This window comes from Streptomyces sp. SAS_270, from assembly GCF_052543295.1.
The window spans coordinates 95,552-151,287 of the sequence record NZ_JBMNDS010000013.1 but is presented as its reverse complement, the minus strand read 5'-3'; the positions used below and the strand labels follow the sequence as shown (position 1 = coordinate 151,287).

At 71.0% G+C, this 55,736-nt stretch carries 49 protein-coding genes and 1 riboswitch; of the genes, 17 read left to right on the top strand and 32 right to left on the bottom strand.

Annotation, left to right across the window (positions count from 1 at the left end; all coding sequences use genetic code 11):
* Window positions 1-110: 110 nt before the first annotated feature.
* Window positions 111-680 carry a dienelactone hydrolase family protein gene (locus tag ACN6LB_RS12270; RefSeq protein WP_445025837.1) on the bottom strand — a complete coding sequence of 190 codons (570 nt, stop codon included), beginning with the start codon at window positions 678-680 and terminating at the stop codon, window positions 111-113.
* Between the two features lie 84 nt (window positions 681-764).
* On the opposite strand from ACN6LB_RS12270, the gene ACN6LB_RS12265 reads away from it, so the two are divergent.
* On the top strand, window positions 765-1,880 hold the full coding sequence (locus ACN6LB_RS12265) for a mechanosensitive ion channel family protein (protein WP_445025835.1): 1,116 nt from the start codon (window positions 765-767) through the stop codon (window positions 1,878-1,880).
* Between the two features lie 75 nt (window positions 1,881-1,955).
* On the opposite strand, the gene ACN6LB_RS12260 is transcribed toward ACN6LB_RS12265, so the two are convergent.
* The 5 genes from ACN6LB_RS12260 to ACN6LB_RS12240 form a co-directional block, all read right to left on the bottom strand.
* Window positions 1,956-3,542: a Na+/H+ antiporter gene (locus ACN6LB_RS12260; protein WP_445025833.1), complete on the bottom strand. Its 1,587-nt coding sequence runs from the start codon at window positions 3,540-3,542 to the stop codon at window positions 1,956-1,958.
* A 98-nt stretch (window positions 3,543-3,640) separates the two neighbouring features.
* A complete protein-coding gene (locus tag ACN6LB_RS12255) occupies window positions 3,641-4,108 on the bottom strand; it encodes a GNAT family N-acetyltransferase (protein WP_445025832.1) in 468 nt (155 codons plus the stop codon).
* Window positions 4,105-5,049: an RluA family pseudouridine synthase gene (locus tag ACN6LB_RS12250; protein WP_445025831.1), complete on the bottom strand. Its 945-nt coding sequence runs from the start codon at window positions 5,047-5,049 to the stop codon at window positions 4,105-4,107. Before ACN6LB_RS12250 ends, ACN6LB_RS12255 begins: the two co-directional genes overlap by 4 nt.
* A 51-nt stretch (window positions 5,050-5,100) precedes the next feature.
* A complete protein-coding gene (gene lspA, locus ACN6LB_RS12245; RefSeq protein ID WP_445025829.1) occupies window positions 5,101-5,769 on the bottom strand; it encodes a signal peptidase II in 669 nt (222 codons plus the stop codon).
* A gap of 88 nt (window positions 5,770-5,857) precedes the next feature.
* A complete protein-coding gene (locus ACN6LB_RS12240; RefSeq protein ID WP_445025828.1) occupies window positions 5,858-6,853 on the bottom strand; it encodes a TraR/DksA family transcriptional regulator in 996 nt (331 codons plus the stop codon).
* 636 nt (window positions 6,854-7,489) lie between these two features.
* On the opposite strand from ACN6LB_RS12240, the gene ileS reads away from it, so the two are divergent.
* Entirely contained in the window at window positions 7,490-10,627 is a 3,138-nt protein-coding gene (gene ileS, locus ACN6LB_RS12235; RefSeq protein ID WP_445025827.1) for an isoleucine--tRNA ligase, read from the top strand.
* 250 nt (window positions 10,628-10,877) lie between these two features.
* On the opposite strand, the gene ACN6LB_RS12230 is transcribed toward ileS, so the two are convergent.
* The 16 genes from ACN6LB_RS12230 to rsmH form a co-directional block, all read right to left on the bottom strand.
* Window positions 10,878-12,068, bottom strand: coding sequence for a DivIVA domain-containing protein (locus ACN6LB_RS12230; protein ID WP_356138130.1), 1,191 nt, complete (start codon window positions 12,066-12,068; stop codon window positions 10,878-10,880).
* A gap of 55 nt (window positions 12,069-12,123) precedes the next feature.
* Complete coding sequence (locus tag ACN6LB_RS12225; protein WP_356138132.1) at window positions 12,124-12,408, bottom strand: YggT family protein; 285 nt, start codon at window positions 12,406-12,408, stop codon at window positions 12,124-12,126.
* Between the two features lie 49 nt (window positions 12,409-12,457).
* On the bottom strand, window positions 12,458-13,099 hold the full coding sequence (locus tag ACN6LB_RS12220; RefSeq protein ID WP_356138134.1) for a cell division protein SepF: 642 nt from the start codon (window positions 13,097-13,099) through the stop codon (window positions 12,458-12,460).
* A gap of 131 nt (window positions 13,100-13,230) precedes the next feature.
* Window positions 13,231-13,950 carry a YggS family pyridoxal phosphate-dependent enzyme gene (locus ACN6LB_RS12215; protein ID WP_445025826.1) on the bottom strand — a complete coding sequence of 240 codons (720 nt, stop codon included), beginning with the start codon at window positions 13,948-13,950 and terminating at the stop codon, window positions 13,231-13,233.
* Window positions 13,951-13,956: 6 nt separating this feature from the next.
* Entirely contained in the window at window positions 13,957-14,694 is a 738-nt protein-coding gene (gene pgeF, locus ACN6LB_RS12210) for a peptidoglycan editing factor PgeF (RefSeq protein WP_445025825.1), read from the bottom strand.
* Window positions 14,691-15,884 (bottom strand): cell division protein FtsZ, encoded by a 1,194-nt coding sequence (ftsZ, locus tag ACN6LB_RS12205; RefSeq protein ID WP_356138140.1) that lies wholly within the window; start codon window positions 15,882-15,884, stop codon window positions 14,691-14,693. The genes pgeF and ftsZ overlap by 4 nt, the downstream gene beginning before the upstream one ends.
* A 275-nt stretch (window positions 15,885-16,159) precedes the next feature.
* Window positions 16,160-16,945, bottom strand: coding sequence for a cell division protein FtsQ/DivIB (locus ACN6LB_RS12200; protein ID WP_445025824.1), 786 nt, complete (start codon window positions 16,943-16,945; stop codon window positions 16,160-16,162).
* Between the two features lie 25 nt (window positions 16,946-16,970).
* Complete coding sequence (gene murG, locus ACN6LB_RS12195) at window positions 16,971-18,062, bottom strand: undecaprenyldiphospho-muramoylpentapeptide beta-N-acetylglucosaminyltransferase (protein ID WP_356138144.1); 1,092 nt, start codon at window positions 18,060-18,062, stop codon at window positions 16,971-16,973.
* Window positions 18,063-18,068: 6 nt separating this feature from the next.
* Window positions 18,069-19,433 (bottom strand): putative lipid II flippase FtsW, encoded by a 1,365-nt coding sequence (ftsW, locus tag ACN6LB_RS12190; RefSeq protein WP_445025823.1) that lies wholly within the window; start codon window positions 19,431-19,433, stop codon window positions 18,069-18,071.
* 110 nt (window positions 19,434-19,543) lie between these two features.
* Window positions 19,544-20,980, bottom strand: a complete 1,437-nt coding sequence (gene murD / locus ACN6LB_RS12185) for a UDP-N-acetylmuramoyl-L-alanine--D-glutamate ligase (protein ID WP_445025822.1) — start codon at window positions 20,978-20,980, stop codon at window positions 19,544-19,546.
* Window positions 20,962-22,035, bottom strand: a complete 1,074-nt coding sequence (gene mraY, locus ACN6LB_RS12180; RefSeq protein WP_445025821.1) for a phospho-N-acetylmuramoyl-pentapeptide-transferase — start codon at window positions 22,033-22,035, stop codon at window positions 20,962-20,964. The genes murD and mraY overlap by 19 nt, the downstream gene beginning before the upstream one ends.
* On the bottom strand, window positions 22,032-23,447 hold the full coding sequence (locus tag ACN6LB_RS12175; protein WP_445025820.1) for a UDP-N-acetylmuramoyl-tripeptide--D-alanyl-D-alanine ligase: 1,416 nt from the start codon (window positions 23,445-23,447) through the stop codon (window positions 22,032-22,034). The genes mraY and ACN6LB_RS12175 overlap by 4 nt, the downstream gene beginning before the upstream one ends.
* 4 nt (window positions 23,448-23,451) lie before the next feature.
* Window positions 23,452-24,972 carry a UDP-N-acetylmuramoyl-L-alanyl-D-glutamate--2,6-diaminopimelate ligase gene (locus ACN6LB_RS12170; RefSeq protein WP_445025819.1) on the bottom strand — a complete coding sequence of 507 codons (1,521 nt, stop codon included), beginning with the start codon at window positions 24,970-24,972 and terminating at the stop codon, window positions 23,452-23,454.
* A gap of 214 nt (window positions 24,973-25,186) precedes the next feature.
* Window positions 25,187-27,148, bottom strand: a complete 1,962-nt coding sequence (locus ACN6LB_RS12165) for a peptidoglycan D,D-transpeptidase FtsI family protein (RefSeq protein ID WP_445025818.1) — start codon at window positions 27,146-27,148, stop codon at window positions 25,187-25,189.
* Between the two features lie 5 nt (window positions 27,149-27,153).
* Window positions 27,154-27,711, bottom strand: coding sequence for a septum formation initiator family protein (locus tag ACN6LB_RS12160; RefSeq protein WP_445025817.1), 558 nt, complete (start codon window positions 27,709-27,711; stop codon window positions 27,154-27,156).
* Window positions 27,712-27,807: 96 nt separating this feature from the next.
* Entirely contained in the window at window positions 27,808-28,764 is a 957-nt protein-coding gene (gene rsmH, locus ACN6LB_RS12155) for a 16S rRNA (cytosine(1402)-N(4))-methyltransferase RsmH (RefSeq protein WP_356138161.1), read from the bottom strand.
* Window positions 28,765-29,196: 432 nt separating this feature from the next.
* Here rsmH and ACN6LB_RS12150 point away from each other — a divergent pair, with 432 nt between their 5' ends.
* From ACN6LB_RS12150 to ACN6LB_RS12135, 4 genes are all read left to right on the top strand, one after another.
* Window positions 29,197-29,745, top strand: coding sequence for a beta-class carbonic anhydrase (locus ACN6LB_RS12150; protein WP_445025816.1), 549 nt, complete (start codon window positions 29,197-29,199; stop codon window positions 29,743-29,745).
* Window positions 29,746-30,010: 265 nt separating this feature from the next.
* Window positions 30,011-31,042, top strand: coding sequence for an AAA family ATPase (locus ACN6LB_RS12145; protein WP_356138165.1), 1,032 nt, complete (start codon window positions 30,011-30,013; stop codon window positions 31,040-31,042).
* On the top strand, window positions 31,042-32,406 hold the full coding sequence (locus ACN6LB_RS12140; RefSeq protein WP_445025815.1) for a DUF58 domain-containing protein: 1,365 nt from the start codon (window positions 31,042-31,044) through the stop codon (window positions 32,404-32,406). The genes ACN6LB_RS12145 and ACN6LB_RS12140 overlap by 1 nt, the downstream gene beginning before the upstream one ends.
* The gene (locus ACN6LB_RS12135) at window positions 32,403-34,916 is read left to right on the top strand and encodes a transglutaminase TgpA family protein (protein ID WP_445025814.1); all 2,514 of its coding nucleotides are present in this window, start codon (window positions 32,403-32,405) and stop codon (window positions 34,914-34,916) included. Before ACN6LB_RS12140 ends, ACN6LB_RS12135 begins: the two co-directional genes overlap by 4 nt.
* Window positions 34,917-35,396: 480 nt before the next feature.
* Here the strand turns inward: ACN6LB_RS12135 and ACN6LB_RS12130 are convergent, their stop codons facing one another.
* The 3 genes from ACN6LB_RS12130 to ACN6LB_RS12120 all read right to left on the bottom strand — a co-directional run bounded on the left by ACN6LB_RS12130 (window position 35,397) and on the right by ACN6LB_RS12120 (window position 37,624).
* The gene (locus ACN6LB_RS12130; RefSeq protein WP_356139909.1) at window positions 35,397-35,792 is read right to left on the bottom strand and encodes a DUF3040 domain-containing protein; all 396 of its coding nucleotides are present in this window, start codon (window positions 35,790-35,792) and stop codon (window positions 35,397-35,399) included.
* 275 nt (window positions 35,793-36,067) lie between these two features.
* A complete protein-coding gene (locus tag ACN6LB_RS12125) occupies window positions 36,068-36,895 on the bottom strand; it encodes a class I SAM-dependent methyltransferase (protein WP_445025813.1) in 828 nt (275 codons plus the stop codon).
* A gap of 189 nt (window positions 36,896-37,084) precedes the next feature.
* Window positions 37,085-37,624 carry an SAV_6107 family HEPN domain-containing protein gene (locus ACN6LB_RS12120; RefSeq protein ID WP_356139907.1) on the bottom strand — a complete coding sequence of 180 codons (540 nt, stop codon included), beginning with the start codon at window positions 37,622-37,624 and terminating at the stop codon, window positions 37,085-37,087.
* Between the two features lie 187 nt (window positions 37,625-37,811).
* Between ACN6LB_RS12120 and ACN6LB_RS12115 the strand changes: the two genes are divergently transcribed.
* From ACN6LB_RS12115 to ACN6LB_RS12100, 4 genes are all read left to right on the top strand, one after another.
* Window positions 37,812-38,624, top strand: coding sequence for an ATP-binding cassette domain-containing protein (locus ACN6LB_RS12115; RefSeq protein ID WP_356139906.1), 813 nt, complete (start codon window positions 37,812-37,814; stop codon window positions 38,622-38,624).
* Window positions 38,596-40,680: a YhgE/Pip family protein gene (locus ACN6LB_RS12110; RefSeq protein ID WP_445025812.1), complete on the top strand. Its 2,085-nt coding sequence runs from the start codon at window positions 38,596-38,598 to the stop codon at window positions 40,678-40,680. The genes ACN6LB_RS12115 and ACN6LB_RS12110 overlap by 29 nt, the downstream gene beginning before the upstream one ends.
* 35 nt (window positions 40,681-40,715) lie before the next feature.
* A complete protein-coding gene (locus tag ACN6LB_RS12105) occupies window positions 40,716-41,345 on the top strand; it encodes a TetR/AcrR family transcriptional regulator (RefSeq protein WP_445025811.1) in 630 nt (209 codons plus the stop codon).
* A gap of 594 nt (window positions 41,346-41,939) precedes the next feature.
* Window positions 41,940-43,439: a phytoene desaturase family protein gene (locus ACN6LB_RS12100; protein ID WP_445025810.1), complete on the top strand. Its 1,500-nt coding sequence runs from the start codon at window positions 41,940-41,942 to the stop codon at window positions 43,437-43,439.
* Between the two features lie 7 nt (window positions 43,440-43,446).
* On the opposite strand, the gene ACN6LB_RS12095 is transcribed toward ACN6LB_RS12100, so the two are convergent.
* The 5 genes from ACN6LB_RS12095 to ACN6LB_RS12075 form a co-directional block, all read right to left on the bottom strand.
* Entirely contained in the window at window positions 43,447-44,412 is a 966-nt protein-coding gene (locus tag ACN6LB_RS12095; RefSeq protein ID WP_445025809.1) for an SCO2102 family sporulation regulator, read from the bottom strand.
* A gap of 57 nt (window positions 44,413-44,469) precedes the next feature.
* Complete coding sequence (gene metF, locus ACN6LB_RS12090; protein ID WP_356139901.1) at window positions 44,470-45,393, bottom strand: methylenetetrahydrofolate reductase [NAD(P)H]; 924 nt, start codon at window positions 45,391-45,393, stop codon at window positions 44,470-44,472.
* 111 nt (window positions 45,394-45,504) lie between these two features.
* Complete coding sequence (gene thiE, locus ACN6LB_RS12085; protein ID WP_445025808.1) at window positions 45,505-46,152, bottom strand: thiamine phosphate synthase; 648 nt, start codon at window positions 46,150-46,152, stop codon at window positions 45,505-45,507.
* 81 nt (window positions 46,153-46,233) lie between these two features.
* On the bottom strand, window positions 46,234-46,599 hold the full coding sequence (locus ACN6LB_RS12080) for an Rv2175c family DNA-binding protein (protein WP_356139899.1): 366 nt from the start codon (window positions 46,597-46,599) through the stop codon (window positions 46,234-46,236).
* 102 nt (window positions 46,600-46,701) lie between these two features.
* The gene (locus ACN6LB_RS12075) at window positions 46,702-47,928 is read right to left on the bottom strand and encodes an NAD(P)/FAD-dependent oxidoreductase (RefSeq protein ID WP_445025807.1); all 1,227 of its coding nucleotides are present in this window, start codon (window positions 47,926-47,928) and stop codon (window positions 46,702-46,704) included.
* A gap of 152 nt (window positions 47,929-48,080) precedes the next feature.
* A riboswitch (TPP riboswitch) is annotated at window positions 48,081-48,192 on the top strand.
* Here ACN6LB_RS12075 and thiO point away from each other — a divergent pair.
* The 6 genes from thiO (at window position 48,190) to ACN6LB_RS12045 (ending at window position 54,067) form a co-directional block, all read left to right on the top strand.
* Window positions 48,190-49,386, top strand: coding sequence for a glycine oxidase ThiO (gene thiO / locus ACN6LB_RS12070; RefSeq protein WP_445025806.1), 1,197 nt, complete (start codon window positions 48,190-48,192; stop codon window positions 49,384-49,386). It overlaps the preceding riboswitch by 3 nt.
* Window positions 49,383-49,583: a sulfur carrier protein ThiS gene (gene thiS / locus ACN6LB_RS12065; RefSeq protein ID WP_445025805.1), complete on the top strand. Its 201-nt coding sequence runs from the start codon at window positions 49,383-49,385 to the stop codon at window positions 49,581-49,583. Before thiO ends, thiS begins: the two co-directional genes overlap by 4 nt.
* A gap of 3 nt (window positions 49,584-49,586) precedes the next feature.
* Window positions 49,587-50,381 (top strand): thiazole synthase, encoded by a 795-nt coding sequence (locus tag ACN6LB_RS12060; protein ID WP_445025804.1) that lies wholly within the window; start codon window positions 49,587-49,589, stop codon window positions 50,379-50,381.
* 197 nt (window positions 50,382-50,578) lie between these two features.
* Window positions 50,579-52,531, top strand: a complete 1,953-nt coding sequence (gene pknB, locus ACN6LB_RS12055) for a Stk1 family PASTA domain-containing Ser/Thr kinase (RefSeq protein ID WP_445025803.1) — start codon at window positions 50,579-50,581, stop codon at window positions 52,529-52,531.
* 69 nt (window positions 52,532-52,600) lie between these two features.
* Window positions 52,601-53,470 carry a deoxyribonuclease IV gene (locus ACN6LB_RS12050; RefSeq protein ID WP_445025802.1) on the top strand — a complete coding sequence of 290 codons (870 nt, stop codon included), beginning with the start codon at window positions 52,601-52,603 and terminating at the stop codon, window positions 53,468-53,470.
* A 93-nt stretch (window positions 53,471-53,563) separates the two neighbouring features.
* Window positions 53,564-54,067 (top strand): DUF4396 domain-containing protein, encoded by a 504-nt coding sequence (locus tag ACN6LB_RS12045; protein WP_445025801.1) that lies wholly within the window; start codon window positions 53,564-53,566, stop codon window positions 54,065-54,067.
* 24 nt (window positions 54,068-54,091) lie between these two features.
* Here ACN6LB_RS12045 and ACN6LB_RS12040 read toward each other — a convergent pair whose 3' ends face one another.
* Entirely contained in the window at window positions 54,092-54,724 is a 633-nt protein-coding gene (locus tag ACN6LB_RS12040) for a sulfite oxidase-like oxidoreductase (RefSeq protein WP_356139891.1), read from the bottom strand.
* Between the two features lie 156 nt (window positions 54,725-54,880).
* On the opposite strand from ACN6LB_RS12040, the gene bfr reads away from it, so the two are divergent.
* Entirely contained in the window at window positions 54,881-55,360 is a 480-nt protein-coding gene (gene bfr, locus ACN6LB_RS12035; protein WP_356139890.1) for a bacterioferritin, read from the top strand.
* On the opposite strand, the gene ACN6LB_RS12030 is transcribed toward bfr, so the two are convergent.
* Complete coding sequence (locus ACN6LB_RS12030) at window positions 55,357-55,593, bottom strand: (2Fe-2S)-binding protein (RefSeq protein ID WP_356139889.1); 237 nt, start codon at window positions 55,591-55,593, stop codon at window positions 55,357-55,359. The genes bfr and ACN6LB_RS12030 overlap by 4 nt on opposite strands.
* Window positions 55,594-55,736: the final 143 nt, after the last annotated feature.

Genomic DNA, 55,736 nt, shown 5'->3' with positions numbered 1-55,736 from the left:
GTCCCAAGTACGTCCAGTACGAGGGCCTTCGTCCGGCACGCCGAGGGCACGCACCGAACACCGCGGGCACCGCACAGGACTTTCAAAACACCCCCTAGCGGCCCCGGCTCCTAGAGGGTTTCGAGGAAGCCGAGTGCCACCCGCCAGGTGGCCTCGGCAGCCTCCTCGTCGTAGTCCGGCAGGCTGGGGTCGGTGTACAGATGACCGGCCCCGGCGTACCGGTAGATCTCCACGTCGGCGCCCGCCTTGCCCATCTGCAGATACCAGGCGCTCAGCCAGTCGTCCGTCTCGAACGGGTCCGGCTCGGCGACATGCAGCTGCACCGGCAGCTCGTCCACCGAGGCGCTCTCGGCGATGTCCGACGTACCGTGCAGCAGCAGAAGGCCGCGCGCCTTGTCGTCGCCGAGGGCCAGGGTCTGCGCCGTCGCGGCGCCGAAGGAGAACCCGGCGTACACGAGCCCGCGCTCGGAATGGGGTGCGGCGGCCAGAACGGCCCGCTTGAGCAGCTCTTCCTTGCCGATCTCGTCCCTGAAGGCCATGCGCTCCTCGACGGACTCGAACGTCCGCCCCTCGAAGAGGTCGGGCGTCCACACCTCGTGCCCCGCGCCGCGCAACCGGTCCGCCGCCGCGTGCACCGCGGGCCTGAGGCCGAAGGTCGAGTGAAAGAGCAAGATGTTCATGAACCCATGGTGCCAGCCGGCACCGACAACGCCGTATCCAGGCAACATGTTCATGACCGCCCTCATCCGGTTACGTTCGAAGGCATGGAAACGGTACTGCGCCCGCTGATCGTGGTCGGCGGATCGGTCGTGCTCACCCTCCTCATCGGGTGGGCCACCGACCGCCTGCTGCGCAAGGCAGACGACCAGCATTCGGAGACGCCGCTGTGGGGCCTGCTGCGCCGCGGCCGTATCCCCTACCAGCTCGTTCTCTGCGCGGCCATGCTCAGAGGCTCCTACGACGAGGCACAGCTGCTGCAGGCACACCGGGTCGGCATCGGGCGCGGCCTGACGCTGGTGCTGATCGGGGCCACCGCCTGGCTGGTGGTGCGCATCACGGCCGCGATCGTCGAGACGTCGTACTCCCGCTATGCGAGGGCCCACCGCGATCCGGCCCGATTGCGCCGGGTGCGCACGCAGGTGTCGCTGATCATGCGGGTGGTCACGGCGATCGTCGGTGTGGTGGCGGCCGCCTCGATGCTGCTGACGTTCCCGGCGATGCGCGCGGCCGGCGCCTCGCTGCTGGCCTCGGCCGGCATCCTCGGCATCGTCGCCGGTGTCGCCGCCCAGTCCACGCTCAGCAACCTCTTCGCCGGGCTGCAGATCGCCTTCGGCGACATGGTGCGGCTGGGCGACACGGTCGTGGTGGACGGCGAGTGGGGCACGGTCGACGAGATCACCCTCACCTTCCTGACCGTGCGGACGTGGGACGAGCGCCGGATCACCATGCCGGTCTCGTACTTCACCTCGAAGCCGTTCGAGAACTGGTCGCGCGGCGGCGCCCAGATGACCGGCATCGTCTTCTGGCACCTCGACCACACCGCACCCGTGGAGGCGATGCGCGAGAGGCTCCGCGACATCCTGCGCGAGTGCCCGGCCTGGGACGGCCGCGACTACGGCCTGGCCGTCACGGACACGACGCCGAACACCATGCAGGTGCGGGCGCTGGTGACGGCGAAGGACGCGGACGACGTCTGGACGGTACGGGTCACGGTCCGCGAGCAGATGATCCGCTGGCTGACCGAGCACCACCCGTACGCGCTGCCCCGCGTGAACACGGCCGACGCCCTGTTGTCGCCGGGCAGCCCCAACGGGCGTTCCGGGTCCGCGGACGGGGCGGTACGGCGGGCCCACGAGCCGCCGCGGACTGGCCGGGGCTGAGCACCGGGCCGCACCCGCGGGAAAGGACGCCGATACGGCGCCCTGGACGGGACCCCGGCTTCGGCCGGGGTCCCGTCACCGCAGACTGCGCACATCCAGATGCCGCAGCACCCGGTCGACGATCTCCGGGTCGGCCCCCGGCTCGCTCCGCGCCGACAACACCTCGTGCCGCGCCGCGCTCAGCATCTCCCCCTGGATCCGCCGCATCCGCTTGATCCGGCGGACCCGCTGGTCGTGCGCCTCGCGCCGCTCGTCGTCCCCCATGTCGGGGCTGATCCGCACCCCGATCTCGAAGGCCCGGCGCAGCAGTTGCTCGGACAGTTCCTCCGGCAGCTCCTCCACCTCCTCGATCTCCTTCAGTCTCCGCTTCGCGGCCTTCGCCGCGCGGACGGCGAGCACCCGCTCGAACTCCTTCTCGCTGTCGGTGTCGGCCCGCACGCCGAGCTTCCTCACCAGCCAGGGCAGCGTGAGCCCTTGGAGCACCAGCGTCGCCATGATCACGCCGAAGGCGATGAAGACGATCTCGTCCCGGTCCGGGAACGGCGACCCGTCGTCCATCTCCAGCGGAATCGCCAGCGCGAGCGCGACGGAGGCGACGCCCCGCATCCCGGCCCACCACATCACGACGGTCTCGCGCCACGAGGTCGGGATCTCCTCGTCGTAGTCCCGTTTCGCGTGCAGGCGTTTGGTCAGCCAGGTCGCCGGCAGCAGCCATGCCAGGCGTACCAGGACGACGACGGCGACGATCGCCCCGGCCCAGCCGAGCATCTCGCCCCAGCGCCCCGACGCCGTCCTGATGGCGTTGTGCAGTTCGAGCCCGATCAGTCCGAACGCGACTCCGGTGACCAGTGTGTCGACCACGCTCCAGAAGGTGTGCCCGGCGAGTCGCGTCAGGACGTCGTCGGCGTCGGTGGCGTACTCGGCCAGGAAGAGCGCCGTGGTGAGCACCGCGAGCACCCCGGAGCCGTGCAGTTCCTCGGCGAGGACGTACGAGGCGAACGGCACCAGCAGGGTCAGGCCGATCTGCAGGGTGGCGTCGTCCAACAGGTTCATCAGCTTGTTGGCGGCCCAGCCGAGCGCGAGTCCGACGGCCACCGCGACGACCGCGGACAGCACCAGGTCGAGGGCGGCGCGCGGCAGGGAGAAGCTTCCGCTGACGGCGGCGGCGATCGCCACGTGGTAGAGGACGATGGCCGTGACGTCGTTGAACAGCCCCTCGCCTTCGAGGATCGACACCAGTCGGCGCGGCAGCCCGAGCTGTCCGGCGACGGCGGTCGCCGCGACGGGGTCGGGCGGCGCGACCAGCGCCCCGAGGGCGACGGCGGCGGCGATCGGCAGCCCCGGCACGATCGCGCCTGCGACGGCGGCCACCACCACGGTGGTGACGAACACCAGCGCCACGGCCAGCAGGAAGATCGGGCGTTTGTTGGCGGTGAACTGCCTCCACGACGTGCGCCGCACCGAGGCGTAGAGCAGCGGCGGCAGCAACGCGGGCAGGATCAGCTCAGGCGGGATGTCCACGTTGGGCACGAAGTCCAGTACGGCGAGCACGATGCCGAGGAGCGTCATCAGCACCGGCGCGGGCAACCCGAACCGGTCCCCCACCGGAACACTCACCACGGCTCCGAGCAGCAGCACGAACAGCAGGGCGAGTTGGTCCACGTGGCGCACTCCGGGCTGGCGAGACGATCAGAGTCTCCAGCGTGCCACGCGCCGTACGCCCGGCCGGGACGTCACACCCGGCCCGGGTACCGCGGGGTTCAAAGAGCGCGGCGCATCGCCCGGTGCGGGATTCCCGCGTCGGGGAACTCCGGGCCGTACGCCTCGTAGCCGAGCCGCTCGTAGAAGCCCAGCGCGTGCGTCTGTGCGTGCAGGTCCACCGCCGTGAGGCCACGCGCGCGTGCCGCGTCCTCGATGGCGCGTACGAGGGCGACGCCGACGCCCAGACCGCGCGCGTCCCGGGTCACGGCGAGCCGCCCGAGGGAACCGACGCCGAGGTCACCGCCGGTCTTCGCGGCGGCCTCCTCGCCGTACAGGAGGCGCCCGGTGCCGAGCGGCAGCCCGTCCTCCCGGACCGCCAGCACGTGCAGGGCACCGGCGTCGTAGGCGTCGTACTCAATGTCCTCGGCGACGCGCTGCTCGACGACGAAGACCGCCTTGCGCACCGAGAAGCACGCCTCGCGGTCGGCGGCGTCCTCGGCCACCCGCACGACGAACGCGGAGCTCATGCGTTGCTCTCCTCGCGCACCTTGTCCAGCGCCTTCTGCAGGTCGGCGGGGTAGCCGCTGGAGAACTCCACCCACTCCCCGTGACCGGGGTGCTCGAAGCCGAGCCGCACCGCGTGCAGCCACTGCCGGGTGAGGCCGAGCCGCTTGGAGAGCGTCGGGTCCGCGCCGTACGTCAGGTCGCCGACGCACGGGTGGCGGTGGGCCGCCATGTGGACGCGGATCTGGTGGGTGCGTCCGGTCTCCAGCTTGATGTCGAGCAGCGAGGCGGACCGGAACGCCTCCATGAGGTCGTAGTGCGTGACGGAGGGCTTGCCCTCGGCCGTGACCGCCCACTTGTAGTCATGGTTCGGGTGCCGGCCGATCGGCGCGTCGATGGTGCCGCTCATCGGGTCGGGGTGGCCCTGCACGAGCGCGTTGTAGCGCTTGTCGACGATACGTTCCTTGAACTGGCGCTTCAGCGAGGTGTACGCGCGCTCCGACTTGGCGACCGCCATCAGGCCGGACGTGCCCACGTCCAGGCGGTGCACGATGCCCTGGCGCTCGGCGGCACCCGAAGTCGAGATCCGATACCCGGCGGCCGCGAGACCGCCGATCACGGTCGTGCCGGTCCAGCCGGGGCTCGGGTGCGCGGCCACGCCCACCGGCTTGACGATCACGACGAAGTCGTCGTCGTCGTACACGATCTCCATGCCCTCGACGGGCTCGGCGACGATCTGCACCGGGGCGGGTGCCTGCGGCATCTCCACCTCCAGCCAGGCGCCGCCGTGCACCCGCTCGGACTTTCCGACCACCGAGCCGTCGACCATGACCTTCCCCGCCGCGGCCAGCTCGGCGGCCTTCGTACGGGAGAAGCCGAACATGCGGGAGATGGCGGCGTCGACACGCTCGCCCTCCAGGCCGTCGGGCACGGGCAGGGTGCGGATCTCGGGAATCGTACTCACCCGTCGAGTATGCCGGACGGCTCGGACACCGCCGTACGGCAGCCTGCGCGCTCAGTCCCTGTGGACGGTCCCGTCCGGGTCCAGTCCGCGGAAGGACAGCAGCACGATGAGGATGCCGCCGCAGACGATCGCGGAGTCGGCCAGGTTGAAGACCGCGAAGTGCTTCGGCGCGATGAAGTCGACGACCGCGCCCTCGAAGACGCCCGGCGAGCGGAAGATCCGGTCGGTCAGGTTGCCAAGGGCGCCACCCAGCAGCAGGCCCAGCGCGATCGCCCAGGGCAGGCTGTACAGCTTGCGCGCGAGCCGTGCGATCACCACGATCACCGCCGCGGCGATCACCGTGAAGATGATGGTGAAGGCCTCCCCGAAGCCGAAGGCCGCGCCCGCGTTGCGGATCGCCTCGAACCGCAGCCAGTCCCCGATGATCTCGATCGGCGCATGGTGCTCCAGCTTCGCGACGACGAGCATCTTGCTGACGAGGTCGAGCGCGTACGCCAGGGTCGCGACCGCGAAGAGCACGGCGATCCGGCGCCTGCGCCGCGGCTGCTCGGCCGCGGTCCCGGCGCCCTGCGCCCCGTCCGCACCGGACTGCTCCGCCGGTGCCGTGTCGCCGGAGCCGGACCGGCCGCCCGCCGCCGCGTTCTCGTCGGACTGCTCCGGTTCGGCCCCCGCCGCCCCTGGGTTATCCGGCGTACCGATGATGCGCTCCGCCTCTGCCACGTGAGTCCCTCAACCTAGGTGCCTGACTGAGGACGAGAGTACGGCACACCCCCTGGGGCCCACGTGCTCAGGAGCCCTCCCGCGCCGCTCAGTAACGGCGCTCCTGCTTCTGCTTGCACTCGACGCACAGGGTGGCCCGCGGGAAGGCCTGCATGCGCGCCTTGCCGATGGCGTTGCCGCAGTTCTCGCACAGGCCGTAGGTGCCCGCGTCGAGGCGCTCCAGCGCGCGGTCGGTCTGTTCGAGCATCTCGCGCGCGTTGGCCGCGAGGGACATCTCGTGCTCGCGCGTGATGTTCTTGGTGCCGGTGTCGGCCTGGTCGTCGCCGGCGCCGTCGCCGGAGTCCCGCATCAGTCCCGCGAGCGCCTCCTCCGACGACGTGATCTCGGCCCGCAGGCGCAGGGACTCGGACTGCAGCTCGGCCCGCGCCTCCGCGACCTCTTCCGGGGTCCAGGGGTCCTCACCGGGGCGGACCGCGAGCTCACCGGGCGTCACGGCGGCGATCCGCGCCTTGGGGACCGCGGTGGACTTCTTCGCCGCCGTGGCCGTGCCAGGAGTCTTCTTCGCAACCACCGTTGTGGCTCCCGTCGTCTTCGCGGCCTGGGCCGCGCCCGCGGCCGCGGACGCGACCGCCTTCTTGGCCGTACTGGTGCTCTTCTTGGCGGCACGCTTCGCGGCCGTCGGCTTTTTCGCCTCTGCGGTCGTGACGGCCGTCTTCTTGGCGGCTGCCTTCTTCGTCGCCGTCTTCTTCGTCACCGTCTTCGTCGCGGCGGTCTTCTTCGCGGCCGTCTTGGTGGCGGATCTCTTGGCTGCCGGTTTCGTCGTGGCCGTCTTCGTCGGGGCCCCCTCCGTAGTGACCGACTTCCCGGTGGCCGTCTTCTTTGTGGCCGCCTTCTGTGCAGCCGTCTTCTTGGCGGCCGATTTCGTCCCGGCGGTCGCACCCACCGTCTTCACCGGCTTCGCCGGTGCGGTTGCGTTCCCGGCGGGTGCCCCCTGAGCGCTCTTCTTCCCACCCACGTCCTTGGCCGCCGGACCCGTGGATCTGCCGGACGCCGACTCCTGTACGGCGGACTTCTTCGCCACCATGGCCGCGGCCCCTTCACATATTGTGATCTTGCACGCGAATCGTGCTGGGACGATAAATCGACTTCCGGCCCGCGGCAACGGGGCACGCCACCGATTCGCCCGCCCCGCGCGCACCCCGCCGCGAGTCTGCATGCGTTGTGCCCAACTCCCCGCCGGGTAATCCGCCCCGGCCCGCGTCCCAGGATCCGGACACCCGCGCCTCGCCATTCGGGTCACGGCGCAGGCCCCCGGGGCACCCCGCCGGGGCCCGCGCCCGCGCCCCGCCCGCCCCGGGCGCGGGCCCCGGAAATCCGGTCGGCCGATGTCTCCGCGGCGCCGTACACTGGGCGGAGCGAAAAGCGTGGATGGGGACGAGTAGCGGCGTACGCAGCCATGAGCGACCCGGGGACGGTGCGAGCCCGGGGGCCGGCGCGACGTGAAGATCACCCCGGAGCCACCGGAAGAAAGCCGCAGCCGACGAGCAGCGGTGAGTAGACCCGGCATCGCGACCCCAATGAGGGGGCTCACCGGCGCACACCACGCACCGGAGGGCCAAGGAGGGTGGTACCGCGGGAGCGCGCCGCACACGGCGTAGGCAGCATGCAGGCTCTCGTCCCTCCGACGGAAGGCAGAAAGTCCGTTGGAGGAAGCTCGCTGATGACAGCGCCGACGTATCGCCAGGTGCCCGCCCAGGTCGACCTGCCCGCGCTCGAGCACGCCGTGCTCGACTTCTGGCACGAGCAGAAGATCTTCGCCAAGAGCCTGGAGCAGTCCGAGGGCCGCCCCGAGTGGGTGTTCTACGAGGGCCCGCCCACCGCCAACGGCATGCCGGGCGCCCACCACATCGAGGCGCGCGTCTTCAAGGACGTCTTCCCGCGCTTTCGCACCATGCGGGGCTACCACGTGGCCCGCAAGGCCGGCTGGGACTGCCACGGCCTCCCGGTGGAGCTCGCGGTGGAGAAGGAGCTCGGCTTCACCGGCAAGCAGGACATCGAGGCGTACGGCGTCGCCGAGTTCAACGACAAGTGCCGCGAGTCCGTGACCCGGCACACCGACGCCTTCGAAGAGCTCACGACCCGCATGGGCTACTGGGCAGACCTGAACGACCCGTACCGCACCATGGACCCCGAGTACATCGAGTCCGTCTGGTGGTCGCTCAAGGAGATCTTCAACAAGGGCCTGCTGGTCCAGGACTACCGCGTGGCCCCCTGGTGCCCCCGCGACGAGACGGGTCTGTCGGACCACGAGCTGGCGCAGGGCTACGAGACGGTCGTCGACCCGTCGGTGTTCGTCCGTTTCCCGCTCACCTCCGGTCCGCTGGCCGGCCGGGCCGCCCTCCTGGTGTGGACGACGACCCCCTGGACGCTGGTCTCCAACACGGCTGTCGCCGCGCACCCCGACGTCACGTACGTCGTCGTGACGAACGGCGAGGAGAACCTCGTCGTCGCGCAGCCGCTCGTCGGGAAGGCGCTCGGCGAGGGCTGGGAGACCACCGGCGAGTCCTTCACGGGTGCCGAGATGGAGCGCTGGACGTATCAACGTCCGTTCGAGCTCGTCGAGTTCCCCGAGCCCGCCCACTACGTGGTCAACGCCGAGTACGTGACGACCGACGACGGTACGGGTCTGGTCCACCAGTCCCCCGCCTTCGGTGAGGACGACCTCAAGGTCTGCCGTGCGTACGGTCTGCCGGTCGTGAACCCCGTCCGCCCCAACGGCACCTTCGAGCAGGACATCCCGCTCGTGGGCGGCGTCTTCTTCAAGAAGGCGGACGAAAAGCTCACCGAAGACCTCCAGAGCCGCGGTCTGCTCTTCAAGCACGTCCCGTACGAGCACAGCTACCCGCACTGCTGGCGCTGCCACACCGCGCTCCTCTACTACGCACAGCCGTCCTGGTACATCCGCACCACGGCCGTCAAGGACCGTCTCCTCCAGGAGAACGAGAAGACCAACTGGTTCCCCGAGTCGGTCAAGCACGGCCGCTTCGGCGACTGGCTGAACAACAACATCGACTGGGCACTGTCCCGCAGCCGCTACTGGGGCACCCCGCTCCCCCTGTGGACCTGCGAGGACGGCCACCTCACCTGCGTCGGCTCCCGCGCGGAGCTGACCGAGCTGACCGGCACCGACCAGTCGCAGCTGGACCCGCACCGCCCCTACATCGACGCGGTCACCTTCGCCTGCCCCCAGTGCGAGAAGACGGCCACGCGCGTGCCCGAGGTCATCGACGCCTGGTACGACTCGGGCTCGATGCCTTTCGCGCAGTGGGGCTACCCGCACAAGAACAAGGAACTGTTCGAGTCCCGCTACCCGGCGCAGTTCATCTCCGAGGCCATCGACCAGACCCGCGGCTGGTTCTACACGCTGATGGCGGTCGGCACCCTGGTCTTCGACAAGTCCTCGTACGAGAACGTGGTCTGCCTCGGCCACATCCTCGCCGAGGACGGCCGCAAGATGTCCAAGCACCTGGGCAACACCCTTGAGCCGATCTCGCTGATGGACCGGCACGGCGCCGACGCGGTGCGCTGGTTCATGGCGGCCGGCGGCTCCCCGTGGGCGGCCCGCCGCGTCGGCCACGGCACCATCCAGGAGGTCGTCCGCAAGACGCTCCTCACTTACTGGAACACGGTCGCCTTCCAGGCCCTGTACGCGCGCACGTCCGACTGGGCGCCCAGCGAGGCCGATCCGGCCCCGGCGGACCGCCCGGTCCTGGACCGCTGGCTCCTGTCCGAACTCCACGCCCTCACCGACCAGGTGACGCAGGCACTGGAGTCGTACGACACCCAGCGCGCCGGAAAGCTCCTGTCGGCCTTCGTCGACGACCTGTCCAACTGGTACGTACGCCGTTCCCGGCGCCGCTTCTGGCAGGGCGACAAGGCGGCGCTGCGCACCCTGCACGAGGTCGTCGAGACGGTCACGCGGCTGATGGCCCCGCTGACCCCGTTCATCACCGAGCGGGTCTGGCAGGACCTGATCGTGCCGGTCTCCCCGGGCGCCCCGGAGTCGGTCCACCTGTCCTCCTGGCCGGAGGCGGACCTGTCCGTCATCGACCCGGAGCTGTCGAAGCAGATGGTGCTCGTACGCCGCCTCGTGGAGCTCGGCCGTGCCACGCGCGCGGAGTCGGGCGTCAAGACGCGCCAGCCGCTGTCCCGCGCGCTGATCGCCGCGTCCGGCTTCGACTCCCTCGACCGGGAGCTGCACGCGCAGATCACGGAGGAGTTGAACGTCACAGCGCTGGCCTCGCTGAGCGAGGTCGGCGGCTCGCTGGTCGACACCACGGCCAAGGCGAACTTCCGTGCGCTCGGCAAGCGCTTCGGCAAGGGCGTCCAGGCGGTCGCCAAGGCCGTCGCGAACGCCGACGCGGCGGCGCTGTCCCTCGCCCTGCGCGAGGGCACGGCGTCGGTCGAGGTCGACGGCGAGACGGTCACGCTCGCCCCCGACGAGGTCATCATCACGGAGACCCCGCGCGAGGGCTGGTCGGTGGCGTCCGACTCGGGTGCCACGGTCGCCCTCGACCTGGAGATCACCGAGGAGCTGCGGCAGGCGGGCCTCGCCCGTGACGCGATCCGGCTGATCCAGGAGGCCCGCAAGAACAGCGGCCTCGACGTGGCCGACCGCATCGCCCTGCGCTGGACCGCGACCGACCCGGCGGTCATCGCGGCCCTGTCCGAGCACTCCGGCCTCATCGCCGACGAGGTCCTCGCCACGGACTTCTCCCAGGGCGAGGCCGACGACACCTACGGCGCCCCGTTCACGGACGAGGGCCTCTCCCTGGTGTTCCGCCTCCGCAAGGCGTAACCCCGCCCGGGGCAACCGCCCCCGCTGCCCCACCCCCGCGTCACACCGGGCCGGTGGGGCAGCATTTTTTGCCCCCTCCGCCCCTTCCCGTCCCGTCACTCCGGGGCTCCGCCCCTGGACCCCCGCCCCTCAAACGCCGGAGGGGCTGAATTTCCCCGGCAGCCCCAGGGGCACGGGAAAGGGCGGAGCCCCCGGGAATCCGGGGGCTCCGCCCTGAACGCTGCCGACGCCTAAGGCGTACTACAGGCCGTCAGTTGTCGTCCTCGTCGATGAGGAACCCACGCATCGGCGAGGGAGCCTGCTGCATCGGCGACGGGCCCTGCGGCCGTACCGGTGCCATCGGCTGGGTCATCGCGGGCGACATCTGCTGCTGACCACCGTAGGAGGGCGCGGCCGGTGCCGGTGCCCCACCCATGCCCTGGTTGCCGCCGTAGGACGGCGCGCTCGCGCCGGCCGGGGCCATCGAGGGCGCGGAGGACGACGGCAGGGAGGCCGTGGCCGGAGTGCGCGGCGGGGCGAGCGAGTCGTCCGCCTGCGTCTCCAGCTGACGCAGCTGGGACTCCAGGTAGGACTTCAGACGCGTGCGGTACTCGCGCTCGAAGCCGCGCAGGTCCTCGACCTTGCGCTCCAGCGTGGCGCGGGCGGACTCCAGGGAGCCCATCGCGACGCGGTGCTTCTCCTGCGCGTCCCGCTCCAGCGCGTCGGCCTTGGCACGCGCGTCGCGCTCCAGACCCTCGGCGCGGCTGCGGGCCTCGCCGACGATCTTGTTGGCCTCGGAGCGGGCCTCCGCGATCGCCTGGTCGGCGGTCTGCTGAGCCAGCGAGAGGACACGGGCGGCGCTGTCGCCACCGGGGCCCTGCTGCGGCATCTGCGGGCCGTGACCGCCCATGGGGCCACCCATGGGTCCGCCCATCGGGCCACCCATCTGCTGCTGCATCTGCGGCTGCATCTGGCCGGGACCCTGACCCATCGGACCCTGTCCCATGGGGCCTTGGCCCATCGGGCCCTGACCCATCGGACCCTGGCCCATCGGGCCGGGACCCTGCGGGCCGCCCTGGGCGCTGGGGCCGGCGGGAAGCTGCGGCGCACCGCTCGGCAGCTGGGGCGGGCCACCCATGGGGCCGCCCATCTGCTGCTGCGGCGGGCCCGATATCCCGGCGGGCACCGGAGCACCGGGACCGCGCATACCCTGCGGCGGTCCCTGCTGCTGTTGCGGGTCCTGCTGTTCGGGCGGCTTGCGCATGCCCTGCTGCTGGTTCTGGGCAGCGGCGCGCGTGGCCGCGGCCAGCTTGGCGCGCAGGTCCTCGTTCTCGCGGAGCAGGCGGGTCAGTTCGGCTTCGACCTCATCGAGGAAGGCATCGACCTCGTCCTCGTCATAGCCTTCTCGGAGGCGGACGGTCGTGAACTGCTTGTTCCGCACGTCCTCGGGGGTCAACGGCATCTCTTCACCTCAACGTAGTCGTCGGCATCATCGGCGTTCGGCAAGACCGTATCGTTCACAGCCGGCTCACGACGGAGATCAGGATGTAGACGATGATCATCAGTACGAAGAAGGACAGGTCGAGCGCCACGCCCCCGAGACGCAGCGGCGGAATGAACCGCCGCAGAAGCTTGAGCGGTGGATCGGTGACAGTGTAGGTGGCCTCCAGAACGACCACCATCGCCTTGCCGGGTTGCCATGAGCGGGCGAACTGGAAGACGTAGTCCATGACCAGCCGGAAGATCAGCACGATGAGGAAACACATCAGCGCGACGTAGAGCACCTGCGCGAACACGCTCATGATCCGTGCTTCCCTCTCCCCTGTTTCCGTGCTTTTCCGGTCGTGCGTCTCAGCTCTGGTTGAAGAACCCGCCCTCTGCGATGCGAGCCTTGTCCTCCGCCGTGACATCGACGTTAGCAGGCGACAACAGGAACACCTTCTGCGTCACCCGCTCGATGCTGCCGTGCAGGCCGAAGACGAGACCGGCGGCAAAGTCGACAAGTCGCTTCGCATCCGTGTCGTCCATCTCCGTGAGATTCATGATCACGGGGGTGCCCTCACGGAAGTGTTCCCCGATGGTACGGGCCTCGTTGTAGGTCCGAGGGTGAAGTGTGGTGATCCGGTACGGCTCTCGTTCGGACACGACCTTGGGCATGATCACCGGTGCGTTCTTCTCGAGACTCTGACGTTCTTGTGTGATGGACGCCACGGGGGCGATTCGCGCCGGACGCCCGGATTCCGCGGGAAGCGAAGCGGAATGCGAGACCGGGTCGCGTTGCACCGGTGGTTGCACCACTCGTACCGATTCGTCCCGTTGGGACTGATGTGCCTGGTGCGACTGGCGAGGCGGCTCGTGCCGCCGGTGGTCGCGCTCGGGTTCGGGGTCGAGCTCGGGCTCGAAGTCGTCGTCGGGGTCGAATCCCCTGCCGTCGTACCCATCGTCCTCCACGAGGCCGAGGTAGACCGCCATCTTGCGCATCGCGCCGGCCATGCTCTGAGTCCTCCGCTCTGTGGTGGATCGGCTGACGACTTGCCAAGTGCCTGCGATCCACGAGGTCGTTTATGCCCGCCTATCAGCGGTAATGACCATATTTTCTGCTGTGGTCCGACTTCTTGGCGACGTTACCCGAGCCTGGGTCGGACTCCGAGTACCGCCGTACCGACGCGCACATGTGTCGCTCCGGCCGCCACGGCCTGTTCGAGGTCCGCACTCATCCCTGCCGAGACCATGTTCGCAGCCGGATGAGCGCGGCGCAGGACAGTCGACAAATCCATCAGCCGCTCGAACGCCGCCTGTTGGCGCCCCGCGTACTCTCCGGTAAGCGGCGCGACGGTCATCAGCCCGTCGAGCCGGAGCCCCGGAGCCCCCGCGACCAGCTCGCCCAACTCCTCGACTCCCCCGGCCCCCACGCCTCCTCGCTCACCCCGGCCGTCGTCCTCCGCGTCCAGCGCGACCTGGATGAGGCAGCCCACCTCGCGCTCGGCCCGCACCGCCTCCTTGGACAGAGCGGTGACGAGCCGGGAACGGTCGACGGACTGCACGAGATCCGCGTAACCGACCACGGAGCGCACCTTGTTGGTCTGCAACTGACCGACAAAATGCCACGAGAGCGGCAGATCCGAGCATTCCGCGGCCTTGGGCGCCGCATCCTGGTCCTTGTTCTCGGCGACATGGCGCACACCGAGTTCCGACAGCATCCGCACATCGCTCGCGGGGTAGGTCTTGGTGACCACGATCAGGGTCACCTCTTCACGCTTGCGCCCGGCGGCCGCACAGGCCGCCGCGATGCGCTCTTCCACTTTCGCCAGGTTTTCGGCGAGTTGAGCCTTACGGTCCGTCATGCCCCATCAGTCCAGCCAGACATACCCCGCGAGCCGCCCGGTGGTGCGGTCGCGACGGTACGAGAAGTGGTCACCGGATTCGAGCGTGCACACCGGCGACTGCTCCCGGTCGTGCACCCCCAGCCGTTCCAGCTGCGCGTGCACTCCGGCGCTCACGTCGACGGCGGGAGTGCCCCAACTCGTCTCGGCGTACGCCGCCGGTTCCACCGCAGCGACCTCGGCGCGCATCGCGTCCGGCACCTCGTAGCACCGGCCGCAGACGGCGGGGCCGGTACGGGCGACGATCCGGGACGGTTCGGCGCCGAGCTCCACCATCGCCTCGACGGCGGCGGGGACGACCCCGGCGATCATGCCGGGCCGGCCCGCGTGAGCGGCGGCCGCGACCCCCGCGACCGGGTCGGCGAGCAGCACCGGCGTGCAGTCCGCGGTCAGCACGGCGAGGGCGAGCCCCCGGCGCGCGGTGACGACCGCGTCGACCGAGGGCACCGGTGACGCTCCCCAGGGTGCGTCGACCACGGCCACCTCCGGCCCGTGCACCTGGTTCATCCACACCACCCGCTGCGGGTCGAGCCCCAGGGACTTCGCGGCCAGTTCACGGTTGGTGCGTACGGCGTCGGGGGCGTCGCCGACCGCTCCGCCGAGGTTGAGCTCCTCGTACGGAACGGCGCTCACCCCGCCCCACCGGTCGGTGAAGGCGAAGTGGGCGCCGCCCGCTGTGTTCGTCGTGAAGCGCTGTCCTATCACTTCAGGAAGTCCGGCACGTCCAGCTCTTCGGCCGCGCTGTCCGAGTAGGACCGGGACGGCGGGACCGGCGGGGAGACCGGCAGTTCGTTCACCGGCTCCGCGGCGGGCTCGGGTGCGGACTCGCGCGGGGTGACGCTGCCGAGCGAGCCGAAGGACGGACGGCTGTCGGAAGACCGTACCGGGGTCGGTTCCTCGCGCTTCGCGGAGGACGAGCCGAGGACGGTGTCCCGCTTGGCCGGCGGCTGGCCGCCGTCGAAGCCGGCGGCGATGACGGTGACGCGCACCTCGTCGCCGAGGGCGTCGTCGATGACCGCGCCGAAGATGATGTTGGCCTCGGGGTGTGCGGCCTCGCTCACCAGCTGGGCGGCTTCGTTGATCTCGAACAGGCCGAGGTCGGAGCCGCCGGAGATGGAGAGCAGGACGCCGCGGGCGCCGTCGATGGAGGCTTCGAGGAGCGGCGAGGAGATCGCCATCTCCGCGGCCGCCACCGCGCGGTCGTCGCCGCGGGCCGAGCCGATGCCCATCAGCGCCGAACCCGCCTCGGACATGACCGACTTGACGTCGGCGAAGTCCAGGTTGATCAGGCCGGGCGTGGTGATGAGATCGGTGATGCCCTGGACACCGGAGAGCAGGACCTGGTCCGCCGACTTGAACGCGTCGAGGACCGAGACCTGGCGGTCCGAGATGGACAGCAGCCGGTCGTTGGGGATGACGATGAGGGTGTCGACCTCTTCGCGGAGTTCCGCGATGCCGTCCTCGGCCTGGTTCGCGCGACGGCGGCCCTCGAAGGTGAACGGCCGGGTGACCACACCGATCGTCAGGGCGCCGAGCGTACGGGCGATGTTGGCGACGACGGGTGCGCCGCCGGTGCCGGTGCCGCCGCCTTCGCCGGCCGTCACGAAGACCATGTCGGCCCCCTTGAGGACCTCCTCGATCTCCTCGCGGTGGTCCTCGGCGGCCTTGCGGCCGACGGCCGGGTTGGCTCCGGCGCCGAGTCCGCGGGTGAGTTCGCGGCCGACGTCGAGCTTGACGTCGGCGTCGCTCATCAACAGAGCTTGCGCGTCGGTGTTGATGGCGATGAACTCGACGCCCTTGAGACCGACCTCGATCATCCGGTTGATGGCATTGACACCACCGCCGCCGACACCGATGACTTTGATGACTGCGAGGTAGTTCTGCGGTGCTGCCACGTCGAAGGCCTCTCGCCTCGAGTTACGTGTCGTCGCCTCGCACTCTCGCGATCCGACGACTGATGCCGAATGGGACGGTCCGAACGCCGACCCGAACCCTAACGCTGAAGTTTAGGGTTACCAGTGTGTCTGTTCCTTGGACTCTTCCGAACAGGACACTAAGTCGACAAGTGGCGCACGTTCAACGAACACGCCGAACCTCCCGTTTTTCTTTTCACCCTATGTGATCAGGCGTAGCACTGCCCAACCAGGGTGCTGGCCTGCGCGGATGTGCGTCAACTCCCGGATGACGCAGGGGCGGTGGGAACACTCACGTCGAAGTGCCGGGCCCCGGGAGCGGCTTTCATCAGAGCCGTGAGCGTTCGGCCCTTCAGTCCACCCTTCTCGCCGCTCCCCCACGCGACGGTACGACCGCCCTTCAACTCCAGCGAGATGGCGTCGTACGAACGCACCTTGACGACCCGGGTGTCGCGGGCGACGGCGGCCGGAATGTCGGCGGCCACCCCCACGGCCTCGCGCACCAGACGGCCGACGGGGAAGCGGCGCAGGCCCGCCGACCCGGACACGGTCAATTCCAGAGTGGGTACGCCCTTCGGGGCCTCCGAAACCGTGGCGAATCGCACGCCTTTCGCGTCCACTTCGACGAACTTTGCGCCTTTTTCGACCACCAGAACCGGAGTGCGTTCGGTCACTTTCAGCCCGATTCCATGCGGCCAGGAACGGACGACATCAACCGAGTCAATTCGGGGCAATTTCCGGCGCAGCCGTTGCTCAATGGCATCGGTGTCGACGGAAATCAGCGGAGATCCGACCGGTACGTCGGCCGCTTCCCGCACCTGCTGCGCCGTCAGGACCCGTGCCCCGGAAACGGATACGTGCTCCACGCGCAGCCACTTCGAGCCGTAGAGCAGCCAGGTGGCGCCCGCCCCGAGCAGTACCACCGCGACGAGCACAACGATGAGCGTACGGGGGCGGGGCGGCCACCCGCGACGGGGCGGCCGGGGCGGGCCGGACTCCAGCTTCTGCCGTTCGCCGCGCTCGGCGGTCGTCGGTCCGGCCACGCTCCCTGCCTCTCCTGGTGCGTCCCTAACGGTGCCGCGCGGCGATCGCCTCGTACACCATGCCGACGAGCAGGTCGTCGGCGTCCCGGCGGCCGAACTCGCTGGCGGCGCGGGACATCTCGTACAGCCGGTGCGGGTCGGCGAGCACGGGCAGGACGTTGTTCATGACCCACTGGGTCGTCAGTTCCGCGTCGTCGACGAGCAGTCCGCCGCCGGCCTTGACCACCGGCTGGGCGTTCAGCCGCTGTTCGCCGTTGCCGATGGGCAGCGGGACGTAGGCGGCCGGGAGCCCGACGGCGGAGAGTTCGGCGACGGTCATCGCGCCCGCGCGGCAGAGCATCATGTCGGCCGCGGCGTACGCGAGGTCCATCCGGTCCACGTACGGTACCGGGATGTACGGGGGCATCCCCGGCATCTGCTGGACGTGCGGCAGTTCGTTCTTCGGGCCGACCGCGTGCAGGATCTGGATGCCGGCCTGCTGGAGCAGTGGGGCGACCTGCTGGACCACCTCGTTGAGGCGCCGGGCGCCCTGCGAGCCGCCGGAGACCAGCAGGGTCGGCAGCGCGGGGTCGAGCCCGAAGGCGGCGCGGGCCTCGGGGCGTACGGCGGCCCGGTCGAGGGTGGCGATGGTGCGGCGCAGCGGGATGCCGATGTAGCGGGCGTCGCGCAGCTTGCTGTCCGGGGTGGAGACGGCGACCTTGGCCGCGTAGCGCGAGCCGATCTTGTTGGCGAGGCCGGGCCGCGCGTTGGCCTCGTGGATGATGATCGGCACGCCGAGGCGCTTGGCCGCGAGGTAGCCGGGCAGCGCCACATAGCCGCCGAAGCCCACGACCGCGTCCGCCTTGGTGCGCTCCAGGATCTGCTCGGCGGCCTTGATCGTGCCGCGCAGCCGCCCGGGGACGGTGATCAGCTCGGGGGTGGGCTTGCGTGGCAGCGGTACGGCGGGGATCAGCGCGAGTTCGTAGCCCCGCTCCGGTACGAGCCGGGTCTCAAGCCCCTTCTCCGTGCCCAGGGCCGTGATCCCCACGCTCGGGTCCTGCCTGCGCAGGGCGTCCGCGAGGGCGAGCGCGGGCTCGATGTGGCCGGCGGTCCCCCCACCGGCGAGTACGACATGCACCGAAATTCACCGCTCTCCGGACGAGCGCGCCGCGGCACGCCGTCGCATCGTGTTCCATCTCCGAGGCCCCGCGGCCCCCGCGGAGCCTCTCACCGCAGCACGCTTTCTACCAAAGCGGGGTTGCCGCATGGCAAGCGCGGCCCGCGCCCCGGGCTCATCGCGTGCGAAGGCGATCAGCAGCCCGACGGCGAACATGGTCGGCAGCAGGGCCGAACCCCCGTAGGAGAACAGCGGGAGCGGGACTCCGGCGATCGGCAGCAGACCGAGCACCGCGCCGATGTTGATCACGGCCTGGGCCGTGATCCACGTGGTCACGCCTCCCGCGGCGTACCTCACGAAGGGGTCCTCCGTGCGTCCGGCCACGCGGATACCCGCATAGCCTAGGGCCGCGAAGAGGGCGAGCACCGACAGCGTCCCCGCCAGGCCCAGTTCCTCCCCGGTGACGGCGAAGATGAAGTCGGTGTGCGCTTCGGGGAGTTGGCCCCATTTCTCCACACTCGCGCCGAGCCCGGAGCCGAAGATCCCGCCGGAGGCGAGGGCGTAGATGCCGTGCACGGCCTGCCAGCAGGAGTTGGCCCCGGTGCCGGGCTCGGTGGCGCCGATGCAGGCGAACCGGGCCATGCGGTTGGGGCTGGTCTTGATGAGGATCACACCGAGGGTGGCGGCGACGGAGAGCACGCCGACGAACAGCCGGGTGGGGGCGCCCGCCAGCCACAGCAGGCCGAACAGGATCGCGGTCAGGATGATCGCGGTGCCCATGTCGCCGCCGAGCATGATGAGCCCGAGCAGCATGAAGGTCACCGGAACGATCGGCACCAGCATGTGCTTCCACTGGGCGAGGAGGTTCTTGTCCTGTTTGCGGGCGAGCAGATCGGCGCCCCACAGCACCAGCGCGAGCTTGCCGAACTCGCTGGGCTGGAGCTGGAAGGGGCCACCGACGGAGATCCAGTTCTGGTTGCCGTTGACCGCCCGTCCTATCCCCGGCACCTGCACCAGGACCATCAGGAAGACGGATCCGGCGAGCATCGGATAGGCCAGCGCCCGGTGCAGCCGTACGGGCATCCGGGAGGCCGCCAGCAGCAGCGCGCCGCCGATCGCGGCCGCCAGGAACTGTTTGCGGAAGAAATACGACCCCGGCAGCGACATCTGCAGCGCGGTGATCTGCGACGCGGAGTAGACCATCACCAGGCCCAGCACGGTGATCAGCAGGCTGCTGCCGAGGACCAGGTAGTAGGCCGTCAGCGGCCGGTCCCAGGCCTTCTGGGCACGGGTGTAGAGCCGCAGCAGCGGGTTGTCGCGCCGGGAGCGGGCGGCCGGAGGACGGCCGGGGGCGCGCTGGACGGGGGGACGCCCCGTACGGCTACCGGGCATCGACGGCTCCCGTCGTACCGCGGGCGGAAAGCCGCCGCACAAGCACCGACCACGATGGCGTCACGCGTCGCTCCCAAGGGTCCCGGGCGCCCGGCCGGCCGGATCCGCCGTCAGGCGCTCGCGGCGCCGAGTTCGCGAACCGCCTCCGCGAAAGCGTCACCGCGCTTGTTGTAGTTGGTGAACATGTCCATGGACGCACAGGCCGGCGCCAGCAGAACGGTGTCCCCCGGCTCGGAGAGCCGTGCGGCCTCCTGAACGGCCGCGAGCATCGCCCCAGTGTCGGTCCGGTCGAGGTCGACGACCGGTACTTCGGGCGCGTGTCGCGCGAGTGCTTCGCGGATCAGCGCACGGTCGGCGCCGATCAGTACGGCCCCTCGAAGTCGCTTTGCCGACTTGGCGACCAGCTCGTCGAAGGTCGCGCCCTTGGCGAGCCCGCCCGCGATCCACACGATCGACTCGTACGCCGCCAACGAGGCTTCCGCCGCATGGGTGTTGGTGGCCTTGGAGTCGTCGATGTACGCCACACCGTCCACGTCCGCGACGTGCGCGATGCGGTGCGCGTCCGGCCGGAAGGCCCGCAGCCCGTCCCGTACGGCCTGGGGAGGCACCCCGAAGGCGCGTGCGAGGGCCGCCGCCGCAAGGGCGTTGGCGATGTTGTGCGGGGCGGGCGGGTTGACGTCGGAGACGTCGGCGAGTTCCTGGGCGTTCTTCTGCCGGTTCTCGACGAAGGCGCGGTCGACGAGGATGCCGTCCACGACGCCGAGTTGGGAGGGTGCCGGCGCCGCGAGGGTGAAGCCGATCGCCCGGCAGCCCTCCTCGACGTCCGCCCCGCGCACCAGCTCCTCGGTGGCCTTGTCGGCCACGTTGTAGACGCAGGCGACCTGATTGCCCTCGTAGATGCGGCCCTTGTCGGCGGCGTACGCCTCCATGGAGCCGTGCCAGTCGAGGTGGTCGGGGGCGAGGTTGAGGACGGTCGCGGAGTGGGCGCGCAGGGACGGCGCCCAGTGCAGCTGGTAGCTGGACAGCTCCACCGCGAGGACGTCGTACGTCTCCTCGCCGAGCACCGCGTCGAGCAGCGAGACGCCGATGTTGCCGACGGCTGCCGTGCGCAGCCCGGCCGCCCTCAGGATCGAGGCGAGCATCTGCACGGTGGTCGTCTTGCCGTTGGTGCCGGTGACGGCGAGCCAGGGGGCCGGCTTTCTGCCGTCCTGGTCGCGCAGCCGCCAGGCCAGCTCCACGTCGCCCCAGACGGGGACGTCCGCCGCGGCGGCCGCGGCGAACAGCGGCTTGTCCGGCTGCCAGCCGGGCGCGGTCACGATGAGCTCGGTGCCTTCCGGCAGGGTCGCTCCGTCACCGAGGCGCACGGTGACGCCGAGCGCCTCCAGTTCGGCGGCCTGCGTCCGGGTGCGCTCGTCGTCGCCGTCGTTGACGACCGTGACGAGCGCGCCGAGGCCGTGCAGGACCCTGGCCGCCGGGATGCCGGAGACGCCGAGCCCCGCGACGGTGACGTGCTTGCCCTGCCAGTTGGTCACTTGTCGGCTGCCCATCCTGCGTAGAAGAGACCGAGTCCGACGATCACGCACATGCCCTGGATGATCCAGAAGCGGACCACGACAAGGACTTCGGACCACCCCTTCAGTTCGAAGTGGTGCTGGAGTGGCGCCATCCGGAAGACACGCTTGCCGGTCATCCGGAACGAGCCGACCTGGATGACCACCGACATGGTGATCAGGACGAAGAGACCGCCGAGCAGCGCGACCAGCAGCTCCGTGCGGGAGCAGATCGCGAGACCGGCGAGCGCGCCGCCCAGGGCCAGCGAACCGGTGTCACCCATGAAGATCTTGGCCGGCGAGGTGTTCCACCACAGGAAGCCGAAGCAGGCGCCCATCAGAGCGGAGGCGACGACCGCCAGGTCGAGTGGATCCCGTACCTCGTAACAGGCGGAGGGGTTGGTCAGGGTCTGCGCGTTGGCGCAGGACTCCTGGAACTGCCAGACCCCGATGAACGTGTAGGCGCCGAAGACCATCGTGGCGGCACCGGTGGCGAGGCCGTCCAGACCGTCCGTCAGGTTCACGCCGTTCGACATCGCGAGGATCATGAACAGCGCCCAGATCACGAACAGCACCGGGCCGATGCTCCAGCCGAAGTCCTGCACGAAGGAGAGCTTGGTGGAGGCCGGGGTGTTGTTGCGGGCGTCCGCGAACTGCAGCGAGAGCACCGCGAAACCGATACCGACGATCAGCTGGCCGGCCATCTTCGCCTTGGCCCGCAGACCGAGCGAGCGCCGCTTGACGATCTTGATGTAGTCGTCGAGGAAGCCGACCAGGCCCATGCCCGCCATCAGGCCGAGCACCAGCAGACCCGAGAAGGTCGGTGCGTAACCCGTGATCACCTTGGACGCGAAGTACGCGATGATCGTCGCGAGGATGAAGGCGATACCACCCATGGTCGGCGTGCCGCGCTTGGCGTGGTGCTCGCGCGGGCCGTCGTCGCGGATGTACTGGCCGTAGCCCTTGCGGGCCAGGAACTTGATCAGCAGCGGTGTGCCGATCAGGGTCAGGAAGAGGCCAATGACTCCTGCGAACAGGATCTGCTTCATCATCGGGCGGCAACCTCACCCTCGGCACCGGTTTCGAGCAGCGCCTGTGCGACGCTCTCGAGCCCGACCGACCGGGACGCCTTCACGAGAACGACGTCCCCTGGGCGCAGCTCGCTGCGCAACAGGTCGACAGCCGCCTGTGCGTCGGACACGTGCACCGACTCCTCACCCCACGAACCCTCGTTATATGCGCCCAGTTGCAGCCAGGACGCTTCCCTGCCCCCGACCGCGACGAGCTTGCTGACGTTGAGCCGGACGGCGAGCCGTCCGACCGCGTCGTGCTCGGCGAGCGCCTCGTCCCCGAGCTCGGCCATCTTGCCGAGCACCGCCCAGGTCCGCCGCCCCTTGCCCATCGCCGCGAGCGCGCGCAGGGCGGCTCGCATGGACTCGGGGTTCGCGTTGTAGGCGTCGTTGACGACTGTCACGCCGTCCGGGCGCTCGGTGACCTCCATGCGCCAGCGGGAGAGGGATCCCGCCTCGGAGAGCGCGACGGCGATCTCGTCAGCGGACATGCCCAGCTCATGGGCGACGGCGGCCGCGGCGAGCGCGTTCGACACGTGGTGCTCACCGTACAGGCGCATGGTCACGTCACTGCACCCGGAGGGTGTGTGAAGCCTGAAGGAAGGCTGTCCGCTGTCCGTGAGTCCGACGTTCTCGGCGCGTATGTCCGCTTCGTCGCTCTCGCCGAAAAGGATCACCTTCGCCTTCGTACGGGATGCCATGGCGCGTACGAGGGAATCGTCGGCATTGAGGATCGCGACGCCGCCCTCGTCCGACGGGGGCAGCGCCTCGACGAGTTCACCCTTCGCTTGCGCGATCTGCTCGCGGCCGCCGAACTCGCCGATGTGCGCGGTGCCGACGTTGAGGACGAGGCCGATCCTCGGGGGCGTCAGATCCGCGAGGTAGCGGATGTGGCCGACTCCGCGGGCGCCCATCTCCAGCACGAGGAACTTCGTCTCCTCGGTGGCGCTGAGCGCGGTGAGCGGCAGTCCGATCTCGTTGTTGAGCGAGCCGGGCGTGAAAACAGTGGGCGCCTTGCGGCGCAGCACCTGGGCGATCAGGTCCTTGGTGCTGGTCTTGCCCGCGGAGCCGGTCAGGGCCACGAGGGTCGCGCCGAGCCGCTCGACGACATGGCGCGCGAGGGCGCCGAGTGCCGTCTGCACGTCGTCCACGACGATCGCGGGCACGCCGACGGGGCGGGACGCCAGCACGGCGACCGCCCCCGCGTCGACGACTGCTTGTGCGAAGTCGTGGCCGTCCACGCGCTCGCCGGCGAAGGCGACGAAGAGGCTGCCGGACTCCACCTCACGGGAGTCCCTGACGACGGGTCCGGTGACCTGCAGCGCCGGATCCGGTATGTCGTACGTCTGCCCGCCGACGACTGAGGCGATCTCGGCGAGAGAGAGGGCGATCACAAGTTCATCCCTGGGTCTTCTGGATAGCTTCGCGAAGCACCTGGCGGTCGTCGAAGGGACGCACCACCCCGGCGATGTCCTGCCCCTGCTCGTGGCCCTTGCCGGCGACCAGCACGGTGTCACCGGGCTGTGCCCGGGCGACGGCGGCCGCGATGGCGGCGGCCCGGTCCTCGAAGACCTGGACCTCGCCGCGCTCGTGCGCCGGCACCTCGGCGGCGCCTGCGAGCATCGTGGCGAGGATCGCGAGGGGGTCCTCGGAGCGGGGGTTGTCCGATGTCAGTACGGCGGTGTCGGCGAGGCGCGCCACGGCGGCGCCCATCGGCTTCCGCTTGGTCGTGTCGCGGTCCCCGCCGCAGCCCAGCACGACGTGCAGCCGGCCCTCGGTGACCTTGCGCAGGGCGCGCAGGACCGATTCGACCGCGTCCGTCTTGTGGGCGTAGTCGACCACCGCGAGGTAGGGCTGTCCGGCGTCCACGCGCTCCAGGCGGCCCGGCACGCCCGGCACGGCGGCGATGCCGTCGGCGGCGGCCTGCGGGTCGAGCCCGGCCTCCGCGAGGGCGACGAGCGCGGCGAGCGTGTTGGCGACGTTGAAGGGGCCCGCGAGCGGCGAGCGGGCCGTGATCCGCTGCCCCTTGGGACTGATCGCGGTGAACGTCGAGTCCATGGGGCCGACTTCGACGTCCTCGGCGCGCCAGTCGGCGTCCGGATGGCCCTCGGCGGAGAAGGTGACGACGGGGACGCCGGCCTCCTTGCTGAGCCTGCGCCCGTACTCGTCGTCGACGTTGACGACGCCGAGTCTGCTGCGCTGCGGTGTGAACAGCTGAGCCTTGGCCCGGAAGTAGTCCTCCATGTCGGAGTGGAACTCCATGTGCTCCGGGCTGAGGTTGCTGAAGACGGCGATGTCGAAGACGCAGCCGTCGACGCGGCCGAGGACCAGCGCATGGCTGGAGACCTCCATGGCGACCGCCTCCACCCCGCGCTCGCGCATGACCGCGAACAGGGCCTGGAGGTCGGTGGCTTCGGGGGTGGTGCGCTCGGACTTGATGCGCTCGTCGCCGATGCGCGTCTCCACCGTGCCGATGAGACCGGTGGAGCGGGCCGTCTTGAGACCGCCTTCGACGAGGTACGCCGTCGTGGTCTTGCCGGATGTGCCGGTGATGCCGATCTGGAGGAGGTCACGCCCTGGGTGGCCGTAGATGGTGGCCGCCAGTTCGCCCATCCGCCCGCGCGGGTCGTCGACCACGAGGACGGGCAGACCGGTGGCGGCGGCGCGCTCGGCGCCGGTCGGGTCGGTCAGCACGGCGACGGCGCCGAGGCCGGCGGCCTGCGTCACGAAGTCGGCCCCGTGCAGACGGGCGCCGGGCAGGGCGGCGTACACGTCGCCGGGGCGTACGGCGCGGGAGTCGTGGGTGATGCCCGTGACTCCGGCGGCGCTCCCCGGTTCGGCGACCTCCAGCTGATCGGCGAGTTCCGCGAGGGGTGTGGCGGAGACGTGAACCGGTCGAGGCGACCCCGGATATGTCACAGGAACGCCCTTCTGGGTGGTTTGGGACTGATCAGGGTGTGGCACGGCGGTGAGCGTACCGGGCGCACCCCCGCCGGAGCGAAGCGAGGGGCTGGGCGAGCCATGGTTCCCGGAGTCGGGAGTGATCGTTGTCACGGGCTGGTTCCTGGTCGGTGTTCCGGGTGGTAAGGGCATTTCCGGGCGGTGCCGATCGGGCCGTGGGGCGGCGGTTGGGTCAGGGCGTGAAGTCGACGGGCAGTCTGGCGGGCTGCGCGCCGGTGGGCGGGACCTGGAGGGTCTTCAGGGCGAACTCCATGACCTGCTTGTAGATCGGGCCGCAGATCTGGCCGCCGAAGTAGTTGCCCTTGGTGGCGTTCTGGATCGCGCAGTAGACGGTGATCCGCGGCTTGTCCGCGGGCGCGAATCCGGCGAACGACGAGGTGTAGCCGTGGTACTTGCCGGTGGCCGGATCCACGCGGTTGGCCGTACCCGTCTTGCCCGCGACCCGGTAGCCGGGGATGCGCGCCTTGGCGCCGGTGCCCTCCTCGTCGTCCACCACGGACTCCAGCATCTGGGCGAGGTTCTTCGCCGTCTTCTCGCTCACGACCCTTGTCTTCTTGGGCTTCGCGGCCGGGGTGAAGCGTCCGTCGGGCCCCTTCGTGCCGCGCACGAGGGTGGGCTCGATCCGTACGCCGCCGTTGGCGATCGTCGAGTAGACGGACGCCGCCTGCATCGCGTTGATCGACACGCCCTGGCCGAAAGGAATCGTGTACTGCTGCGAGGTGGACCACTTGCCGGGGGGCGCGAGGATGCCCGGGGTCTCGCCAGGGAAGCCGAGCCCGGTGGCGCTGCCGATGCCGAACTTGCGCAGGTAGGAGTAGAGGACCTGGTTCGCCTGCCGCTGCGTCTTGCCGAGCTGGCCGGCCGCCAGGATGGTGCCGATGTTGCTGGACTTGGCGAGGACGCCGTTGAGCGTCAGGTTCCAGGTCTTGTGGTCGATGTCGTCCTGGAAGAGGCGGTCGCCGCGGTGCAGCCGGTTGGGCACGACCACGTGCGTGGCGGGCGTGGCGACGTTCTCCTCCAGTACGGCCGCCATCGACATGACCTTGGCGGTGGAGCCGGGCTCGAAGGCGTCCTGGAGGGCGGCGTTGCCCATGGCGGCCGAGTTGGCCTGGGAGAGGTCGTTCGGGTCGAAGCCGGGCGAGTTGGCCATGGCGAGGATCTGGCCCGTCCGGGTGTCCTGCACTATCACGTACCCGCGGTCCGCCCTGGACTTCTTCACCTGGTCGGTGATGGCGTTCTGTGCGGCCCACTGGATGTCGCGGTCGATGGTCAGCTCGACGTCGGAGCCGGCCACGGCGGGTGTCTCGGTGGAGCCCGCGGTCGGCACCTGGCGGCCGCCGGACTGGGCGTAGCGGATCTTGCCGTCCTTGCCGGAGAGCACCTTCTCCAGCTGCTGCTCGACCCCGCCGCCCCCCTTGCCGTCGGCGTTGACCCAGCCCAGTATCCCGGCGGCGAGGTCGCTGTTGGGGTACACGCGCTTGGTGGTGGGCTCGGAGAAGACGCCCGCGAGGACGTTGACGGTGGTCTTGTCCGTGCCCGCCTTCGCGGTGAGCGCGCTCTTGAGGTCCTTGATCTGGTTCCAGACCTGCGGGGTCAGGCGCCGGGCGAGCCGGACGTACTGCGTGTGCTTCGTCCGGAGCTTCCTGGCGACCGTGTCCGCGTCCTGGCCGAGGATCGGGGCGAGCAGCGCCGCGGCCTGTTCAGGGGCGTCCGACGTCTTGGTGGCCTTGGCCGTGAACATCGTGGGGTCGGCCGTGATGTCGTACGCGTCCACGCTGGTCGCGAGTTCGACGCCGTCGCGGTCCGTGATGCCGCCGCGCTCGGCGGCCAGGGTGCGGCCGACGTACCGGTTCTGCTGGGCCTTGGCGGCATAGGTGCTCGCGTCCACGGCCTGCACCTGGAGCAGCCGTACGACGAAGGCGACCATCACCAGGGCGAGCGCGAGGCCGACCATGCGCAGCCGCGGCCGGGGGCTGCCCAGCCGCAGGACGGTCGGGCCGGCCTGGCGGGGCGGGGCGGGGCGGCGTACGGGCCGGGCGGGGCGGACACCGGGGCCCGGGCGCCGCTGGCTCCCGGGACGTACGGGCCTGGCGGGGCCGGGCACACGGCGGCGCGGCGGTTCCCTGTCGGACACTTCCGTCACCTGCCGGGGGTCGGGGAGGGCTGCGTGGGCGGGGCGGTGGTGGCCTGCGGGACGAAGCCGCTGTCCACCGGGCTCGACGTCGTCGGTGTCGCGGTCGGTGTCGGCGTCGGGGTGGGCGTGGGCGTGGCGGTCGGTGCGGTGGCGATGGCCTCGGGCGGGCGCACGAGCGGGATACGGACCGAGGTCTGCCGGGCGGCCGCTCCGGGCACGCCCTTGACGGTGCCGTCCGGGTCGAGGAAGGCCGGGTCGCCGCCCGGGATCATGCCCAGCTCGCGGGCGCGGCGCTGGAGGGCGTCGGGCGCGGAGTAGGCGTCCACGTCCCGCTGGAGCTGCTGCTCCTCGTCGGTGAGGCTCTTGGTGTTCTTCTGGAGGTCGTCCAGGCGGAACGCGCCTTCGCTCAGTGCGGAGTTCAGCACCAGGAGACCGATGAGCCCGCCGCCGAGCAGCAGCACGACGAGCAGAACGAAGGGGGTGCGGGCGGCCTGACCCGCGCCCGCAGGAAGCAGGCGGGCGAGACGGGCGGCCCTGCCCCTCAGTTCGGGTCTGCTACTCACACGCCCTCCCCGCGAGTCCGGGCTTCCGACCGAGTTTGGATTTCCGACGCACTCACGCTCCCCTTCGTGTGCCTCACCCGGCCCCCTTCTCGTGCGTCACTCGGCGTCCTCGCGGATGCGCTGCGCCGCCCGCAGCCGCGCGGGAGCCGCCCGGCGGTTCTCGGCGACCTCTTCCTCTGTGGGAAGTTCGGCACCGCGCGTCAGCAGCTTGAGCCGGGGCTGGTAGCGCTCAGGCACGACCGGCAGACCGGGCGGCGCGGTGTTGGCGGCGCCGGCCGCGAACACCTGCTTGACCAGCCGGTCCTCCAGGGAGTGGTACGACAGCACGGCGATCCGGCCGCCGACGGCGAGCGCCTTCACGGCCGCGGGGACCGCCGCCTCCAGGACGCTCAGTTCGCCGTTGACCTCGATGCGCAGCGCCTGGAAGGTGCGCTTGGCGGGGTTGCCGCCGGTGCGCTTGGCGGCCTGCGGCAAGGAGTCGCGGATCAGTTCGACGAGCCGCGCGCTGTTGCTGAAGGGCTCCTTCTCGCGCTCGCGCACGACGGCGGAGACGATCCGCTTGGCCTGCTTCTCCTCGCCGTACGCCCGCAGGATCCGCACCAGTTCGCCCGGCGGGTAGGTGTTGAGCACCTCGGCCGCGCTGATGCCGGTCGTCTGGTCCATGCGCATGTCGAGCGGGGCGTCCTGCGCGTAGGCGAACCCGCGGTCGGCCTCGTCGAGTTGCATGGAGGAGACGCCGAGGTCGAACAGGATGCCCTCGACGCGCGGGATGCCCAGGCGGTCGAGTACGTCGGGGAGTTCGTCGTAGACCGCGTGGACGAGCGTGGCGCGGTCGCCGTAGGGGGCGAGCCGCTCACCGGAGAGGCGCAGCGCCTCCTTGTCCCGGTCCAGGGCGACGAGGCGGGCCTCGGGGAACCGGGCGAGCAGCGCCTCACTGTGGCCGCCGAGGCCGAGGGTGCAGTCGACGACCACGGCTCCCGGGCGCTCCAGCGCGGGCGCCAGCATGTCCAGGCACCGCTGGAGCATCACCGGAACATGTCGACTCTGGCTCAAGGGGCCCTCTCAGGTCCGGCACGGCCCACGTACCGCCGGGTCCCCGCCCGCTCGTGAAGGGGAGGCCCGCCGGCGCCGGGTGAGTGGCGTCAGCCGACCGGAGCGGGAGGAGGCCGAGCCGTACGTACGCGCCGCGCACGCGGGGAGACGCCGGAAAATCGCCGGGCCTCCGGGGAACAACAGTCCAGCAGGGAGGGCCTCGCCTCCCGCTTCGCGTCACTTTAGTCCACGGTGTCTCGCGGTCAATCAACCGGCATGCGCGTCGCGGGCCGGTCCTCGGTGAAACACCGACGAAGCCGCGAACAGGGCGAAACAACCCGTACGGGCGCACCCGCGACACCCTTGTGGGTTACCTCACAACAAGGCTTGATGATGTTCTTTGTCCGCTCTCACACCAGGACTACTCCATCCGTGACCAGTACCGTTATCGGTATGACGACTTCTGCATCCGTTCCCACAGAGCCCGCAGACGCCATACCGACCGACGGCACCGTGACAGACCGCCTCGTCGATGCGAACGAGCGGTACGCCGCCGCGTTCACCGACCCGGGGATGGACGCCCGTCCCGTCCTGCACGTCGCGGTGGTCGCGTGCATGGACGCGAGGCTCGACCTGCACGCCGCTCTCGGCCTCGAACTGGGCGACTGTCACACGATCCGCAACGCGGGCGGGGTGGTCACCGACGATGTGATCCGCTCCCTGACCATCAGCCAGCGCGCGCTCGGCACCCGCAGCGTCGTCCTGATCCACCACACCGGCTGCGGCATGCAGGCCATCACCGAGGACTTCCGGCACGACCTGGAGATGGAGGTCGGACAGCGCCCCGCCTGGGCGGTGGAGGCCTTCCGGGACGTCGAGCAGGACGTACGGCAGTCGATGCAGCGGGTGCGCACCTCGCCGTTCCTGCTGCACAAGAACGACGTGCGCGGCTTCGTCTTCGACGTGCACTCGGGCCTGCTGCGCGAGATAGACCCGGCCTGACAGCCCTGGCAGGGGCCCCCTCACCACCCCTCCGAGCCCTCATGGGACCCTCACCTCACGAAAACCCCCCGGACATCCGGCGCCCAAAAGGTCGCAAGACCTGACATATCGCAGCCAGTTATCCACAGGCGAGTGACACGAACCGGTAACGGCAACAAGAATGCGGGTGTGGCGTCACGCGGAACTTTTCGCGCGTGGTGTCCGTGTTTCGGGGTGGGCCGGTCCGCATGGGGCGTCGGCCCGGGAAAGGGCCGAGGAGGGCCGGGTGACGACCTATGACGATCGAGCGAGCCTTACAGATCTGACCGCCACTGTGGAGCGTGTCCGCAGTTCGGTGGAAGGAGTGATCGAAGGCAAGCCCGAGGTCGTACGGCTTTCGCTGACCGTACTGCTCGCCGAGGGCCATCTTCTGATCGAGGATGTCCCGGGCGTCGGCAAGACCATGCTGGCCAAGGCGCTGGCGCGGTCCATCGACTGCTCGGTGCGGCGCATTCAGTTCACGCCCGACCTGCTGCCCTCGGACATCACGGGTGTGTCCATCTGGGACCAGCAGCGCCGGGACTTCGAGTTCAAGCCGGGGGCGATCTTCGCGCAGATCGTGATCGGCGACGAGATCAACCGCGCCTCACCGAAGACGCAGTCGGCGCTCCTTGAGTCCATGGAGGAGCGCCAGGTCACCATCGACGGGCAGACCTACGAACTGCCGAGCCCCTTCATGGTGGTGGCCACGCAGAACCCGGTCGAGATGGAGGGCACCTACCCGCTGCCCGAGGCGCAGCGCGACCGCTTCATGGCCCGCGTCTCCATCGGCTATCCCAGCGCGGAGGCCGAGCTGCAGATGCTCGACATCCACGGCGGGGCGTCCCCGCTGGACGACCTCCAGCCGGTGGCCCACGCGCACGAGATCCTGAAACTCATCGACGCGGTCCGCACGGTCCACGTCGCGGACACGGTACGGCGGTACGCGGTCGACCTGGTCGCCGCCACCCGCAGCCATCCGGATCTCAGACTCGGCGCCTCGCCGCGCGCCACGCTCCATCTACTGCGCGCGGCGAAGGCCTCGGCCGCCCTCAGCGGCCGGGACTACGCACTGCCGGACGACGTGCAGGCGCTCGCCGTGGCGGTGCTGGCCCACCGCCTGCTGCCCACGGCCCAGGCCCAGTTGAACCGTCGTACGGCGGAGCAGGTCGTCCAGGAGATCCTGCAGCGCACCGCCGTGCCGGCCGCACCCCAGCAGCAGTCCGGCTTCCCGGTGGGCTCACCCACCTACGGCCAGCAGCCGCCACGGAGGCTGTGATGACGCAAGCGGGGACCGGGCACACCGCCGAGGAGGACAAGGGCGGGCTGCGCACGGCCCTCGCCGGTCTCACCACCCGCGGGCGCTCCTTCCTGGCAGCCGGAGTGGCGGCGGCCGTCTGCGCGTACGTCCTGGGGCAGAGCGATCTGCTCCGGGTCGGCCTGCTGCTGGCCGTCCTGCCGCTGGTCTGCGCGACCGTGCTCTACCGCACGCGCTACCGGGTGGCGGGCAGTCGCCGCCTCTCCCCCGGGCGCGTGCCCGCCGGCAGCGAGGCGCGTGTCCATCTGCGGATGGACAACGTCTCGCGGCTGCCCACCGGGCTGCTGATGCTCCAGGACCGGGTGCCGTACGTGCTCGGTCCGCGCCCCCGGTTCGTGCTGGACCGGGTGGAGGCGGGCGGCCGCCGCGAGGTGTCCTACCGCGTGCGCTCGGACCTGCGCGGCCGCTACCCGCTGGGCCCGCTGCAACTGCGCCTGACCGACCCCTTCGGGATGTGCGAACTGACCCGCTCCTTCTCGACGTACGACACCCTGACCGTCATTCCGCGCGTGGAGGCGCTGCCGCCGGTCCGGCTGACCGGCGAGGCCAAGGGGTACGGCGACGGGCGGCAGCGCTCGCTGGCACTGGCCGGCGAGGACGACGTGATCCCGCGCGGATACCGGCACGGCGACGATCTGCGCCGCGTGCACTGGCGGTTGACCGCGCGCTACGGCGAGCTGATGGTCCGCCGCGAGGAGCAGCCGCAGCGGTCCCGCTGCACGGTGCTGCTGGACACGCGCGGCCTCGCCTACCAGGGCGCGGGCCCGGACTCCGCTTTCGAGTGGGCGGTGTCGGGCACGGCGTCCACGCTGGTGCACATGCTGGAACGGGGCTTCTCCGTACGGCTGCTGACGGACACCGGCAGTTCGGTGCCCGGCGAGGGCGCCGACGGGTTCACGGGCGCGAGCCAGGAGTCGGCGGACGCGGCCGGACTGATGATGGACACCCTGGCGGTCATCGACCACTCCGACGGCACCGGGCTCTCCCGGGCCTACGACGTGCTGCGCAGCGGCAACGAAGGGCTGTTGATCGCCTTCCTCGGCGATCTGGACGAGGAGCAGGCGACGGTGCTCGCCAAGATGCGCCAGCGCAGCGGCGGAGCCGTCGCCTTCCTGCTGGACAGTGACGCCTGGGTGCGGGAACCGAGCGAGGTTCCCGACCCGTTGGACAGGAGCGAGGATCGACTGCGCATGCTGCGCGAGGCGGGCTGGACCGCTCTGAAGGTGCCGCGCGGGAGCGGGCTCGCCGACCTGTGGCAGCAGGCCGACCGGCAGCGCTCGGGCGTCGCCTCGACGGGGAGCACGGCGAGGGGTGGTGGCTCATGAGCGGGCGTGCGCGACTGGCGCTGTGCGCCGCGGCCGCCACACTGATGGCCGCCTGCGCCCTGCTGCCGCTGGTGGACCCGGCGACCTGGATCCTCCAGGCGGCGTTTCTGCTCGCCGTGCAGACCGGTGTGGGTGCGCTGACCCGGCGGGTTCCGCTGGCCCGGCCGCTGACCGTGGCGGTGCAGGCGCTGGTGACACTGATGCTGCTGACGCTGGTCTTCGCCCGTCAGCAGGCCATCGCCGGGATCGTGCCCGGGCCCGAGGCGTTCCACCGCCTCGGCATGCTGCTCCAGGCGGGCACCGACGACGTCGGACGGTTCGCCATTCCGGCGCCGCTGTCCGAGGGCATCCGGCTGATGATGGTCGGCGGCGTGCTGGTCATCGGGCTCGCGGTGGACGCCCTCGCGGTGACGTTCCGCAGCGCCGCCCCGGCCGGGCTGCCGCTGCTCGCGCTGTACTCGGTCGCCGCGGGACTGTCCGGTGGCGGCGCCGCATGGCTGTGGTTCCTGCTCGCGGCCGCCGGCTATCTGATGCTGCTCCTCGCCGAGGGCCGCGACCGGCTCTCGCAGTGGGGCCGCGTCTTCGGCGGTGCGGCGCGCACCGCGGGCCCGGAGTCCTCCACCGGGGCCCTCGCGCCCGTCCGCACCGGGCGGCGCATCGGCGCGGTCGCGCTGGGCATCGCCCTGGTGGTGCCGCTCGGCCTGCCGGCGCTCGACGGCGGCCTGCTGGACGGCGCCGGGAGGGGCGTCGGCTCCGGCACGGGCGGTGGCGGCACGATCTCCGCGGTGAACCCGCTGGTCTCGCTCCGCGACAGCCTGAACGTGAACGAGGACCGCCAGGTCATGTCGTACCGCACCAACACGGACGACACCCAGGACCTGTATCTGCGGATCGTCTCCCTGGACGACTTCGACGGGACGGCCTGGAAGCCCGCCCAGCGGCACATCATCGATGTGCCGGACACGTTCCCGACGCCGACCGGCCTCGGCGGCGACGTCCGGCGGACCGAGATCCGGACCAGGATCGCGGCGGCGGACTGGTACGCGCAGGACTGGCTGCCGATGCCGTACCCGGCGAACAAGGTGAACATCAAGGGCAACTGGCGCTACGAGCCGGTGGGCCGCACCCTCGTGGGAGACCACGGGCAGAACACCCGGGGCGCGCAGTACGAGGTCACGAGCCTGATCGTGCAACCGACCGCGGAGCAGCTCGCAAACGCTCCGGAGCCGTCGGACGACATGAAGCGCGACTACACGAATGTGCCGTCGTCGTTGCCGCCGGTGGTGGGCAGGACCGCCCGCCAGGTCACCGAGGGCGCGCAGAACCACTACGAGCAGGCCGTCAAGCTCCAGGACTACTTCGCCGTGACCGGCGGCTTCACCTACGACACCCAGGTGCAGGCCGGCAGCGGTTCCGCGGCGATCGCGAAGTTCCTGAAGGACAAGGAGGGCTTCTGCGTCCACTTCTCCTTCGCGATGGCCGCGATGGCGCGGACGCTGGGGATACCCGCCCGGGTCGCGGTGGGCTTCACGCCGGGCTCCCCGCAGGGCGACGGCTCGATGTCGGTCGGTCTGCGCGACGCGCACGCCTGGCCGGAGCTGTACTTCGAGGGCATCGGCTGGACCCGTTTCGAGCCGACCCCCAACCGCGGCTCGGTGCCGTCCTACACCCAGCCGGACTCCTCCGGGAGCGACCTGCCCGACGTGCCGAAGCCGTCGACGTCTGCCTCCACGGCGCCGTCCGCCGCGCCGTCCGCCAGTGAGAGCTGCTCGGCCGAGCAGAAGAAGCTGGAGGCGTGCAGCGGGGTGCTGCCGCAGAACAAGGCGGGGTCGGGCGACGACGGTCCGCCCTGGTACAAGATCCTTTGGTGGACGCTGGCGGGTGCTGCCGTGCTCGCACTGCCGTTGGTGCCGATGCTGTGGCGGCTGCGCAGTCGGTCGCTGCGGCTGGCCTCCTCCCAGCACGCGCCCGCCGCTGAGCGGCTCTCGCGCACGGGACGCACAGCCCGCGGTGCGGCAGAGGGCTTCACGGACGGCATCGAGGTGACCGCCCCGGCCGGGGAGGACACCTCGCGCCGCGCCTCCGAGGTGGCCGCGACGCACACGTTGGCAGTCTGGCGCGAGCTCACCGACACGGCGTGGGACTACGGCATCGTGCCGGACGACGCGCTGACCCCGCGCAAGGCGGCCGCACGGATCGTGCGGATCGGGCAGCTCGAACCGGGACCGGCCGAGTCGGTCCATCGGGTGGCCGGGGCCGTGGAGCGCGTGCTCTACGCGCCGCAGCCGCGACCCGAGGCCGGGCTGGCCGACGATGTACGCCGACTGAGGATGGCCCTGCGGTCCTCGTCGAGCCGCACCACCCGGCTGCGTGCGCTCGTCGCCCCCCGCTCGGCCATCCGTGTGGTGTGGGACCTCTCCGAACGCTGGACGGCCGTCAAGGCACGCTGGGCAGCCCGCACAGCAAGCCTGCTGCGCCGCCCGTCGTCACCCGGGGAGCAGAACGGCTGAGCGGCGGCTGAGCGAGTGAGCGGCTGACAGCGACGCCCGGTCCGGGAGGTACGACCTCCTGGCCCGGGCGTTGTGCTGCGCACGCCATCCGGGCCGGGGCCCGGGCCGTGCACGGCAAGGCGGGGCGCCGCCGGGCGCGGCACCCAGCGGCGGCCCGCATCCGGCGGCCGTGGTCTCCCGCTCGCCCCCTGCCCTGCCGTCCACGGCCCGCCCACCGACCGGGCCCGGACCGTGCCACGGCAAAGCCGGGGCGCCGCCGGGCGCGGCACCCAGCGGCGGCCCGCACCCGGCGGCCGTGCTCTCCCGCTCGCCCCCTGCGCTGCCGGTGCCGTCCGCCGGCCGTGCTGCCCCCCGTTCGCCGCGGGACTGCCGGTATGGGCGCGCGCTCTTCTATCCGCGCACATGCTTAAGGGGTGACCGCCTTCTCAGGCGGTCACCCCTGTGTGCGTTTGGGTGTACGAGCGGCTCGAAGAGCCGGGCTCACTGGCCCTGTTCGTCGCGGCGGCGCTGCCACCGTTGTTCGATGCGGTCCATCATGGAGCGGCGCTGTCGTCCCTGACGGCGCGCGGCGGGTGCGCCGGGCGTGGCCGACTGCTCACCGGGCTTGGGGGCCTTGCGCCAGCCGGTGACGGCAAGCACCGCGCAGCCCAGCATGACGAGGAATCCCACCACGCTGACCCAGATCTGCTGTGCGACCATTCCGGCCATGAGGAGCGCGATACCCACCAGGAAGCCCGCGACCGCCTGGTAGACCCGTCGTCGGGTGTACGTACGCAGCCCGCTTCCCTCAAGCGCTGTCGCGAACTTGGGATCTTCGGCGTACAGCGCTCGCTCCATCTGCTCGAGCATTCGCTGCTCGTGCTCCGAGAGCGGCACGGCGTCCTCCTCATCGTGCAGTCGCCGGGGCGACCGGGGGTCCCCTTCAGGATAGGCAGGGAATCGCCCCCGTGAAACCCGCCCCTCTACGCCAATTGGCCAACCGGGACCCGCCATGGCACCCCGGTTCACTGAGGCGTGCATTCCCCAGCGGCCGGTCCGTCATGCCGGACGGTCTCCCTCGATCATACGGCGCCGAGCGGCCGATCGGGGGGCCTGTGGCGTACTCCATGTGCAGCCAAGGCCCTGATCAGCGGGGCGCCGCGGGAGGCGGCTCAGCCCTCCTCCGTCCCCTGAGTCTCACCGAGCACATGCAGTTGTGTCGCCACGGAGTGGAACGCGGCGAGCTCGGCGGCCGCCGCCTCCAGCTTCAGCAGGGCGTCCAGGGCACCCGGCTCGGTGTCCACAAGGACCCCGGGGACGAGGTCCGCGAAGACCCGCACGCCGTGCACGGCACCGACCCGCAGGCCCGCGCCCTCGACCAGCGCGGTGAGCTGTTCGGCGGTGAAGCGGTGGGGTACGGGATCACCCTCGCCCCAGCGGCCGTCCGGGTCGTCGAGCGCCTGCCTGGCCTCCTTGAAGTGCCCGGCGAGGGCGCGCGCGAGCACCGCTCCGCCGAGGCCCGCGGCGAGCAGGCTCAGGACGCCGTCGGGGCGCAGCGCGTCGACCACGTTACGGACGCCCTCGGCGGGGTCGTCCACGTACTCGAGGACGCCGTGGCACAGCACCGCGTCGTACCCGCCGCGCTCGACCACGTCGAACAGGCCGTGCGCGTCGCCCTGGACGCCCTTCACACGCTCGGCGACCCCGGCCTCGGCGGCCCTGCGCTCCAGCGCGAACAGCGCGTTGGGGCTCGGGTCGACGACGGTGACTCGGTGGCCGAGGCGAGCCACGGGCACCGCGAAGTTGCCGCTGCCGCCTCCGGTGTCGAGGACGTCCAGCGATTCCCGCCCCGTGGCCTTGATCCGGCGGTCGAGGGCGCCTTGGAGGACCTCCCAGACCACGGCGGTACGGAGAGAGGCGCGGGGTCGGGAGGGGCCGGAGCGCAGCGACGTCGGTGAGGGGCTTTGGTGGGAGACGGGCGGGCGCATCGGGTCCGACACGGCAGTTGACTCCTCGGCGCGGCACCGCCTCTTGCACGGCGGAGCGATCGACGTGCCTCCCGGCCCCGGGGCCGGGGCGGAAGGCTTCAGGCGGTTCCACCCTATTGCCTCCGATGCCGTACCCGGTCCCCCGTCTCACGCGGCGGATCGCGCGGTGGCGGGGCGCGCGTCCCCGGCACGGGGCGCAGGTCACCCGGCGTCGGGGACGTCACGGTCCTCGTCCTGCCTCGGCTGGGGCAGCACCGGCTGCAGGACGAGCATCCGCTCGACGAGGCGCAGGAACATCGCCACGTCGCGCAGCAGGTCGTCGGCGTCGCGGCTGCTGGCCGCGCCCTGTATGCCCGCCTCGGCACGGGCGCGGCGGCGGGCCCCGGAGGCGAACAGCGCGCTCCACTCGGCGAGTTCGGGCGCTATTTCGGGGAGCACTTCCCAGGCGCTGCGGATGCGTGCCCTGCGTCGGGACGTGGGCTCCGGGCGTCCTCGCGCGGCGAGGACCGCGGCGGCGGTGCGCAGGGCGGCCAAGTGGGCCGTCGCATAGCGCTCGTTGGGTGTTTCGAGGACGGTCGCCTCGTCGAGGCCGGCGCGGGCCTGTGCGAGCAGGTCGAGGGCGGCGGGCGGGGCCGTGGCCCGGCGGAGCACGGGGTGCACATCGCTCGCCGGGCCGGTCAGTGAGGGGGCAGGGCCGGAGGCGCGGCGCCGGTGGGAGGCGGCTGCGGACGAGTTGGCCATGACGAACCTCCTGTCGTCGTGTGACGGCACTGTGGCCGTATGTGCCCATCGTGCGGTATGCCACTGACAATCCGTTCTGACCTGGGCCTTTGCTTCGATCGACAGTTCGGGATAGTTTTTGCACTGACCAGTCAGTTCAAAAATGGGGGTCTTGACCGAGCCCCCGGCTCAGGGGAGCGAGGGGGACATGGACGGGCCGGAGCAAGCTGCCGGAGTCGCTGTGCACGCCGAGGGGTTCGGGCTCAGGGGGCCGCGGGGATGGGCGTTCCGGGACGTCCGTATCGCCGCGGAACCCGGTTCGCTGATCGCGATCGAGGGACCGTCCGGCTCCGGCCGGACATGTCTGCTGCTCGCGCTCACCGGGCGGATGAAGCCGACCGAGGGGACCGCCACGGTGGGCGGTTCGGTGCTGCCGAAGCAGTTGGCGTCGGTGCGGCGCTTCAGCGCACCGGCCCACGTCCCCGGCGTCACCGACCTCGACCCCGCCCTGACCGTCGGGGAGCACCTGAGGGAACGGGCCCTGCTGCAGCGGCGGTTCGACGGTTCCGTGCGCGCTCTCCTGCGACCGCGTGCGGAGCGGATCGCGGCGGCGAAGCTGCGGATCGACACCGCGCTGGCCGCCGCCGGGCTCGACCGGTCCGCGCTGCCCAAGGGCTCGCGGACGGCCGTACGGGATCTGGAGCGCCTGGAGGCGCTGCGGCTGTCCATCGCCCTCGCTCTCATCGGACGCCCGCGTCTGCTGGGCGTCGACGACACCGACCTCAAGCTGTCGGACGCCGAACGGGCCGAGGCCTGGGCCCTGTTGAGGTCCGTCGCCGCCTCCGGCACGACGGTCCTGGCGGTGTGCAGCGAAGCCCCCGAGGACGCCGTCGTGGTGCGGACCTCGCCGCACGAGGACGAGCGCCAAGCGGAGGACTCCGACGCCGGCAGGCCTGACGGCGCGACACGTGACGACGAGAAGGGGGCGGCTGATGCGCTCGCCGAAACTGGCCGTTCTTGAGCTCAGGCGCTTCGGCAGGGGCAGGCTGCCCCGGGCCGCGCTCGCCGCGCTCCTGCTGCTGCCCCTGCTGTACGGCGCTCTGTACCTGTGGTCCTTCTGGGACCCGTACGGCCGCCTGGACCGTATCCCGGTGGCGCTCGTCAACGACGACAAGGGGGCGACCGCCGCGGGCAAGAAGGTCGCGGCGGGCGACGACATCACCGAGGGGCTGCGCGACAGCGACACCTTCGAGTGGCACGAGGTGAGCGCCGCCGAGGCCCGTGCGGGCGTCGAGGACGGCACCTACTACCTGTCGCTGACCATGCCGTCCGACTTCAGTAAGAAGATCGCCTCCAGCTCCGGGGGCTCCCCCGAGACGGGCGCGCTCCAGGTCCGTACGAACGACGCGAACAACTACATCGTCGGGCAGATCTCCAGGACGGTGTTCAGCGAGGTGCGCACGGCCGCGTCCACGAAGGCGTCCCGGTCGTTCCTCGACAAGATCTTCGTGTCGTTCTCGGACATCCACGGGCAGACCGAGAAGGCCGCCAAGGGGGCCGACAAGCTCACGGGCGGGATCGGCAAGGCGGAGAAGGGCTCCAAGGACCTCGCGGACGGGCTGAAGGAGGCGAAGAAGGGCAGCGGCAAGCTCTCCGGTGGCCTCAAGAAGCTCAACACTGGTGCGGGCGACCTGGAGGACGGTTCGCGGCAGGTCGCGGACGGCACACAGAAACTGGCCGACAAGGTCAACGGGGTAGCGGACAAGGTGGGGCCCTTCCTGAAGGGCAACGAGAAGTCGATCGGCGACACGGCACAGCTCGTCGCCGACTCCGCCTCGGGGATCCGCGACAACCTTGACACCCTGGTGAAGACCGCCCCGATCGCCGCCAAGGGCGCCCACACCGCCTCCGACACGCTGAACGCCGTCTACAAGGCGCGCTGCGAGGACCTGCCGCTGCCCGACGCGGCCTGCCCCGACCTGAAGAAGGCCAAGCAGGCGGCCGCGGACGTCGCGAAGGTCGCCGACGACGTCAACACGCTGATCGCCGACCAGGACGGCGACCTCGACAAGCTCGACAAGAACCTCGCCACGCTGCAGAAGCAGGCGCAGGCCCTCGCCGACCGCTCGCCGCACCTCTCCGAGGACCTCACCGACTCCGTATCCAAGATCAACAAGTTGAACGAGGGCGCCGGCAAGGTCGCCGCGGGAGCCAAGACGCTGCACACCGGGCTCGGCACGGCCAAGACCGGCGCCGCGGACCTGGACACCGGCGTCGGCAAGCTCAAGACGGGCGCGTACGACCTCAACGGCGGCATGTACAAGCTCGGTGACGGCTCGGGGAAGCTGGCCGGAGGGCTGCACGACGGCGCCGGGCAGATCCCCGACTACGACAAGAAGGACCGCGACGAGCGCACCGGCGTCATGTCCGATCCGGTACGGCTCGCCTCGAAGGACCTGCACCACGCGCCCAACTACGGCACCGGCTTCGCCCCGTACTTCATCCCGCTCTCCCTGTGGGTGGGCGCGATGGTGGCGTACATGCTGATCCCGCCGCTCAACCGGCGCGCCCTCGCGGCGGGCGGCTCGGCCTGGCGCATCGCGCTGGCGGGCTGGCTGCCGGTGGCCGCCCTGGGTGTGCTGCAGACGGCGGCGCTGATGTCGGTCCTGCACTGGGCGATCGGCCTGGAGATGGTGCGAGCGGCCGGAACGGTGGGCTTCCTCTTCCTGGTGACGGCCTGCTTCGCGGCGATCGTGCAGTGGCTGAACGCACGCTTCGGAGCGGCCGGCCGGATCCTCGTCCTCGCCCTTCTGATGCTCCAGCTGACGTCGGCGGGCGGTACGTATCCCGTCCAGACCAGTCCGGGCTTCTTCAACGCGATCCACCCCTTCCTGCCGATGAGTTACGTCGTCGCGGCCCTGCGCAGGCTCATCACGGGCGGCGGTCTCGGGCCCGTCTGGCAGGCGTGCGCCGTCCTCGTGGCGTTCACCGCGGGCGCTCTCGCGCTCACCGCCCTGTCCGCGCACCGCAAGCAGGTGTGGACCCTCGACCGACTGCACCCGGAGCTGAGCCTGTGACCCCGCACGTGACCGGTCCTGTGACAATCAGGGCCATGGACAGCAGCAGCACCACGGGAGGCGGCGGCACCCGCCGCGAGGCGACACGGCAGAAGCTGTACGAGGCGGCCGTCACGCTCATCGCGGAACAGGGCTTCTCCGCCACCACCGTGGACGAGATCGCCGAGCGCGCCGGAGTCGCGAAGGGCACGGTCTACTACAACTTCGCGAGCAAGTCCGTCCTCTTCGAACAGCTGCTGCGGCACGGCGTGGAACTCCTCACCGCCTCCCTTCGGGAGGCGGCGGAGAAGACCGCGCGCGAAGGGGGCAGCAAGGTCGACGCCCTGGACGCGATGATCCGCGCCGGGCTCGTGTTCATCGACCGCTATCCGGCCTTCACCCAGCTCTACGTGGCCGAGCTGTGGCGCACCAACCGCGCCTGGCAGTCCACGCTGATGGTGGTGCGGCAGGAGGCGGTCGCGGTCGTCGAGGGCGTCCTGCGCGACGCTGTGGCGGACGGCGAGCTCAGCGACGAGATCGACATCCAGCTGACGGCGTCCGCCCTGGTCGGGATGGTCCTGGTGGCCGCCCTGGACTGGCAGTCCTTCCAGCCGGAACGTTCCCTGGACGACGTCCACTCGGCGCTCTCCCGGCTGCTCCAGGGGCGCGTGAGCGGCAGCCGCTGAGCCGGGCCGACCCGGCCCGGGCCGACGGGCGCACGCAAAAGCGCCGGTCCGATGTGGCCGCGTCCCCCGCGGGCCACTCGAACCGGCGCTTCGCCGTGCTTCCCCCGTACTCCCCCGTTGGACCCCCGTTCGGTCGTTCCCCCGGGCCCCCCGTGTCTCGCTTCCGCCGACGGATCGGCGGAAGGAGCGGTGAAGGGCGCCGCACCGTTCCGCCGCCCCGTGTCGGCGGTGCCGGAGCCGCGCCCCTTGCCGTGCCTCCACTCTCCCGTTCACGCAGGTCGGGCCCATCCGCGCGCGTACTCATCTCACTCCCTAGGTACGGATACTCAGCACTGCGCACTCAGGCCCAGGACACACCGTTGCCGACTGGTTACGATCGCGTCCGTGTCCGTACTCCCCTTGGCCGGGGGCCTGGGAGTTTGTCCCCAGGAAGGCACAGCACCAGCGGCTGGGCCGGCGGCCTGAGCGACCACGTGTCCGAGCCCCTTCAGCTCCCTGAGATCCTGGTCACAGCGGGCTGCGGTACGGGACGAGCGCCCGCCCGGCTGACGGCCGGGGCACGGGTTGTCAGTGGTGGCCGATAAAGTCCCTGGCATGGCACGGATTGCGGTGATCGGCGCCGGGATGGGCGCGATGGCGGCCGCTGCGCGGCTGGCCGTCGCGGGCCACCGGGTGGTGGTGTACGAGCGCGCGGCGACGTACGGCGGAGCGGTGGGCCGAGTCGAGCGCGACGGCTTCTCCTTCGACACGGGACCGGGGCTGCTCCCGCTGCCCGCGGTCTACCGCGACCTGTTCGTCAAGACGGGCAAGGAGCCGCTGGAGGCGTGCGTCGAGCTGGTCCAGGTCGATCCGTCGTCCCACCACGTCTTCGCCGACGGCACACGGGTCTCGCTGCCCAACGCCTCCCGCGCGGGGGTCGTCGCGGCCCTGGACGGGGCTCTGGGGGCCGGTGCGGGCGAGCGGTGGGGTGATTTCCTGGTGCGGGCCCGCGAGGCCTGGGACCGGACGCGCCGGCCTCTCCTGGAGGAGCCGCTCTGGACCGACTGGTCGGTGCTCGCCGAGCGCGAACCCTATCCGGCGGTGCCGCACAAGCGGCTGCTGCGCACCCGGCGGGCCGCCACGCTCGCCGAGGTCGGCGCGTGGGAGCTGCGTGACCCGCGCCTGGCGGCCCTCCTGGAGAGCCACGCGCTGGCGTACGGCCTCGATCCTCGGGTCACTCCCGCCGCCGCGGCCGTGCTGCCCTACATGGAACACGCCTTCGGCATTTGGTACGTGCGCGGTGGCGTCCGGGAGCTGGCCCGCGCGGTGTACGAGCGGTGCGTGGCCCGCCGGGTGGAGTTCCGCTTCGGGGCCGCCGTCGAGCGACTCGTCGAGAAGGACGGCCGCGCGGCCGGTGTCGAGCTCTCCGACGGCTCGGTCGCGGAGGCGGACTTCGTGGTGGCCGGTGTCGCTCCCGGCGCGCTGGACCGCATCGCCTCCGGGGCGGCGCTGCGTGGCGAGGGCGAGGTCGCACCGCGCGGCGAGAGCACCACGCCGAGCCGGCTGAGCGTGCTGCTGGCGCTGCGCGGCGGACGTCCGCAGGGGGCTGCGCACCGGACGGTGGTGCACTCGGCGGACCGGGAGGGCGAGTTGGCGCAGCTCTTCGGTGAGCGCCCGGGGTTCCCTGCCGCGCCCACCGTGACGGTGCTGCGGCCCGACGACCCGGCACCGGTCCCGGACGCGGAGCACGAGGCGGTCACCTTGACCGTGACCGTGGCGCCGGGCCTGACGGTGTCCGAGGCGGACGTCGAGCGGGTGCTTTCCCTCGCCGAGCGGGCGATACCCGACCTCCGCGACCGCCTCCTGTGGCACGAGACGCGCACCCCCGCCGACATCGCCGGGGCGACGGGCGCGGACGGCGGCGCGGTGCCCGCCCCGGCACTCGCCGCGGCGGACGGGCGCCTGCTGCACCCCGCGAACAGCACCCGGATGCCCGGCCTCTTCGCGGTCGGCGGCTGGGCTCACCCCGGCGGCGGGCTCCCGCACGCGGGCATGTCGGGCGCCCTGGTCGCCGGACTGATCGTGGAGGGACCGGAGTTCCGCGGCTCGCAGTGAACCGTGCTCAGTACCGGTACTGCTCGTCGTACCCGTTGCCGTTGTTGCCGTTGTTGTTGCCGTTGCCGTCGCCCTGGTACGGGTACGGCTGTTCCTGCGGGAGTTCGCCGCCGTACGGGTCGTCGGTGTTGCGCTGCTGGGGCACCCAGAGGCCGCCGGCCGGGGTCTCGCCGCCGTAGGTGCCCGTCGCATACGGGTCCTGGGTGTAGCCCTGCTGCTGGCCGTACTGCTGCTGCTCGCCGTAGCCGGTGTCGTACGTGGCCCCGCCGTACGTCTGGGTGCCGATGTACGGGTCGGAGTAGGCGGCGTACTGCTGCTGGCCGGTGGTGTCGTAGGCGTACTGCTGCTGGTCGTAGCCGGTGTAGCCGTCGTACGCGAAGTTCTGGCTGGGGTCCTGCGCCTGGGCGGCGGCCGCATAGGCGGGGTCCGTGGCGGCCGCGTACGCCGCGTCGGTGTAGACGCCGTACTGGCCGGTGTCCTCGGGCAGCGGCTGCGGTTCGTAGACGGCGCTGCTCTCGGCGGCCGAGGCCATCGTCTCGACGGGCTGCGCGGGGCGGAACACGTCGTCGCGGTCGTAGTCGTCGTACGCCTCGTCGGGCGTGTACGACGACGTCTCGTCGGTCGCTTCGAGGTCGGTGACCTCAAGTGTCGGTTCCTGGTGGTCCGGCTCGCCGCGGCGGCGCTTGCTCTTGCCGCCGCTCTTGGCGCCGATGCCCGGCCGGTTGCGCACGGCCCAGCCGGCCGCGAAGCCGCGGCGGAACGAGAGCGTGACGTACGTCTGGCCGACCGTGAAGGCCGCCGCGCCCAGACCTATGACCACGACCGAGCGGCTCAGTACGCCGAGTACGACGCAGAGGAAACCGACGAAGGCGAGCAGTCGCCAGCGCAGCCGCGCCTTGTACTGCAGCAGGACCTCGCCGAGCAGCCACAGCGCGACGATTCCGAACGCGATGTAGAGGACCGTAAAGCCCATGTACGCCCCTCTCCCAGGTGGCCGCTACGCAGTGTGTCGTACGCGGGTGCGACCGGTCTAGGCCTGCTGTGGGTGGTGCAGCCCCAGATTTTCGTAGATTTCCAGCGTCGCCGTGGAGTTGTTGAGCGTGATGAAGTGCAGACCGGGGACTCCCTCGTCCAGCAGCTTCGCGCAGAACTCCGTCGCGAACTCGATGCCAATGGAGCGTACAGCCGCCGGATCGTCTTTGGCTGTGAGGATCCGCTCTTTCAGAACGGCGGGGATCGCGGCGTTGCTGAGCTGCGGCAGGCGTTCCAGCATCTTCACGCTGGTCACCGGCATGACCTCGGGAATCACCGGGGTCTCGCAGCTCGCGGCGCCGACACGGTCGCGCAGGCGCAGATAGGACTCGGGTTGGAAGAACATCTGCGTGATCGCGTAGTCGGCGCCGGCGCGGCATTTGTCGACGAAGTGCTCGACGTCGCGGTCCCAGGTGTCGGAGCGCGGGTGCATCTCGGGGAAGGCCGCGACGCCTACGCAGAAGTCACCGGACTCCTTGATGAGACGGACGAGTTCGGCGGCGTAGGTCAGGCCGCTGGGGTGCGGCACCCAGTCGCCCATGGGGTCGCCGGGCGGGTCGCCGCGGACCGCGAGCATGTTGCGGATCCCGGCGTCGGCGTACTGGCCGATGATGTTGCGCAGCTCGGCGATGGAGTGGTTGACCGCGGTGAGGTGGGCGACCGGGGTGAGCGTCGTGTCGACGACGATCTGCTGGGTCTCCTTGACGGTGCCCGCGCGGGTTGAGCCGCCGGCGCCGTAGGTCACGGAGACGAAGTCGGGTGCGACGGCCTCGACCCGGCGCAGCGCGTTCCACAGGTTGCGCTCGCCCTTGGGGGTCTTCGGCGCGGAGAACTCGAACGAGTACGTCTTCTTGCCGGTGGCGAGCATGTCGCGCACGGTGCGTGCGCGGTCAGTCCTGGTGGAAGCGGATCCGAGGGCCATACCGGCAGGTTAGCCAGGGGGCGTCGGTACCCCAACCGAACCGCTGAGAATTGTCCGATTTGTCGACTTCTTGTCCACCCCTCGGACAGTTCTCGGACAGTTGCCGCGCGTCTACGCGTCGCGCAGTCGCTTCGCGAACTCGCCCGCCGCTGCTCCGGGGTCGTCCGCCTCCGTGATCGCACGGACGACCACGACACGGCGGGCGCCCGCCTCCAGCACCTCGTCGAGGTTGCCGAGGTCGATGCCTCCGATGGCGAACCAGGGGCGGTCGGTGCCGAGGGAGGCGGTGTGGCGGACCAGGTCCAGGCCGGGGGCGTGGCGGCCGGGCTTGGTGGGGGTCGGCCAGCAGGGGCCGGTGCAGAAGTAGTCCACGCCGTCCTGGACGGCGGCGGCCTCGGCCTCGGAGTCGGCGTGCGTGGAACGGCCGATCAGGACGTTCTCCCCCAGGATCGCGCGGGCCGCGGGCACGGGCAGGTCGCCCTGGCCCAGATGCAGCACGTCGGCACCGATGGCATGGGCCACGTCCGCCCGGTCGTTGACCGCGAGGAGCTTGCCGTGGCGCGCACAGGCCTCGGCGAAGACCTGGAGGTGCTCCAGTTCCTCCCCTGCCTCCATGCCCTTGTCGCGCAGCTGAACGATGTCCACGCCGCCCGCCAGGACCGCGTCGAGGAACTCGGCGAGGTCACCCTGGCGTCTGCGGGCGTCCGTGCAGAGGTAGACGCGGGCGTCGGCGAGCTGAGCGCGAGCGCTGTTGGGCATGGCGGTGTCCCCCGTGGTCGATGGCGTACGAGCCGCCGGGTGCTCGGCCCGTACGCCGGACGGTTCCTTCGTTCGTTCAGGTCAGACGGCGAGCGCCTGGGCGCGGCGCTTCACCTCCGTGCCGCGATTCTCGCTGAGGGCCTGCGCGGGCGTGCCGGGCAGGCTCGGGTCGGGGGTGAAGAGCCACTCGAGCATCTCTTCGTCGGTGAAGCCGTCGTCCCGAAGGAGCGTCAAGGTGCCGGTGAGGCCCTTGACGACCTTGTCCCCGTCGATGAAGGCGGCGGGGACGTGCAGCGCGCGGTTCTCACCGCGGCGTACGGCGATCACCTGGCCCTCCTTGACCAGCTGCCGGACTCGGGTCACCTCTACGCCGAACTGTTCGGCGATGTCGGGCAGGGTGAGCCAGGCAGGGACGAGAGCATCGGTCTTTGCGTCAATCTCGGTCACGGGACAAGCCTGCCATCCCGGACTGACACTCGGAAGCCGGGGCCGTCCGACCTGGGCCGACGGAGTGCCCCTCACCGCTGTCCCGACGGAAAACTCCGCCGACTACACCGCCGCCGCCTTCAGCGGCCGCGACGGATCGGGCAGCAGCTCCGGGTCCATCGGAGTGCCCGCCTCGATCAGCCGGCGTCCCTGGGCCAGGTCGCGGGGGCGGCCGACCGCCAGGAGGGCGACGAGCCGGCCGTCGCGAAGCCAGCACACTGTCCAGGCCGGTGCCGAGGGGTCGCCGCGCCACACCGTCGTGTCGGCGGCCTCGTGGTGGCCGACGTACTGGACGAAGCGGCCGAACTGCTCGGACCAGAAGTACGGCACCGGGTCGTACGCCGTCGGGGACTCACCGATGATGTTCGCCGCCACCGTGCGCGGACCCTGGAGCGCGTTGTCCCAGTGGTGGACCAGCAGACGCCCCTCGTACCTTCCCGAAGGGAAGGAAGCGCAGTCGCCGACCGCGTAGATGTCCGGCACGGAGGTGCGCAGGTGGTCGTCGGCGACGATCTCGCGATGGGCGCCCAGCTCGATGCCGGAGCCGGTGAGCCAGGCGGTGGCCGGGCGCGCTCCGATGCCGACGACGACGGCGCCCGCGGGGACCCGTGAGCCGTCGTCGAGCACCACCGCGCCCGCCTCGATGCGCTCCACGCGCGCGTGGGTGCGCAGTTCGGCCCCGCTGTCCGCGTACCAGGCCGCCATGGGTGCGGCCACCTCCGCCGGCAGGGCACCGGCGAGCGGCCGGTCGGCGGCCTCCACGACGGTCACCGCGCACCCCGCCTCGCGTGCGGCCGTGGCGAACTCGGCGCCGATCCAGCCCGCGCCGACGACCACGATGTCGTGCTGCTGGGCGAGGACGGGGCGCAGCCGCTCGGCGTCGTCGAGGGTGCGCAGCAGGTGGACGCCGGGCACGCCCTCGGCGCCCGGCAGCTGGATGGGTTCGGCTCCGGTGGCGACGACCAGGACGTCGTACGGCACGGGCCCGGTGACGGTGTCGAGCTCGTGGTCCACGGGCCGTACGCCGACGACCTCGCGCCCGAGCTGCAGTTCGATGCCGAGCGCCTCGAAGTCGACGTCGAAGGCGGAGCCCTCGGCCTTGCCGAGCAGGACGGCCTTGGACAGCGGTGGCCGGTCGTAGGGCTGATGGGGTTCCGCGCCGATCAGCGTCACGCCGCCGGTGAAACCCTGTTCCCGCAGGGCGACCGCGGTCTGCACCCCGGCCATGCCCGCACCCACGACGACGACCCGCCGTGCCGAATGTCCCTGCGCCTGCGTCTGCTCGCTCACCTGATCACCATAGACAACTGACGGTTTGTCAGTCAGGGGGCGTGCTCAGTGACCTGTTCCACAGCACTCGTCCGCCCCCGGCCCGACTCCCGGAGGCCACCGGCGGAGGCTCCCTTACCGAGGCGGGGGCGGCGGGCTAGGGTGGCCCACGTACAAGCACTCGCGGGAGCCCGGACGCACCGGGCTGAGAGGGAGGCTGGCGGCCTCCGACCGTACGAACCTGATCCGGGTCATGCCGGCGAAGGGAGGGGCTGGACGCCCATGTCGCCTACACGTACATCAGCCGCGCGTGCCTCGGGCACGCACGCATCAGACGTCCTCGTCGTGGGGGGCGGGATCATCGGTCTGGTGACCGCCTGGCGGGCCGCGCAGCGCGGCTTCACGACCGCGGTGGTGGATCCCGAACCGGGCGGCGGAGCGGCCCGGGTGGCGGCCGGGATGCTGGCCGCCGTCACCGAACTGCACTACGGCGAGCAGACCCTGCTGGGTCTGAACCTCGCCTCCGCGCGCCGCTACCCCGCGTTCGTCGCCGAGCTGACCGAGGCGACGGGCCAGGACCTCGGCTACCGCCGCTGCGGCACCCTCGCGGTCGCGCTGGACGCCGACGACCGCGCCCACCTGCGGGAGCTGCACGCCCTGCAGCAGCGGTCGGGGCTGGAGTCGGAGTGGCTGAGCGGCCGCGAGTGCCGTCGCCTGGAGCCGATGCTCGCGCCGGGCGTACGCGGCGGACTCCGCGTCGACGGCGACCACCAGATCGACCCCCGGCGGCTCGCGAAAGCGCTGGTCACGGCGTGCGAGCGGGCCGGGGTGGTGTTCCGGCGGACGTGGGCCAAGCAGCTGAGCGTCTCTGCGGACCGGGCCACCGGCGTGGTCACCGCGGACGGCACCGAGCTCTCTGCCGGGCAGGTCGTCCTCGCCGCGGGCAGCCTCAGCGGGCAGCTCGCGGGCGTCCCCGACGCCGTACTGCCGCCCGTACGGCCGGTGAAGGGGCAGGTGCTGCGGCTGACCGTCCCCCGGAAGTACGCGCCCTTCCTGAACCGGACCGTGCGCGCCGTCGTGCGCGGCAGCCACGTCTACCTGGTGCCGCGAGAGAACGGCGAGCTGGTCGTGGGCGCCACCAGCGAGGAGCTGGGCTGGGACACCACGGTGACCGCGGGCGGCGTCTACGAGCTGCTGCGCGACGCCCACGAGCTGATCCCGGGCATCACCGAGCTGCCGCTCACCGAGACGCGGGCCGGACTGCGCCCCGGCTCCCCCGACAACGCTCCGCTGCTCGGCCCGACCGAGCTGGCCGGGCTCCTCCTCGCCACCGGCCACTACCGCAACGGCGTCCTGCTCACGCCCGTCACCGGCGACGCGATGGCGCACGCCCTGGCCACCGGCGAACTCCCCGACGAGGCCCGCCCCTTCACCCCCCGGCGCTTTCGCACCACCGCACTCACGGAGCAGCCCGCATGAACGTCTTCGTCAACGGAGCGCGGCAGCACCTCACCGAGGGCACCGCGCTCGACACGCTCGTCGCGACACTCAGCCCGGCTCCCTCCGGGATCGCCGCCGCCCTCAACGAAACCGTCGTCCCGCGCGGGCAGTGGAAATCCACTCCCCTCTGCGAGGGAGACCGCGTCGAAGTCCTCACCGCCGTCCAAGGAGGCTGACCCATGGCCGACGATCCCTTCGTCCTCGGCGGCACGACCTTCTCGTCCCGCCTCATCATGGGCACGGGCGGCGCTCCCAGCCTCGACGTCCTGGAGCGCTCGCTGGTGGCGTCCGGCACGGAGCTGACCACGGTCGCGATGCGCCGCGTGAACCCCGAGGCACACGGCTCGGTCCTCTCCGTGCTCGACAGGCTGGGCATCCGGGTGCTGCCCAACACGGCCGGCTGCTTCACCGCGGGCGAGGCCGTGCTGACCGCCCGCCTGGCCCGCGAGGCCCTCGGAACCGATCTGGTCAAGCTGGAGGTCATCGCCGACGAGCGCACCCTGCTGCCGGATCCGATCGAGCTGCTCGACGCCGCCGAGACCCTGGTGGACGACGGCTTCACCGTGCTGCCGTACACGAACGACGACCCGGTCCTCGCGCGGAAGCTGGAGGACGCCGGCTGCGCCGCGATCATGCCGCTGGGCTCTCCCATCGGCTCCGGGCTCGGCATCCGCAACCCGCACAACTTCCAGCTGATCGTGGAGCACGCGCGCGTGCCGGTGATCCTGGACGCCGGGGCGGGCACGGCCTCCGACGCGGCGCTCGCGATGGAACTGGGGTGCGCCGGTGTGATGCTCGCCTCCGCCGTGACGCGGGCGCAGGAGCCGGTGCTCATGGCGGAGGCGATGCGGCACGCCGTCGAGGCGGGCCGGCTCGCCCGGCGCGCGGGGCGCATCCCCAAGCGGCACTTCGCCGAGGCGTCCTCCCCCGCGACGGGAATGGCACGACTGGACCCGGAGCGGCCGGCGTTCTGAACGCCGCGGTCCCCGCCGTCGGCGGCTGCGGGTCCATGTCGGCGGGCGGCCCCGACCGCTCGCATACCGGCATCTCGCACAGCTGTGCCCACAGCGGTAGCAGCGGCCCGAGGCGTGCGTCACAGGTCGGCTGCAGTACCGCCCCGGTATCGCCCTAACGGGTGGTCGTGTCGGTGTCGGCTCGTACACTCACCTGCGTGGACACGACCCTTCAGGACCCGCTGGTCGGGCAGCTGCTCGACGGGCGCTACCGCGTCGAGGCACGGATCGCGGTGGGCGGGATGGCCACGGTCTACCGGGCCGTGGACCCCCCCCTCGACCGCGTGCTCGCCCTCAAGGTGATGCACCCGACCCTGGCCGCCGACCACTCCTTCGTGGAGCGCTTCATCCGCGAGGCCAAGTCGGTGGCCCGGCTCGCGCACCCCAACGTGGTGCAGGTCTTCGACCAGGGAACCGACGGGGCGTACGTCTATCTCGCCATGGAGTACGTCGCCGGGTGCACCCTGCGCGACGTGCTGCGCGAGCGCGGGGCGCTGCAGCCGCGCGCCGCACTCGACATCCTGGAGCCGGTCCTCGCCGCGCTCGGCGCCGCGCACCGCGCCGGTTTCGTGCACCGTGACATGAAGCCGGAGAACGTCCTGATAGGGGACGACGGCCGGGTCAAGGTCGCGGACTTCGGGCTCGTACGGGACGTAGGCACTGTCACGAACACCACGGGCGCCGTCCTCGGCACCGTGTCGTACCTGGCCCCGGAGCAGATCGAGCACGGCACGGCCGACACCCGCGTCGACGTCTACGCCTGCGGGGTCGTCCTCTACGAGATGCTCACCGGTGACAAGCCGCACTCCGGGAGCTCGCCCGCACAGGTGCTCTACCAGCACCTGCACGCGGATGTGCCCCCGCCGTCGGCCGCCGTGCCGGGACTGTCCTACGCCCTCGACGAGCTGGTCGCCACGGCGACCGCCCGCAACCCCGAGCTGCGCCCGCACGACGCGGTCGCGCTGCTCGCCCAGGTCCTGGACGCGAGAGCCGGGCTGAGCGCCGAGCAGCTGGACCTCGTGCCGCCGAAGGCGAACGCCGTCGGCCACGACAACGCCCAGGACCGTACGAGCGTGATCCCGCGCTCGCTGTCCGTACCGCGGCCGCTCCCGGTCAACGAGGACGACGGTGACCGGGCCGGGCTCGCGCACACCGACCGCTTCGAGCGGACCAGCCTCTACGAGACGCCTCCGCCGCCGCCTTCACGGCGCTCCCGGCTCTCCTGGCACCCCCGGCGCGGACTGGTGGCGATCGTCGCCGCGGCGCTGCTGGTACTGGGGGTCGGCGCGGGTGTCTGGTACATCAACTCCGGCCAGTTCACCAAGATCCCGCCGGTGTTGTCGATGACCGAGGCGAAGGCCACGGACCAGCTGGAGTCGGCGGGCCTGGACGTCAAGGTCAAGCACCAGTACAGCACCGTCGTCAAGCGCGGCACCGTCATCAACGCCGATCCCGCGGTCGGCGACCGCATCCGGGACAACGCGACGGTGACGCTGCTCATCTCCGACGGCCCGGAGACAGTGAAGGTGCCCGACCTGAAGGGCGACAAGCTCGACGAGGCCAAGGCCCGCCTGAAGAAGGACGGGCTGGCGGCGGGCATGGTCACCCGTGCGTTCAGCGAGGACGTCCTCAAGGGCTACGTCATCAGCAGCGACCCGGGCGCGGGCATCTCACGGCACGCCGGCTCGGCCATCGCGCTCGTCGTCAGCAAGGGCAGCCCGGTGGACGTGCCCGACGTCACGGGCGAGTCCGTCGAGGACGCCAAGTCGGACCTCGAAGAGCAGGGCCTGAAGGTCAAGATCGCCTCCGCGCAGGTCAATTCGGAGTACGACAAGGGCGATGTCGCCCAGCAGTCGCCGGGCGAGGGCAAGCAGGCCGCCGAGGGCGACACCGTGACCCTGACGATCTCCAAGGGCCCGGTGATGGTCGAGGTCCCGGACGTCGTGGGCAAGAGCGTCGACGACGCGAAGCAGGAGCTGGAGGACAAGGGCTTCAAGGTCGACGAGGACCGCGGTCTGCTCCACCTCTTCGGGGACAAGGTCAAGGGCCAGTCGGTGGACGGCGGCGAACGGGCCCCCAAGGGGTCGACGATCACGCTGGAGATCGAGTAGGTCTTTGGGGGTGCCCGTGCCGCCGACCGGGTGGCCGGGGCACCCCACGGGGCGTGACACCCTGAAAGGGTGACCAGCAAGCAGCTCCGCAACCCCGTCGGCGGCCATGTGCCCGTGGCCGGCGGCCTCAACTCCGTCGGCCTGACCTACGCACGCGAGATGGGCGCCGAGACCGTCCAGGTCTTCGTCGCCAACCCGCGCGGCTGGGCGACGCCCCCCGGCAACCCCCGCCAGGACGAGGAGTTCCGCGCGGCGTGCGCCGCCGAGACGATCCCCGCGTACGTCCACGCGCCGTACCTGATCAACTTCGGCTCGCACACCCAGGCCACCGTCGAGCAGTCGGTCCTGTCTCTGCGCCACTCGCTGCGCCGGGGCCGGGAGATCGGCGCGCTCGGTGTGGTCGTGCACACCGGAAGCGCCACCGGCGGCCGGGACCGCTCGGTCGCCCTGAAGCAGGTGCGTGAGTACCTGCTGCCGCTGCTGGACGAGCTGACCCACGACGACGACCCGTACCTCCTCCTGGAGTCGACCGCCGGGCAGGGCGCCTCGCTCTGCTCGCGCACCTGGGATTTCGGGCCCTACTTCGAGGCGCTGGACGCCCACCCCAAGCTGGGCGTCTGCCTCGACACCTGCCACATCTACGCCGCCGGCCACGATCTGACCGGGCCGAGCGGGATGCATCAGACCCTCGACCTGCTGGTGGACATCGTCGGCGAGGGACGGCTGAAGCTCATCCACGCCAACGACTCCAAGGATGTGGTCGGCGCACACAAGGACCGTCACGAGAACATCGGCTCCGGCCACATCGGCGAGGACCCGTTCCGCGCGCTGATGACCCACCCCGCCACCGCGGGCGTACCCCTGATCATCGAGACGCCCGGCGGCAAGGAAGGGCACGCGGCGGACGTGGAGCGGCTGAAGAAGCTGCGCGACGGCTGAACTCTCCACCCGTCGAGGGATACCAGGAATACCCCTGGGGGGTATACGGTTCTTGCCAAGTGCAGGAACCGTTACCTGACGTTGGGGGCAGTCATGCAGCACGAGGCGCACGCAGCACACGATCACCACCACCACGAGGCGCACGATCACCCCGCCACCGGTGCGTCCTGGTCCATGGCCGCCCAGGCCACGCTCCACTGTCTGACCGGCTGCGCCATCGGCGAGGTGCTCGGCATGGTCATCGGCACCGCCCTGGGATGGGGCAACCTGCCGACGACGATCCTGGCGATCGTGCTCGCGTTCTTCTTCGGCTACTCGCTCACCCTGCGCGGTGTGCTGAAGGCGGGCGTCGGCTTCGGGGCGGCCGTCCGGGTGGCGCTGGCCGCGGACACCCTGTCCATCGCCGTGATGGAGCTGATCGACAACGGCGTGATCGTGCTGTGGCCGGACGCGATGGACGCGACCCTGAGCGACGCCCTGTTCTGGCTGTCACTCACCCTCTCGCTCGTGATCGCCTTCGTGGTCACGACGCCGGTCAACAAGTGGATGATCGGCCGCGGCAAGGGGCACGCGGTGGTGCACCAGTACCACCACTGAGCGCCGGCAAGCAGGGACCAGGATCTAGAGCTCGGGGCCGTCCCCGGGCTCTTCCTGGTACGAGTAGCGCTGCTCGCGCCACGGATCGCCGACGTTGTGATAGCCGCGCTCCTCCCAAAAGCCGCGGCGGTCGGCCGTCATGTACTCCACGCCGCGGACCCACTTGGGGCCCTTCCAGGCGTACAGATGCGGCACGACCAGGCGGAGCGGGAAGCCGTGCTCCGCGGTGAGCAGTTCGCCGTCCTTGTGGGTCGCGAAGATCGCGCCGTCGGAGGCGAAGTCCGCGAGGCGGAGGTTCGAACTGAACCCGTACTCGGCCCAGACCATGACGTGGGTGACGGCGGACGAGGGCGGCGCGGTCTCCAGGATCGTACGAGCCGGGATGCCACCCCATTCGGCTCCGAGCATGCTGAACTTCGTCACGCAGTGCAGATCGGCCACGACCGTGGCGTACGGCAGAGCCGTGAACTCCTCATGGGTCCAGCAGTGTTTCTCGCTGTCCGCGGTGGCGCCGAAGACCCTGAACTCCCAGCGCTCGGGCCGGAACTTGGGTACGGGACCGTAGTGCGTGACCGGCCAGCCGCGCTGCAGTCGCTGCCCCGGCGGAAGCTGTGACTGTGCACCTTCTCCAGATTCCCGCTCCACCGGCTGACCCATGACTCCATCCTGACAGACCCGGGACACTGCACATGACCAGCCCCGGTTCGATTCGGGCAACTCCTACTAAGCGTGCACTTACTGGACGCGTTTCCGCGCCCGGTGCAAGGATGCGGCGCAACCTGCCCAGTCCCCCGCTTGGAAGGAGCCTCTGCGATGCAGGGCGACCCCGAGGTCATCGAATTTCTGAACGAGCAGCTGACCGGCGAACTGACGGCGATCAACCAGTACTTCCTGCACGCGAAGATGCAGGAGAACTTCGGCTGGACGAAGCTCGCGAAGTACACGCGGCACGAGTCGTTCGACGAGATGAAGCACGCCGAGGTCCTCACCGACCGGATCCTCTTCCTGGAGGGCCTGCCGAACTACCAGCGGCTCTTCCATGTCCGGGTGGGCCAGACGGTCACCGAGATGTTCCAGGCGGACCGGCAGGTCGAGGTCGAGGCGATCGACCGCCTCAAGCGCGGGATCGAGGTGATGCGCGCCAAGGGCGACATCACGTCCGCCAACATCTTCGAGTCGATCCTCGAGGACGAGGAGCATCACATCGACTACCTGGACACCCAGCTGGAGTTGGTCGAGAAGCTCGGAGAGGCGCTCTACATCGCCCAGCTCATCGAGCAGCCCGAGAGCTAAGCGGCTTCTTCGAGGCCTTCCAGGCCGGCGAGCACCGGCTGCTTGCCCTGGTCCGCCGCGTCACGGCGCGGGCAGGCGCCCCGGCCGAGGAGTTCCTGGATCCGGCGGACGCACGAGCCGCAGTCCGTGCCCGCCTTGCACTGCGACGCTATCTGGCGGGGGGTGCAGGCGCCGCCTTCCGCGTGCTTCTTCACCTGCGCTTCGGTCACCCCGAAGCAGTTGCAGACGTACACGCGGGTTCACCTCCCGACGGGATTCATAGGTCGTGCCGTCCCGATTGATCGGTTGAATCGGTGAGGCTAACCTAACCTTACCCGGGACGCCGGAACCGCAAAAGTGCAGTGGGGGGGGGGGGGGGGGGGGGGGGGGGGGGGGG

What these genes read in the sequence shown, in the direction of transcription:
- ACN6LB_RS12270 (WP_445025837.1), bottom strand. Translation starts at nt 680, where the DNA reads ATGAACATCTTGCTCTTTCACTCGACCTTCGGCCTCAGGCCCGCGGTG.
- ACN6LB_RS12265 (WP_445025835.1), top strand. Translation starts at nt 765, where the DNA reads ATGGAAACGGTACTGCGCCCGCTGATCGTGGTCGGCGGATCGGTCGTG.
- ACN6LB_RS12255 (WP_445025832.1), bottom strand. Translation starts at nt 4,108, where the DNA reads ATGAGCTCCGCGTTCGTCGTGCGGGTGGCCGAGGACGCCGCCGACCGC.
- ACN6LB_RS12240 (WP_445025828.1), bottom strand. Translation starts at nt 6,853, where the DNA reads ATGGTGGCGAAGAAGTCCGCCGTACAGGAGTCGGCGTCCGGCAGATCC.
- ileS (WP_445025827.1), top strand. Translation starts at nt 7,490, where the DNA reads ATGACAGCGCCGACGTATCGCCAGGTGCCCGCCCAGGTCGACCTGCCC.
- ACN6LB_RS12230 (WP_356138130.1), bottom strand. Translation starts at nt 12,068, where the DNA reads ATGCCGTTGACCCCCGAGGACGTGCGGAACAAGCAGTTCACGACCGTC.
- ACN6LB_RS12225 (WP_356138132.1), bottom strand. Translation starts at nt 12,408, where the DNA reads ATGAGCGTGTTCGCGCAGGTGCTCTACGTCGCGCTGATGTGTTTCCTC.
- ACN6LB_RS12220 (WP_356138134.1), bottom strand. Translation starts at nt 13,099, where the DNA reads ATGGCCGGCGCGATGCGCAAGATGGCGGTCTACCTCGGCCTCGTGGAG.
- ACN6LB_RS12215 (WP_445025826.1), bottom strand. Translation starts at nt 13,950, where the DNA reads ATGACGGACCGTAAGGCTCAACTCGCCGAAAACCTGGCGAAAGTGGAA.
- ftsW (WP_445025823.1), bottom strand. Translation starts at nt 19,433, where the DNA reads ATGCCCGGTAGCCGTACGGGGCGTCCCCCCGTCCAGCGCGCCCCCGGC.
- murD (WP_445025822.1), bottom strand. Translation starts at nt 20,980, where the DNA reads ATGGGCAGCCGACAAGTGACCAACTGGCAGGGCAAGCACGTCACCGTC.
- mraY (WP_445025821.1), bottom strand. Translation starts at nt 22,035, where the DNA reads ATGATGAAGCAGATCCTGTTCGCAGGAGTCATTGGCCTCTTCCTGACC.
- ACN6LB_RS12150 (WP_445025816.1), top strand. Translation starts at nt 29,197, where the DNA reads ATGACGACTTCTGCATCCGTTCCCACAGAGCCCGCAGACGCCATACCG.
- ACN6LB_RS12140 (WP_445025815.1), top strand. Translation starts at nt 31,042, where the DNA reads ATGACGCAAGCGGGGACCGGGCACACCGCCGAGGAGGACAAGGGCGGG.
- ACN6LB_RS12135 (WP_445025814.1), top strand. Translation starts at nt 32,403, where the DNA reads ATGAGCGGGCGTGCGCGACTGGCGCTGTGCGCCGCGGCCGCCACACTG.
- ACN6LB_RS12120 (WP_356139907.1), bottom strand. Translation starts at nt 37,624, where the DNA reads ATGGCCAACTCGTCCGCAGCCGCCTCCCACCGGCGCCGCGCCTCCGGC.
- ACN6LB_RS12115 (WP_356139906.1), top strand. Translation starts at nt 37,812, where the DNA reads ATGGACGGGCCGGAGCAAGCTGCCGGAGTCGCTGTGCACGCCGAGGGG.
- ACN6LB_RS12110 (WP_445025812.1), top strand. Translation starts at nt 38,596, where the DNA reads ATGCGCTCGCCGAAACTGGCCGTTCTTGAGCTCAGGCGCTTCGGCAGG.
- ACN6LB_RS12105 (WP_445025811.1), top strand. Translation starts at nt 40,716, where the DNA reads ATGGACAGCAGCAGCACCACGGGAGGCGGCGGCACCCGCCGCGAGGCG.
- ACN6LB_RS12100 (WP_445025810.1), top strand. Translation starts at nt 41,940, where the DNA reads ATGGCACGGATTGCGGTGATCGGCGCCGGGATGGGCGCGATGGCGGCC.
- ACN6LB_RS12095 (WP_445025809.1), bottom strand. Translation starts at nt 44,412, where the DNA reads ATGGGCTTTACGGTCCTCTACATCGCGTTCGGAATCGTCGCGCTGTGG.
- metF (WP_356139901.1), bottom strand. Translation starts at nt 45,393, where the DNA reads ATGGCCCTCGGATCCGCTTCCACCAGGACTGACCGCGCACGCACCGTG.
- thiE (WP_445025808.1), bottom strand. Translation starts at nt 46,152, where the DNA reads ATGCCCAACAGCGCTCGCGCTCAGCTCGCCGACGCCCGCGTCTACCTC.
- thiO (WP_445025806.1), top strand. Translation starts at nt 48,190, where the DNA reads ATGTCGCCTACACGTACATCAGCCGCGCGTGCCTCGGGCACGCACGCA.
- thiS (WP_445025805.1), top strand. Translation starts at nt 49,383, where the DNA reads ATGAACGTCTTCGTCAACGGAGCGCGGCAGCACCTCACCGAGGGCACC.
- ACN6LB_RS12060 (WP_445025804.1), top strand. Translation starts at nt 49,587, where the DNA reads ATGGCCGACGATCCCTTCGTCCTCGGCGGCACGACCTTCTCGTCCCGC.
- ACN6LB_RS12045 (WP_445025801.1), top strand. Translation starts at nt 53,564, where the DNA reads ATGCAGCACGAGGCGCACGCAGCACACGATCACCACCACCACGAGGCG.
- ACN6LB_RS12040 (WP_356139891.1), bottom strand. Translation starts at nt 54,724, where the DNA reads ATGGGTCAGCCGGTGGAGCGGGAATCTGGAGAAGGTGCACAGTCACAG.
- bfr (WP_356139890.1), top strand. Translation starts at nt 54,881, where the DNA reads ATGCAGGGCGACCCCGAGGTCATCGAATTTCTGAACGAGCAGCTGACC.